Origin of the sequence: Bartonella sp. AP3QHHD (assembly GCF_042195765.1) — a bacterium.
Classification (GTDB): domain Bacteria; phylum Pseudomonadota; class Alphaproteobacteria; order Rhizobiales; family Rhizobiaceae; genus Bartonella.
This window is the reverse complement of sequence record NZ_JBHIPC010000077.1, coordinates 1-57,671: the sequence shown is the minus strand read 5'-3', so window position 1 is coordinate 57,671 and position 57,671 is coordinate 1. Positions and strand designations below refer to the sequence as shown.

Annotated in this window: 41 protein-coding genes, 3 tRNA genes and 1 pseudogene; 23 read left to right on the top strand and 22 right to left on the bottom strand. The window is 36.8% G+C overall.

Annotation, left to right across the window (positions count from 1 at the left end; all coding sequences use genetic code 11):
* Positions 1-1,304: 1,304 nt before the first annotated feature.
* The 5 genes from ACFIL7_RS04615 to ACFIL7_RS04595 form a co-directional block, all read right to left on the bottom strand.
* Positions 1,305-1,381, bottom strand: a tRNA-Arg gene (locus tag ACFIL7_RS04615).
* A gap of 39 nt (positions 1,382-1,420) precedes the next feature.
* Positions 1,421-1,726: an ETC complex I subunit gene (locus tag ACFIL7_RS04610; protein WP_375617799.1), complete on the bottom strand. Its 306-nt coding sequence runs from the start codon at positions 1,724-1,726 to the stop codon at positions 1,421-1,423.
* Between the two features lie 88 nt (positions 1,727-1,814).
* Positions 1,815-1,891: transfer RNA gene (locus ACFIL7_RS04605), tRNA-Pro, on the bottom strand.
* Between the two features lie 710 nt (positions 1,892-2,601).
* A complete protein-coding gene (gene hdaA / locus ACFIL7_RS04600; protein WP_375617798.1) occupies positions 2,602-3,291 on the bottom strand; it encodes a DnaA regulatory inactivator HdaA in 690 nt (229 codons plus the stop codon).
* The gene (locus tag ACFIL7_RS04595; RefSeq protein WP_375617797.1) at positions 3,288-4,499 is read right to left on the bottom strand and encodes an AI-2E family transporter; all 1,212 of its coding nucleotides are present in this window, start codon (positions 4,497-4,499) and stop codon (positions 3,288-3,290) included. Before ACFIL7_RS04595 ends, hdaA begins: the two co-directional genes overlap by 4 nt.
* 158 nt (positions 4,500-4,657) lie before the next feature.
* On the opposite strand from ACFIL7_RS04595, the gene purM reads away from it, so the two are divergent.
* Both purM and purN read left to right on the top strand, forming a co-directional pair.
* Entirely contained in the window at positions 4,658-5,767 is a 1,110-nt protein-coding gene (purM, locus tag ACFIL7_RS04590; RefSeq protein WP_375633162.1) for a phosphoribosylformylglycinamidine cyclo-ligase, read from the top strand.
* Positions 5,764-6,375, top strand: a complete 612-nt coding sequence (gene purN / locus ACFIL7_RS04585; protein ID WP_375633163.1) for a phosphoribosylglycinamide formyltransferase — start codon at positions 5,764-5,766, stop codon at positions 6,373-6,375. The genes purM and purN overlap by 4 nt, the downstream gene beginning before the upstream one ends.
* Positions 6,376-6,654: 279 nt before the next feature.
* Here the strand turns inward: purN and ACFIL7_RS04580 are convergent, their stop codons facing one another.
* Complete coding sequence (locus ACFIL7_RS04580) at positions 6,655-9,189, bottom strand: response regulator (protein WP_375633164.1); 2,535 nt, start codon at positions 9,187-9,189, stop codon at positions 6,655-6,657.
* 219 nt (positions 9,190-9,408) lie between these two features.
* On the opposite strand from ACFIL7_RS04580, the gene ACFIL7_RS04575 reads away from it, so the two are divergent.
* Complete coding sequence (locus ACFIL7_RS04575; protein WP_375617793.1) at positions 9,409-9,885, top strand: hypothetical protein; 477 nt, start codon at positions 9,409-9,411, stop codon at positions 9,883-9,885.
* 51 nt (positions 9,886-9,936) lie between these two features.
* Here the strand turns inward: ACFIL7_RS04575 and dksA are convergent, their stop codons facing one another.
* Both dksA and ACFIL7_RS04565 read right to left on the bottom strand, forming a co-directional pair.
* Positions 9,937-10,353 (bottom strand): RNA polymerase-binding protein DksA, encoded by a 417-nt coding sequence (dksA, locus tag ACFIL7_RS04570; RefSeq protein WP_015856486.1) that lies wholly within the window; start codon positions 10,351-10,353, stop codon positions 9,937-9,939.
* A 308-nt stretch (positions 10,354-10,661) separates the two neighbouring features.
* Positions 10,662-11,201, bottom strand: coding sequence for a flavin reductase (locus ACFIL7_RS04565; RefSeq protein ID WP_375606632.1), 540 nt, complete (start codon positions 11,199-11,201; stop codon positions 10,662-10,664).
* Between the two features lie 146 nt (positions 11,202-11,347).
* On the opposite strand from ACFIL7_RS04565, the gene rpe reads away from it, so the two are divergent.
* The 10 genes from rpe (at position 11,348) to ACFIL7_RS04515 (ending at position 20,451) form a co-directional block, all read left to right on the top strand.
* The gene (gene rpe / locus ACFIL7_RS04560) at positions 11,348-12,034 is read left to right on the top strand and encodes a ribulose-phosphate 3-epimerase (RefSeq protein ID WP_375633165.1); all 687 of its coding nucleotides are present in this window, start codon (positions 11,348-11,350) and stop codon (positions 12,032-12,034) included.
* The gene (gene purB, locus ACFIL7_RS04555) at positions 12,034-13,341 is read left to right on the top strand and encodes an adenylosuccinate lyase (protein WP_375633189.1); all 1,308 of its coding nucleotides are present in this window, start codon (positions 12,034-12,036) and stop codon (positions 13,339-13,341) included. Before rpe ends, purB begins: the two co-directional genes overlap by 1 nt.
* 68 nt (positions 13,342-13,409) lie before the next feature.
* Positions 13,410-13,958, top strand: coding sequence for an RBBP9/YdeN family alpha/beta hydrolase (locus ACFIL7_RS04550; protein WP_375634476.1), 549 nt, complete (start codon positions 13,410-13,412; stop codon positions 13,956-13,958).
* A 173-nt stretch (positions 13,959-14,131) separates the two neighbouring features.
* Complete coding sequence (purC, locus tag ACFIL7_RS04545) at positions 14,132-14,896, top strand: phosphoribosylaminoimidazolesuccinocarboxamide synthase (RefSeq protein WP_375634487.1); 765 nt, start codon at positions 14,132-14,134, stop codon at positions 14,894-14,896.
* A 78-nt stretch (positions 14,897-14,974) separates the two neighbouring features.
* Positions 14,975-15,214 (top strand): phosphoribosylformylglycinamidine synthase subunit PurS, encoded by a 240-nt coding sequence (gene purS, locus ACFIL7_RS04540; protein WP_375611546.1) that lies wholly within the window; start codon positions 14,975-14,977, stop codon positions 15,212-15,214.
* Positions 15,215-15,225: 11 nt separating this feature from the next.
* Positions 15,226-15,897, top strand: coding sequence for a phosphoribosylformylglycinamidine synthase subunit PurQ (gene purQ / locus ACFIL7_RS04535; protein ID WP_375633167.1), 672 nt, complete (start codon positions 15,226-15,228; stop codon positions 15,895-15,897).
* 292 nt (positions 15,898-16,189) lie between these two features.
* On the top strand, positions 16,190-18,400 hold the full coding sequence (gene purL / locus ACFIL7_RS04530; protein WP_375634475.1) for a phosphoribosylformylglycinamidine synthase subunit PurL: 2,211 nt from the start codon (positions 16,190-16,192) through the stop codon (positions 18,398-18,400).
* Positions 18,401-18,458: 58 nt separating this feature from the next.
* Entirely contained in the window at positions 18,459-18,692 is a 234-nt protein-coding gene (locus ACFIL7_RS04525) for a BolA/IbaG family iron-sulfur metabolism protein (RefSeq protein WP_005773427.1), read from the top strand.
* A gap of 98 nt (positions 18,693-18,790) precedes the next feature.
* Entirely contained in the window at positions 18,791-19,123 is a 333-nt protein-coding gene (gene grxD / locus ACFIL7_RS04520) for a Grx4 family monothiol glutaredoxin (protein WP_015856495.1), read from the top strand.
* Between the two features lie 71 nt (positions 19,124-19,194).
* On the top strand, positions 19,195-20,451 hold the full coding sequence (locus ACFIL7_RS04515) for a multidrug effflux MFS transporter (protein ID WP_375634474.1): 1,257 nt from the start codon (positions 19,195-19,197) through the stop codon (positions 20,449-20,451).
* Positions 20,452-20,790: 339 nt separating this feature from the next.
* Here ACFIL7_RS04515 and parC read toward each other — a convergent pair whose 3' ends face one another.
* Together parC and aspS are read right to left on the bottom strand one after the other, a co-directional pair.
* On the bottom strand, positions 20,791-23,040 hold the full coding sequence (gene parC / locus ACFIL7_RS04510; protein WP_375642978.1) for a DNA topoisomerase IV subunit A: 2,250 nt from the start codon (positions 23,038-23,040) through the stop codon (positions 20,791-20,793).
* Positions 23,041-23,814: 774 nt separating this feature from the next.
* Complete coding sequence (gene aspS / locus ACFIL7_RS04505; RefSeq protein WP_375613090.1) at positions 23,815-25,608, bottom strand: aspartate--tRNA ligase; 1,794 nt, start codon at positions 25,606-25,608, stop codon at positions 23,815-23,817.
* 132 nt (positions 25,609-25,740) lie between these two features.
* Here aspS and rnd point away from each other — a divergent pair, with 132 nt between their 5' ends.
* Together rnd and ACFIL7_RS04495 are read left to right on the top strand one after the other, a co-directional pair.
* Positions 25,741-26,895, top strand: a complete 1,155-nt coding sequence (gene rnd, locus ACFIL7_RS04500; protein ID WP_375617784.1) for a ribonuclease D — start codon at positions 25,741-25,743, stop codon at positions 26,893-26,895.
* A 646-nt stretch (positions 26,896-27,541) separates the two neighbouring features.
* Positions 27,542-27,726, top strand: a pseudogene (locus tag ACFIL7_RS04495) (DNA-binding protein).
* A gap of 277 nt (positions 27,727-28,003) precedes the next feature.
* On the opposite strand, the gene ppx reads toward ACFIL7_RS04495, so the two are convergent.
* Both ppx and ACFIL7_RS04485 read right to left on the bottom strand, forming a co-directional pair.
* The gene (ppx, locus tag ACFIL7_RS04490; RefSeq protein WP_375633174.1) at positions 28,004-29,521 is read right to left on the bottom strand and encodes an exopolyphosphatase; all 1,518 of its coding nucleotides are present in this window, start codon (positions 29,519-29,521) and stop codon (positions 28,004-28,006) included.
* Positions 29,522-29,527: 6 nt separating this feature from the next.
* Positions 29,528-31,708 carry an RNA degradosome polyphosphate kinase gene (locus tag ACFIL7_RS04485; protein WP_375642982.1) on the bottom strand — a complete coding sequence of 727 codons (2,181 nt, stop codon included), beginning with the start codon at positions 31,706-31,708 and terminating at the stop codon, positions 29,528-29,530.
* A 325-nt stretch (positions 31,709-32,033) separates the two neighbouring features.
* Between ACFIL7_RS04485 and ACFIL7_RS04480 the strand changes: the two genes are divergently transcribed.
* Both ACFIL7_RS04480 and ACFIL7_RS04475 read left to right on the top strand, forming a co-directional pair.
* Positions 32,034-32,282: a zinc-finger domain-containing protein gene (locus ACFIL7_RS04480; protein WP_375617781.1), complete on the top strand. Its 249-nt coding sequence runs from the start codon at positions 32,034-32,036 to the stop codon at positions 32,280-32,282.
* A gap of 52 nt (positions 32,283-32,334) precedes the next feature.
* Positions 32,335-33,582 (top strand): FAD-binding protein, encoded by a 1,248-nt coding sequence (locus ACFIL7_RS04475; RefSeq protein WP_375634469.1) that lies wholly within the window; start codon positions 32,335-32,337, stop codon positions 33,580-33,582.
* A 191-nt stretch (positions 33,583-33,773) separates the two neighbouring features.
* Here the strand turns inward: ACFIL7_RS04475 and dnaE are convergent, their stop codons facing one another.
* The gene (gene dnaE, locus ACFIL7_RS04470; RefSeq protein ID WP_375633192.1) at positions 33,774-37,241 is read right to left on the bottom strand and encodes a DNA polymerase III subunit alpha; all 3,468 of its coding nucleotides are present in this window, start codon (positions 37,239-37,241) and stop codon (positions 33,774-33,776) included.
* A 402-nt stretch (positions 37,242-37,643) separates the two neighbouring features.
* Between dnaE and recG the strand changes: the two genes are divergently transcribed.
* Positions 37,644-39,752 (top strand): ATP-dependent DNA helicase RecG, encoded by a 2,109-nt coding sequence (gene recG, locus ACFIL7_RS04465; RefSeq protein WP_375633177.1) that lies wholly within the window; start codon positions 37,644-37,646, stop codon positions 39,750-39,752.
* A 391-nt stretch (positions 39,753-40,143) separates the two neighbouring features.
* On the opposite strand, the gene glmS is transcribed toward recG, so the two are convergent.
* The 5 genes from glmS to ACFIL7_RS04440 form a co-directional block, all read right to left on the bottom strand.
* Positions 40,144-41,967, bottom strand: a complete 1,824-nt coding sequence (gene glmS, locus ACFIL7_RS04460) for a glutamine--fructose-6-phosphate transaminase (isomerizing) (protein ID WP_375633178.1) — start codon at positions 41,965-41,967, stop codon at positions 40,144-40,146.
* A 172-nt stretch (positions 41,968-42,139) separates the two neighbouring features.
* The gene (glmU, locus tag ACFIL7_RS04455; protein ID WP_375633179.1) at positions 42,140-43,489 is read right to left on the bottom strand and encodes a bifunctional UDP-N-acetylglucosamine diphosphorylase/glucosamine-1-phosphate N-acetyltransferase GlmU; all 1,350 of its coding nucleotides are present in this window, start codon (positions 43,487-43,489) and stop codon (positions 42,140-42,142) included.
* Between the two features lie 14 nt (positions 43,490-43,503).
* Positions 43,504-44,289, bottom strand: a complete 786-nt coding sequence (locus ACFIL7_RS04450; protein WP_375633180.1) for a cytochrome c biogenesis CcdA family protein — start codon at positions 44,287-44,289, stop codon at positions 43,504-43,506.
* 46 nt (positions 44,290-44,335) lie between these two features.
* Positions 44,336-45,325, bottom strand: a complete 990-nt coding sequence (locus ACFIL7_RS04445; RefSeq protein WP_375633193.1) for a carboxypeptidase regulatory-like domain-containing protein — start codon at positions 45,323-45,325, stop codon at positions 44,336-44,338.
* A gap of 39 nt (positions 45,326-45,364) precedes the next feature.
* Positions 45,365-45,688: a HesB/IscA family protein gene (locus tag ACFIL7_RS04440; protein ID WP_375633181.1), complete on the bottom strand. Its 324-nt coding sequence runs from the start codon at positions 45,686-45,688 to the stop codon at positions 45,365-45,367.
* A 108-nt stretch (positions 45,689-45,796) separates the two neighbouring features.
* On the opposite strand from ACFIL7_RS04440, the gene ACFIL7_RS04435 reads away from it, so the two are divergent.
* The 3 genes from ACFIL7_RS04435 to ACFIL7_RS04425 all read left to right on the top strand — a co-directional run bounded on the left by ACFIL7_RS04435 (position 45,797) and on the right by ACFIL7_RS04425 (position 51,455).
* A complete protein-coding gene (locus ACFIL7_RS04435; protein ID WP_375633182.1) occupies positions 45,797-46,999 on the top strand; it encodes a deoxyguanosinetriphosphate triphosphohydrolase in 1,203 nt (400 codons plus the stop codon).
* Positions 47,000-47,029: 30 nt separating this feature from the next.
* On the top strand, positions 47,030-48,787 hold the full coding sequence (argS, locus tag ACFIL7_RS04430) for an arginine--tRNA ligase (RefSeq protein ID WP_375634467.1): 1,758 nt from the start codon (positions 47,030-47,032) through the stop codon (positions 48,785-48,787).
* A gap of 151 nt (positions 48,788-48,938) precedes the next feature.
* The gene (locus ACFIL7_RS04425) at positions 48,939-51,455 is read left to right on the top strand and encodes an SPOR domain-containing protein (protein WP_375683395.1); all 2,517 of its coding nucleotides are present in this window, start codon (positions 48,939-48,941) and stop codon (positions 51,453-51,455) included.
* 176 nt (positions 51,456-51,631) lie between these two features.
* Here the strand turns inward: ACFIL7_RS04425 and ACFIL7_RS04420 are convergent, their stop codons facing one another.
* Positions 51,632-51,907 carry a hypothetical protein gene (locus ACFIL7_RS04420; protein WP_375642999.1) on the bottom strand — a complete coding sequence of 92 codons (276 nt, stop codon included), beginning with the start codon at positions 51,905-51,907 and terminating at the stop codon, positions 51,632-51,634.
* 306 nt (positions 51,908-52,213) lie between these two features.
* On the opposite strand from ACFIL7_RS04420, the gene ACFIL7_RS04415 reads away from it, so the two are divergent.
* Entirely contained in the window at positions 52,214-53,320 is a 1,107-nt protein-coding gene (locus tag ACFIL7_RS04415; RefSeq protein ID WP_375643002.1) for a branched-chain amino acid aminotransferase, read from the top strand.
* A 105-nt stretch (positions 53,321-53,425) separates the two neighbouring features.
* On the opposite strand, the gene glpX is transcribed toward ACFIL7_RS04415, so the two are convergent.
* Positions 53,426-54,412, bottom strand: coding sequence for a class II fructose-bisphosphatase (gene glpX / locus ACFIL7_RS04410; RefSeq protein ID WP_375634464.1), 987 nt, complete (start codon positions 54,410-54,412; stop codon positions 53,426-53,428).
* A gap of 143 nt (positions 54,413-54,555) precedes the next feature.
* Positions 54,556-55,872 carry a homoserine dehydrogenase gene (locus ACFIL7_RS04405; protein WP_375633188.1) on the bottom strand — a complete coding sequence of 439 codons (1,317 nt, stop codon included), beginning with the start codon at positions 55,870-55,872 and terminating at the stop codon, positions 54,556-54,558.
* A 1,254-nt stretch (positions 55,873-57,126) separates the two neighbouring features.
* Here ACFIL7_RS04405 and ACFIL7_RS04400 point away from each other — a divergent pair.
* A tRNA-Glu gene (locus tag ACFIL7_RS04400) sits at positions 57,127-57,201 on the top strand.
* 89 nt (positions 57,202-57,290) lie between these two features.
* Here ACFIL7_RS04400 and ACFIL7_RS04395 read toward each other — a convergent pair.
* Positions 57,291-57,671: helix-turn-helix domain-containing protein (locus ACFIL7_RS04395; protein ID WP_375683394.1), on the bottom strand; the 381-nt coding region annotated here is incomplete at its 5' end.

Sequence of the window (57,671 nt, the reverse complement as noted above, 5' to 3'; positions counted from 1 at the left end):
AAACCTATTTATATTGAATCAAACAAAACCGTCTCTCTTACACGTCATAAGAGGAATTAGTATTAAGTAAAAATTGTATAAAAAAGCACAAAAATGCCGATAAATGCCTCAAGTGCTGAGATCTATTGCAACATCGGAGGCTGACAAATAGGCAAAGTGTATGATAATGTCAGCTTATTTCTTCATAAGTGTAAAGATGATGGAGCTCAATGGATTTATCATTGTACCATTCACGAGCGCCAGAGTGAAGTGAGCTTTAAGAGATATCTCTTAAAACAAAGCCTGTAAAATGGCATTCTCCTCACACTGTATTCCTATTGAAATAATGATCACCTTGAACCGTGTGAGTTTAGATCTTCAGAGCTCATCTGTATAACATTTTAATGTGATTGTTATCCAATATTAAAATACTTCTAACATGATGTACAAACTATAAAGAAATAAGAAAAAACATTTGAAAATGTAAATATGAAATCTAAAATTTAACTCTAAGATACAATCTATCTTCATTCATATAAATATACAGTATACATTCTTAAACCTATAAGACTAAGAAAACCTAAACATTGATGAAACCTATAACCCTACCTGAGAAACAGTGACAATCATGTTAAATCAAATTGTCCGCAAGTGTCTCTCATTGAAAAAAACAATATCTTATCTGGACGGCACATATAACATCTTTTTATACGAAAAAACTATAAAGAAGTAATTCGTTATGAATCACAGCTTCCAAGACAAGAAGATATTTTCCACCTCTTGTGCCATCTGTAAATTCTCATCATAAACAGATATCATTTTTATTCTTCAATGTTTCATAAACTGTTCTAAATCGAATCCATCATGCCTTGTATCTAATCAAAATCGATCTTACCAAAGATCATGCTAAAAAACGTAATAATATTATTCATAAAAAATAAAAAAATCACAATAGATGTTTTTGGGCAATTTCACCAGCATTAGCCGCAATGCTTAAATCTAATCTAAGAAATAAAATATTCATTTTCAGAAAGATGAAAAGAAGCTCATAAAAAAGAGTTTTTGTAATCTGTTTCCTAAAGCATGTGATATAGTAGCAACACTCGGCAAGAATATGCAATGCTAAAGTTTCAGCAATCAAAAGCAATTTTTACTGAAAAAAGAGAAAACAGCATCATTTTATACTAAAACAGTCAACAGAAAACGTTTAGCAACAAAATAAACCAAAAAACATCAAAAAGATTCGGGATTATACAGAAAAATAAGCTAATAGAATAAAAGGAAAACTCTCTAACTTTTTATAGCCTATAAATATCATTTAAACATGGTGATCCCGACAGGATTCGAACCTGTGACCCACGGCTTAGAAGGCCGTTGCTCTATCCAGCTGAGCTACGGGACCCAACTGATTATTTTCTCAATTCAAAATAGCATCTTCAATTCAATGTGTCCAAGAATGCTGCCGATCACTGCGAAAATTATCAGAATAAGAAATAGCACGTCGAATCGATGTATGTTTCTTTTCTACACGGTAAGAGATAGCATTCTTACGTGCAAAAGCAATCGCTTCTTCCTTCCTATTAAATCGAATCCTTACCTGATTATTCATATCAGACGTTGCTGTGTAGCCCATAAGAGGTTCAAGCATTTTTGCTTTCATTGGCTCATACTCTAGAATCCAAAAACCTGTATTCCCCTTACCTGACTGCATAGCTGTCTTAGCAGGACTATAAATACGTGCGATCATGCCTTTTTCCTTCAGATTACACAACGCTTGGATGATAGTTTTCACCACACGTACCCAATTGGGTCATTCTCACACACTCAATCAAATATGGTCGGAGCGATAGGATTCGAACCTACGACCCCCTGATCCCAAATCAGGTGCGCTACCAGGCTGCGCTACGCTCCGCCATTTACATTTACTTGATGCACATTTCCTAAAATTTTCACAACAGAAGTGCAAGAGAAAAACACACTTTTTTTTAATTTTGTTGTATTTCTTTACAAAAAAGCACATTTTTTAATTTTTCCCTCTACTCAATAACAAATTTATTGACAAATAGTAGAAAATAACTTCCGTAAGAAAATCCAATCTATATTAAAAAATAACGAATTTCTCTATAAGGATTTCATAATTTTTATCCTGTTTTAAGCAAGCTCTCATTGTATCAAAACACATTCCACAGATACAATTTTAGAAAAAAATGACTTAAATATTATAGAAAAACTTTCCCAAAGAGAACATAAGCCAAAAAATTCAGCTGTATTAAGCTTTTTTCCCCTCTTTTTCTATCTTCCCAAAGACTCTTTTATTAAAAATTCTAGAATCTTCTACAATCCAAATCCATAAACAACAAACATTTTTTCAAAGCACAAAGGTTTTATTATAAATAAAATACAGCGCTCTTTTTAGAAAAATTTTCAAATACGAAGATGGTAAGAATTCAACATCATACAATAAAATCTCAAAGCTATTTAAAATAAAAACACGATAAGAGTAAAAAATACTATTTTTTACTCTTATATAGATATCCAAAAAGAAAAAATTTAAATGACTTGTCTTCCACATATTGAAACGATAATAGAAGGACAGAATAAGTAAGCCATGATAAGGAGTATTTACGGATTTCTTCTATTTAAAACTTCAGCAATAACAGCACGTGTTATTTTTCTTTTTCTTTGTAATGCCAACTGATCAACAGAATCAATAACACGCTTCAATGAAAATAAAGAACGTTCACAACGGCTTACAAGATAATAAACCGTATCTGGATGTACAATAAGTTGCCTATCGGAAAAAAGCTTAAATGCAACAGCTGTTAACAATGCATCATCAGGCTGATTAATTTCAACGAACATCACCGAATTAAGGCGACTTTTTAGATCATTTAACATTAAATTCCAAGCGGAAGGAAGTGTTTGTGCCGTCATCAATAAAGTAGCTTGTCGTGCATCAAGATTTGCTTGCTTAATACTGTTAATTAAATGAAAAAGTTCTGTCTCATTGATTTCACCTGTATCAATATCCTCTATTAAAAATGATCTGCCTAAAGAAGCCATAGTAACAGCCTGATCAAGTTCATTGTGCTGAATCCTGAAAGCATCTGCTTTTTGGAGCCATATATTAGAAAAATGCGTTTTTCCAGATCCTTCTTTACCAACCAAAACTGCAATAGGTAAGCTCCAATTGGGCCAGTGATCAATAAGCTGAAAAGCCATACGATTGCTTTCCGTTACCACTAAATCCTCAAATTGAAAAATCGGATCATAAGGAAAATTTAAAGATAATTGCGTTTCACGCCCATTCATTTTAGCGGCTCCGAATTTCCGCTTCGCGAATACATCTGAGAACTCAGATAAGTATGAAGAGCAAAACGAACTAAAACGCCAACAGCCGCTGCCGCAGGAACAGCAACAAGCATACCAGTAAAACCAAAGAGTGAAGAAAAAGCAAAAAGTGAAAACATCAACCATACAGGATGTAATCCCACTGATGAACCTACAAGCTTGGGTTGAAGAATATAACCTTCAATAAATTGACCAATTAAAAAAAGTGCCATCACAACAATGATTCCCCCCCAATTATTGGGATAAAACTGGACCCATGCAATACCAACAGAAAGGACCAAACCACTCATTGTGCCGATATAAGGAATAAAGCTAATAAGACCAATAAACATACCAATCAAAAGACTAAAATTGAGTCCTGCAATCGTTAAACCAATAGCATAATAGCCTCCCAATATGAGACAAACTGTTCCTTGTCCACGAACAAAGCCTGCAATAGCTCTATCCATTTCATGAAAAATACTACGGACGGTTTCAAGATGATCACGCGGTATTAACGAATCGATTGCTGTTACCATACGTGGCCAATCTAATAACATATAAAATGCCACCACAGGTGCCACAACAAATAGGCTAACGATATTAACGATTGACTTTCCTGACTTTAAAAGTGAATTCAAAAGAGACGTAATAAAATCCGAACCTTCGCCCAAAAATCCTTTAATATTATTCCGTAATTCATTTGGATCACTTCCAAAATAGCGCCTTAACCAATCAAAATCATGCTCAACAAAAAAGGTTTGAATACGATTAATATAAACAGGTAAACCATCACTCATAAATTGCTGTATTTGCCAACTAATAACAGGAATCAAAATAACTAAAGCAGCAACAAAGGTAATAACAATAAATAAGGTAATAAGGACAGTCCCAAACACACGACGAATACCAAATTTTTCAAGTAATTGAACAATGGGATTGAGAAAATAAGCCAACACAATCCCTGCCACAAAAGGAAGCAAAATCGATCCAAAAACAAACATAAAAAGAATGAAAAAAATCAGCGTACCAAGCCAAAAAAAGATTTGTCTTTTCATATTATTCGGCAACGGTAATTGAGTATACGCTGGCACATAAGTCTTATAACGATCACGAGATGTATTCTCACTCACTTTCTTTCTCATAAGTTGCCAAGAAGACTGTTCGTGATTATCTGATATCTTGCTCATAAAATATCCTAAAAAAATCTTCACAAAAAATTATAAACAACTTCAAAATAAGGTACAAGAAAAGTTGCTTATTTTCTTATCAATATCTCTTGCAGAGAGAACTCTATCATGGCATTGCATAATATCAAAACCTGATTTTCCATTAAAGGAAGGCTCCAATGAGCAATCAAGATCTTACAAATAATAAATCCAAGGCTGGGGATAAATCCAAAGCTGGTCTTACCTACGCAAAAGCCGGTGTAAACATCGATATGGGTAATGCTATGGTAGAAAAAATTAAACCCTTTATACGCGCGACAAAACGAGCCGGAGCAGATGCAGAAATTGGCGGGTTTGGTGGCCTTTTTGATTTAAAAGCAGCTGGCTTTACAGATCCTATCCTAGTAGCAGCCAATGATGGTGTGGGAACAAAATTAAAAATTGCCATTGAAGTGGGGCACCATAACACTGTAGGTATTGACCTTGTAGCTATGTGTGTCAATGATTTACTCGTACAAGGAGCTGAACCTCTCTTTTTTCTGGATTATTTTGCAACTGGAAAGCTCGACCCTGAACAAGGTGCTGCGATTGTTTCTGGTATTGCAGAAGGATGTAAACAAGCCGGTGCTGCTCTTATTGGAGGAGAAACTGCAGAAATGCCAGGAATGTATGCAGAGGGAGATTATGATCTAGCCGGTTTTGCTGTAGGAGCATGCGAACGCAGCAAGCTACTCCCTTCAAAAGATTTGATAGAAGGTGATGTTATATTAGGTCTAAGCTCCTCTGGAATTCATTCCAATGGCTTTTCGCTTGTTCGACGAATCATCCAGCAAAATTATCTCAAATGGAATAACCCTGCCCCTTTTTCCCCCGAAAACAGCCTTGGTATAGCACTTCTTACACCAACACGCATTTATGTAAAATCGCTTCTTCCCATCATGCGAAAACATGAAGGGATTAAAGCTCTTGCTCATATTACGGGTGGAGGCTTTCCTGAAAATATTCCACGTGTCCTTCCATCTTCTCTCTGCGCTGAAATTAATCTTTCTACCATCAATGTTCCAGCAGTATTTTCATGGATTGCCAAACAAGGTAAAATAGAAGAAAGAGAAATGTTAAGAACATTCAATTGTGGTATTGGCATGATCATTATCGTAGCACAGCATGCAGCTGAAACAATTACACAAGCTCTTGAAAGAAAAGGAGAAACTGTAACTCCCCTTGGCATTTTAATAAAATGCCAAGATCAAAATAAAGGAATACTTTATAAAGGGGTACTGCATTTATGAAAAAAAAAATTGTCGTTTTTATTTCTGGTAATGGGTCCAATATGGTCGCACTTGCTCAAGCTAGTCAACAAAAAGAATATCCTGCTGAAATCGTCGCGGTTATTTGCGATAATCCGCGCGCAAACGGTATTGAAAAGGCGCAAAACCATAACTTACCTATTCATATTGTTGATCGTAAAATTTACAAAACAAAAGAAGAGCATGAAGAAAATATTTTTACGATTTTAGATCAATATAAACCGGATTTTCTCTGCTTTGCAGGGTATATGCGTCTTATCTCACCACGTTTTGTAAAACTTTATGAAGGACGAATTTTAAACATTCATCCTTCTCTTTTGCCTTCATTTAAAGGCTTAAACACACATGAAAAAGCTTTACAAGCAGGTGTAAAAATCACGGGTTGCACTGTTCATCTTGTTACAGAAGACATGGATGCAGGAAAAATCCTTGCCCAAGCAGCCGTTCCAGTCTATCCCCATGATACTGCTGAGTGCTTAGCACAAAGAGTTCTTAAAGTAGAGCATAAACTCTACCCCGAAGCTTTAAAAGCATTTATTGAAGGAAAGAGCAAAATGATAGATACGCAACAACAGCTTTTATCTTTTTGAGTGTATCAACAATCTATTAATCAGCATATTTCAATGCTTTACACATAGTTTTTACTCAGTTTCTACAATTGAAAATCTCTATGAAATGTTGACATAATAGAGTCCATCTCTTCATAAATTTTTGCACAAAATATGTGGTGTTTTTGAATTTTAGTTCATTTTCAAAATTCTTCTTTATTCAGTTCTATGACATTATCATAAACACTATTTATCAAAATACTCTCGTATTTCGCCTAAAAAATCTTAAAATACGCAATTTTCTATTGCATAATTTTTTGCTCATGACGAAAGTGTTTCTTTAACTGTTAGAGCTAACTGTTTGAGTGTAAAAGGTTTAGATAAAAAACCAAAAACAGCATCTTGTGGAAGATTTTTAGCAAAAGCATCTTTTGCATATCCAGAAACGAAAAGAAATTTGATACCAGGATAGTTTTTACGGACTTCCTTCAATAAAGTGGGCCCATCCATTTCTGGCATTACCACATCGGAAACAATAATATCAACATCTCCTTTTTGTTCCTCAAGAATAGAGAGTGCTTCCACCCCACTTGCTGCCTCTAAAACCGTATATCCTCTCATTTGAAGAGCTCTTACCCCCCCCATTCTGACCGCATCTTCATCTTCAACCAATAAAACAGTCGCAGATCCTGTTAAGTCTATATTTTTATCTTTCTCTTCATCTTTTTCAATCTTTTGAGAAATTTCTCCTTTTATATTGGGGATATAACGGGGAAGAAAAATATGAAATGTTGCTCCTTCACCTTCTTTACTTTCACAATAAATATACCCACCGCTCTGCTTGATAATTCCATAAACCATTGATAAACCAAGTCCTGTTCCTTTTCCAACTTCTTTTGTTGTAAAAAATGGCTCAAACATTTTTTCTTGTATAGCAGCAGATATACCAGCCCCTGTATCTGAAATAGTCAATTGCACATACTCGCCAATTGCTAATCCAAGATGATTAAATTCAGCACTTTGTTGCTTTGTAATATTATTTGTCGCAATCGTAACAATACCTCCATCTAACATGGCATCACGCGCATTAATAACCAAATTCATAATAACACGCTGAAAAGATGCTTGATCAACTTCAACGCTCCACAAATCTCTTCCATGGATAATTTTTAACTGAATATTATTCCCCAAAAGTGGTAAAATAAGATTGCGGATATCTGATAAAAATTCAGTAAAATCAATTTCTTCAGGTCGAAGTGTTTGCTTTCTAGAAAACGCTAACAATTGCTGGACAAGAGCAGCTGCACGATTAGCATTGTTTTTAATATTGATCAGATCAGCATGAGCAGGATCAGAACTACGATGCGTATTTAAAAGAAGATCACACGACATTAAAATTGCTGTTAAAACATTATTAAAATCATGAGCAATGCCGCCAGCCAATTGTCCTACAGCTTGCATCTTCTGACTTTGCATCATTTTATCTTCAAGAGTTTTTTGTTCGGTTGTTTCAATCACAGAGATAATAAGCAAATCTTGCAATGCATCACCGTGATAGGGCGGTACAGACATAATATGGAGCCGTAAATGGCATTCTTCATTTTTTTCTAAAACAGTTTCTAGAGAAACAAAATAATTTTTATTTGTCGCAATTCTCTGAAAAGAACGCTCTAACTGCACACAATCACGACGAGAAATAACATCATAAAAATTGACAGCTTTGTCCATACATCCCGTAAGTGATGAAAAAGCTTTATTCATATGAACCAATTGCCCTGCATGATCCACCACAGCTATTGCAAAAGGACTCGCATCAAAATATTCTCCTAATATACTGGGTAATTTTAATTGATCATCTTCTTCTTTTTGTACTTGTTGTGGAATGATCACAATACGATAAATGTCCTCCTCTTCTAAGAGAGAAGAAACAGATATAAGACAATGGAATATTTTCTCACAAGTCGTGTATGAATTTAAACATAACGAAAACCTATAAGGTAAAGAGTAACCTGAACTTTGATATCTGTTGGTTTGCAAACAGATATCACTCCATGAGCTCTTAGCACCAACGCTATCAAATAACGAATCAAAATTATGTTGACCAATTGAGAAATTCGCTAAATCAATTGAGAACCATTCTGCAAAAGTCGCATTGGCATAAAGAATAGTTCCTTGTTTATTAACGGATACAAAACCAATAGAAGCTTGATCCAAGTGATTGATAGCCTCTTGAAGGTTCGAGAAAAAAACTTCTCGCGTTTGTTGTAAGTGCGAAATATCAGTAATACGCCAAAATAAAAGCTTTTTTTTCTGTTTTGTGATAGGTTGAACGGAAATATTATACCAAACAGATTTTTTTGGTGTAGAATCAGTAAAAATTGGCTGTTCTACTCTTAATTCCTCTTGCGCTGCAAGATTATTACAGGCTGCAACCTTTAAGCGGTACGAGAGTCCACCAGCTCCTGGAAGATCCGCAATAACCCTATAACAAGACACTTCAGGCTTATAGGTCAGAATTTTTCGATAGTTTTGATTAGAATAATAAACAAAACCAGAAAGATCAGAGATTACAATTGCATCATCGCTCCTATTAAAGATGCTAAAATCAAAATCTTCATGCAACCACACATGATATCTTAAAATTCCCATTCCACACAAAACGAGTGTTGCAACACCGATCATTGCTAGAATCAAAAAAGATATTGATATCGCCTGTTGCAAATAGTTTTGTGTATAAAAAAAACCTAAAATACCCACAATGAAAAGAAAACCTAATACAAAAACAACACCAAAAATCACAACTCTCCGATGAAACGAAGACGCTGATCTTTCATTATTCTCAAAATCTTTATCCATCTCTCTTTGCCTTAGCTTATAGCTATTTCTTATGTCACAAAACTTCCTTTATATTCGTTGTTATGTTGTTATAAAGTATATGCTATGATATTATCTAAGATAAGCTCGCTTAATATTCAAAAGTTTATTTCTTACCATTATAAGTGAACCTTTTGAGGGTATGTTTATAAATTTATCTCAATAAAAAATAATATTTCCATCCAAAATGGGAGAAAATCTATGTATATCTGGTTATCAGAGCAAATAGGTGTATTTGCTGCAAACATAACGATAAGCTTTTTGCTTTTTATAATAACAATCGCAGCTATTACCGTAATTATCGTGTTTTTACGTCGCTTAAGTACGGGAAGATACAGCATTAATAGAAAAAAAAGTCTATCACGATTAGCATTATGTGAAGTAATTTCTATAGATCGGGCACGCCGCCTTGTTTTAGTCCGTTGCGATAATAAAGAACATTTGCTCCTTATTGGCGGATTAACAGATGTGGTTGTAGAATCTGATATTACTGGTACATCAAAAATACAAAAAAGAGAAACACACACACATCTAAATTCCGCCCTTCCAGAAAGAAACGATATATCGGATAAAAGTCCCTCTCCTTTTACGAATCAAGCGGTAAAAGATTCAGCCATCACCGCCGAAATTGAGGGGCGGCAAGAACCATCTTTATTCATTCCTACCCCTCAAAAATAAAATATACAATTTTATCACCACGAATTTCGTTTGTTTATCATCTCAATAACCTTAATCATCGCGATAAACTCTTTCACGTCGTTCATGACGTTCTTGCGCTTCCAATGACAAAACGGCTATCGGCCGAGCCTCAAGACGCTTTATACTAATGGGTTCGCCGGTTTCTTCACAAAAACCGTATGTCCCATTATCAATGCGCTCTAAAGCAGCATCTATTTTTGAAATAAGTTTCCTCTGACGATCACGAGCACGTAATTCGATTGTACGATCAGTTTCACAAGAAGCCCGATCAGTCAAATCGGGCTGACCAACATTCTCTTCCTGCAAATTTTCCAAAGTCTCACGAGCTTCTTTTAATATATCATTCTTCCAAGAAACCAATTTAGCACGAAAATACGCCTTTTGCCGCTCATTCATAAAAGGCTCATCTTCACTAGGGCGATATTGACCATCAATCTCTTCGCTCATGCAATAAAAAACCTCCACATATGCTATGTGCGGTCTATATATTGTGCAATACCCATCAACACAAGAGTAAAATGTTTTTTCATAACAATCGACGAATATATCTAAATGCACTGTTTAGGTTTGATCGCTTTTTTATGTAGATTGAATTCTTGATCAAATCTCATCCAAAATCATTTTTCTCGCTTATTGAAAAACTTTAAAAAGAAGGAAATCAGATATCAGAGCCATCCCTCCCCTACTCTCTACATTGTTTAAAATCTAAATGAAGCAACAATAAATCATTTCATCAATGCAAAAAAATAAAATCTTTATAAAGGCAAAGTGTGATATTCACGTTTCAAATACATCAAAGCATCTTTTTCTTTATTACAGTTGATTGCAACAACCTCACCAATCAAAACACAATGGGTTGCGTGTTCGTGCCAACAAATCAAACGACAATCAAACGACGCTAGAGCGTCTGAAAGACTAGGCGCCCCCGTTTGCAAAGCTCCCCATTGAGCAACATCAAAACGCTCATTTTGTGTAGAATTGCAACGCCTCGAAAAAACATCCGCTAATGAGCGATGTTTTCCTGCCAAGCTATTAACACAAAAATTTCCATTCTCCATAAACACCTGATTCTTTAAATTATGGCGCATGAGACAAACAAGAAGGGTTGGAGGATTATCAGATAAAGAACAACACGCCGAAACAGTCACCCCGCGTCTTCCCTTAATACCATTTGTTGTCACAATATGCACAGCTCCTGCAAAAAGACTCATGGCATCTCGATATTCTTGGGAAGAAACCGCAATAGTATGTTTATGTTGAAGTTCAGGCATCAAATATGTTTTATGATTCGACATATCTTTCACTTATAAAGCTTTAAAATTTCAAGCGATCTTTCCATAAAAAGACCTATAATACATATTTTTTCTTTTCCGTCATAACACAAAAAATATTTGTGTATACACAGCGATATGATAAAAACTGCCAATCTAAGGAGATTTTAATGCCCCATGCACATCTCATTTCGCCTTCTCTCTTGGCTTCTGATTTTTCTAAACTTGGACAAGAAATGTTAGATGTTGTTGATGCTGGTGCAGATTGGCTTCATCTTGATATTATGGATGGGCACTTTGTTCCTAACATCACCTTTGGTCCTGAAATCGTCAAAGCTCTGCGCCCATTAACAAAAGCAATATTTGATGTCCACCTGATGATCGCACCAGTAGACCCTTATTTAGAAGCTTTTGCAAAAGCAGGTTCAGATATTATAACTATTCATGCTGAAGCAGGTCCACATCTTCATCGTTCATTACAAACAATCAAAAAAATGGGGAAAAAAGCAGGAATCGCACTCAATCCAAGCACCCCTGAACATATCCTTGAATATTTGCTTGATCAATTAGATCTCATTCTCATCATGACGGTCAATCCCGGTTTTGGTGGACAAAGTTTTATTCCAGAAATAAAAGATAAAATTAAGCGCGTTAAAAGCATGATTGCAAACCGCCCTATTGATCTTGAAGTTGATGGTGGTATCACCGTTGATACAATTGGGATAGCTGCAAAAGCTGGTGCAAATGTATTTGTCGCAGGCTCTGCAATTTATAAAGATGGAAATAAAGAGCTTTACAAAACACGTATTAATGCATTGCGGCAAGCCGCAATCCTCTCACAACAAGGAAAAAAATGATGATCGCACGTTATTCCCGCCCTGCAATGGTAACAATTTGGTCTCCTGAAACAAAATATCGTATTTGGTTTGAAATTGAAGCCCATGCCTGTGATGCCCTTGCTCAATTAGGGATTATTCCGAAAGAAGCCGCCAAAGTCATTTGGGAAAAAGGGGCAGCAGCTAAATTTGATATCAATCGCATTGATGAAATTGAAGCAATTAGCAAACATGATGTTATCGCATTTCTAACCCACCTAGCTGAATTCATTGGACCAGAAGCACGTTTTATCCACCAAGGCATGACATCATCTGATGTTCTCGATACAACGCTGAACATTCAATTGATGCGTGCGAGTGATATTTTGCTAGAGGATATAGACCAACTTCTTGAAGCATTAAAAAGACGGGCTTTTGAGCATAAAGAGACAATCACCATTGGGCGGAGTCATGGCATTCATGCCGAACCGACAACATTTGGAATCAAGTTTGCTCTTGCATACGCTGAATTTTCCCGTTGTCGCAAACGTCTTCTTGCCGCACGAGAAGAAATTTCTACTTGCGCGATTTCAGGAGCTGTAGGAACTTTTGCAAATATCGATCCACGCGTTGAAGCACATGTAGCAAAAGCCTTGAGGATGCGTGCTGAACCGGTTTCCACCCAAGTAATACCAAGAGATCGTCATGCTATGTTTTTTGCAACACTTGGTGTTATTGCTTCCTCTATTGAAAGGCTAGCAATAGAAATACGCCATTTACAACGAACAGAAGTTCTTGAAGCAGAGGAACATTTCTCACCTGGGCAAAAAGGTTCATCGGCAATGCCTCATAAACGTAATCCAGTTTTAACAGAAAATTTAACTGGATTAGCCCGTATGGTACGTGCATTTGCACTCCCAGCCATGGAAAATGTAGCTCTTTGGCATGAACGTGATATTTCCCATTCATCTGTTGAGCGTTATATTGCTCCAGATGCGACTATTACACTTGATTTTGCTCTTTCTCGCCTCACATCTGTCATTGAAAATCTCATTGTCTATCCAGAAAATATGCAAAAAAATCTCAATAAATTCCGCGGTCTTGTTCACTCACAACGGGTTCTTTTAGCACTCACACAAGCAGGGATTAGTCGTGAAGATTCTTATCGGATTGTACAACGAAATGCGATGAAAGTTTGGGAACAAGGAAAAGATTTTTTAGAAGAACTCCTCAACGATAAAGATGTTACCAAAGCTTTAAGTGAAGAAGAGCTTCGCGAAAAATTTGATCTTTCTTACCACACCAAACATATCAATACGATTTTTAAACGTGTTTTTGAAGAACAATAAAGCGACATAGAAAACCAAAATCCATTCCACCTATGATCAAAAATCTGTTGTAACAAAGAAAACAATTCATGAAAGCAAATCAACTCGATATTCTTATTGTTCCTGGCTACAAAGGATCTGGTCCAGATCATTGGCAAACACGCTGGGAAAAAAAATTGTCGACAGCCCGCCGCATTGAACAACTCCATTGGTCAAAGCCTGTTTGTGAAGAGTGGGTTAACAAAGTTAAAACCGCCATCGCAAAAGCTCAAAGACCTGTTATGCTTATTGCTCATTCATTAGGAGTTCCCAGTGTTATTCATGCAACTGTACACAATACAGAAAAAATTTGTGGCGCTTTCTTTGTTGCCCCTCCAGATGTCGCCAATGAAAAAATACGTCCCAAACATTTAATGACATTTGGCCCCTATCATCGCCAAAAGCTTCCTTTTCCTTCTATTGTCATAGCCAGTCGCAACGATGAGTTTTGTCAATTTTCAGTAGCAGAAAAAATTGCCAATGATTGGGGATCACTCTTTGTTGATGCTGGGTATTCTGGCCATATTAACGCAGAATCCGGACACGGACCTTGGCCTGAAGGGCTTATGGTCCTCTCTCACTTTCTTGCAAAAATTTGATCCAAAAGAGGTGATCTTCTTTCTCATCGCTTATGTATCTTCACCTTTGGATAAACGTGTAATGATAAAAATTATAAAAGTATCATAGCAATATCATTGAGAAATTCTATCAATTAGGATAGTATCATTTATCAATGTTATTAAAAACCTCTCAAGATAAATAGAGAATCATGATGAATCGTCGCCACCGTATTTATGAAGGCAAGGCTAAAATTTTATATGAAGGACCTGAACCAGGGACTTATATTCAATTTTTTAAAGATGATGCAACTGCCTTTAATGCAAAAAAACATGAAATTATCGACGGAAAGGGGGTTTTAAACAACCGAATTTCGGAACATATTTTTAGCCATCTTGGACGTTTGGGCATCCCAACACATTTTATCAAACGTATAAACATGCGCGAACAGCTTATTAAAGCGGTGGAAATCATTCCGTTGGAAGTTGTTGTTCGCAATGTTGCTGCCGGCTCTCTTGCTAAGCGTTTAGGACTGGAAGAAGGAACCCCGCTTCCGCAATCCATCATTGAATTCTACTATAAAAATGATTCTCTCGATGATCCTATGGTAACGGAAGAACATATCACAGCTTTTGGGTGGGCTGTCCCACAAGAGATAGAAGATATCATGCAACTTTCAATTCGTATTAATGATTTTCTTTCTGGGCTTTTTGCCGGTGTTAACATCCAATTAATTGATTTTAAAATGGAATTTGGTCGCCTGTGGGAAGATGAAACAATGCGCATTGTTCTTGCTGATGAAATCTCTCCTGATTCTGCACGACTATGGGATATGCACACACAAGAAAAAATGGATAAAGACCGTTTTCGTCGTGATATGGGAGGGCTTATTAATGCCTATCAAGAAGTTGCCAAACGTCTTGGTATTATAAATGAAAACGAACCAACACGACCAAGTGGTCCCGTTCTCGTAAAGTAAAAACAAGGTAAAAAACATCACCTTATACAAACACCCCTCTTCAAAGGAGAGGTTCTTTTAAAAAGCAGGAAGCAAAAAATGAAAGCACGCATTACAGTTACTTTAAGAGAAAGCGTTCTTGATCCACAAGGAGAAGCGATTGTCGGTGCTTTAAAAAGTTTGGCTTTCGAAGGCATTCAATCTATTCGTCAAGGAAAGGTTTTTGATATTGTTCTTGATGATCTACCTTCTGAAACTGCAAAGAAAAAACTTGAACAAATGTGTGAAGAGTTACTCGCAAATACTGTCATTGAAAATTATACAATCGAACTTCTGTAAGTGAAACGCTCATGAAAACTGCCATCATTCAACTTCCTGGATTAAATCGTGATCGAGATATGATTGCAGCATTACATCATATAACGGGAGTTGAGCCACTAAAAATTTGGCAAACAGAAACAACAATTCCAGATGTAGATGTTATTATTATTCCTGGTGGTTTTTCCTATGGCGACTACTTAAGATGTGGTGCAATTGGAGCGCGAACTCCCGTCTTAAAAGCCATTCGTGAAAAAGCACAAGAAGGTACGACAATAATAGGTATCTGTAATGGATTTCAAATTTTGTTGGAAGCAGGATTATTACCCGGTACTTTAATGCGTAACGCTTCTTTAAAATTTGTTTGTCGTGAAATCAAACTTGAAGTCGTTAACGCCAAGACAAAATTTTCTCGATATTATTCTAAAGGACAAATTATTCGTTGTCCTGTTGCCCATCATGACGGAAATTATTTTGTTGATAGTGAAACATTGAAACAAATGGAAGACAATGAACAAATTGTTTTTCGCTATGCAGAAAATACAAACCCGAACGGCTCAATGAAAGATATTGCTGGTATTGTTAATAAAGTTGGTAATATTCTTGGTATGATGCCCCATCCTGAAAACTTTATTGAACCCGCCCACGGAGGTACTGACGGTCGTTTACTTTTTCAAAGTGCTTTAGAGTTAGTAAATGGATAATGCTGCAAAAGTACTCGCGCTCCATAATTTAAAAAAACAAGGATTTATACCATTTCTCGCATCATAAATCTATAAACAAAGCTCTTCACAAACAACAATGGATATTATTTTCTAAACACATAATTATTTAAGACCATTTTTAGTCTTAAATCCCACCAAACAAACGGACAAAATCTTTAGCTTACTGTCTATAAATATTTTTATTATTAAACAACATTATTGTTTATAATATAAGCTGCTAGGTAAAAAAATAAAAATACTAAATTTCGATTAATTTGACGGATAAATACTCATGAAGCCTTGCAATAACATCACTATTACACCAGAACTCATTGCACAACACGGGCTAAAAGAAGATGAATATCAACGTATCCTGACGTTAATCGGTAGAGAACCCACATTTACTGAACTAGGAATTTTTTCTGCAATGTGGAACGAGCATTGTTCCTATAAATCATCTAAAAAATGGCTAAAAACTCTTCCGACAGAAGGAAAATGTGTCATCCAAGGACCTGGTGAAAATGCTGGTGTTGTTGATATTGGCGAAGGACAATGTGTTGTTTTCAAAATGGAAAGCCATAACCACCCTTCTTATATTGAACCTTATCAAGGTGCAGCGACAGGTGTTGGTGGTATTTTACGTGATGTCTTTACAATGGGAGCCCGTCCTGTTGCTGCTATAAATGCATTGCGATTTGGTGCTCCTGATCACCCACGAACACGCCATCTTGTTTCTGGTGTTGTTTCTGGAATAGGTGGTTACAGCAATTCTTTTGGTGTTCCAACGGTTGGTGGAGAAGTAAATTTTGATGAGCGTTATAATGGCAATATCCTTGTTAACGCTTTTGTCGCCGGTATTGCAAAGACAGACGCCCTTTTTTATTCTAAAGCACAAGGCATCGGACTCCCTGTTGTTTACCTTGGTGCAAAAACAGGACGTGATGGTGTCGGTGGGGCAACAATGGCCTCTGCTGAATTTGATGATTCAATCAGTGAAAAACGCCCAACTGTTCAAGTAGGTGATCCTTTTACAGAAAAATGTCTTCTTGAAGCATGTTTAGAGCTCATGGAACTTGGAGCCGTAGTTGCTATTCAAGATATGGGGGCAGCAGGACTTACCTCTTCTGCCGTTGAAATGGGTGCAAAAGGAAATCTAGGGATACAGCTTAATCTCGATACAGTTCCTGTTCGAGAAGAAAACATGACAGCCTATGAAATGATGCTTTCTGAAAGTCAAGAGCGCATGCTCATGGTTCTTAAACCAGAACTAGAAAAGCAAGCAGAAGCAATTTTTCATAAGTGGGGGCTGCATTTTTCTATCATTGGGAAAACAACCGATGATTTACGTTTTCGTGTATCTCATCAAGGGGAAGAAGTTGTCAATCTTCCCATCAAAGAGCTTGGTGATGAAGCGCCTGTTTATGATCGTCCTTGGAGTGAGCCGGCAAAAAAAACATCCTTGAAAGCAGAAGACGTCAAAAAAGTTGAAAATCTTGGTGATGCGCTTCTGAGCTTATTGAATTCTGCTGATCAAAGTTCTCGGCGATGGGTTTATGAACAATATGATACTCTTATCCAAGGAAATAGCCTTGTTTGTCCAGGAGGTGATGCAGGCGTTATCCGTTTAGGAAACAACAGCAAACGTGCTCTTGCTTTTTCTTCTGATGTAACACCTCGCTATTGTGAAGCAGACCCTTATGAAGGAGGAAAACAAGCTGTCGCAGAATGCTGGCGAAACATTAGTACGACAGGTGCAACACCACTGGCTGCTACAGATAATCTCAATTTTGGTAACCCTGAAAAACCTGAAATTATGGGACAGCTGGTTTTTGCTATTAAAGGTATAGGAGAAGCTTGTAGAATCCTCGATTTTCCTATCGTTTCAGGCAATGTTTCTCTTTACAACGAAACAAATGGGGATGCCATTCTTCCAACCCCCACAATTGCTGGTGTAGGTCTTCTTAATGATTGGTCTAAAATGGTAACAATAAGTGGTATGCAAAATGGAGATATTCTTGTTTTAGTAGGAAATTGCGGCTCCCATTTAGGACAATCAATCTATGCACGTAACATTTTAAATATTGATGCAGGTGCCCCCCCCCCTGTAGATTTACAACTTGAAAAAAAGCATGGTCAATTTATTCGAGATGTCATACATCGTGGTTTTGTTCATGCTGCTCATGACATTTCTGACGGAGGATTAGCGATAGCACTTGCTGAAATGGTGATTAAAGCAGGTAAAGGAATCAAAGTAAAATTAAGCAATAAATCACCCCATCATGCAGAACTTTTTGGAGAAGACCAAGGACGTTATCTTTTAGCCGTCAAACCTCACTCTCTTAATAGTCTTAAAGAGCTCGCACAAATAAGTGCAGTTTCTTTAACAGAGCTAGGTCAAGTTGCAGGTGATGCACTTGATATAGATGGAATACTAAAACTTTCTATAGACAAACTCACAAAAGCCTATGAAAACTGGTTTCCACAATTTATGGGTGAAGAGTAAAAATTGTTTTTCTCTTAAACAGCCTTTATAAAAAAATGAACAACATAGGAGAATAATGATGGCAATGAGTGCCCATGCAATTGAAACGCTTATTCGTGAAGGCATTCCTGATGCTACTGTAACAATTCGTGATCTTGCTGGAGATGGGGAACATTATGCTGCAGAAGTTATTTCTGAAAGTTTTCGTGGTAAAACCCGTGTTCAACAACATAAAATGGTCTATGATGCCCTTAAAGGCAATATGGGAAATGACCTTCACGCCTTAATGTTGCAAACAAATATCCCAAAATAATCTAAAATTTCTTCTTGCATTCACTCATTTAATACGATTAAAAACAGTATGAATATAAATTACACACTTATAAAAATCTGAAATATCGAGGGATAAAAATGACCACTGTTCATGATTTTATTGACAACGAGATTAAAACAAACGACGTCATTTTATTCATGAAAGGAACACCTGATGCTCCGCAATGCGGGTTTTCAGGACAAGTTGTTCAAATCCTTGACTATTTAGGATTGAATTATAAAGGAATTAATATCTTAACTTCTAACGAATTGCGTCAAGGAATTAAAGATTACTCAAATTGGCCAACAATTCCACAGCTGTATATCAAGGGTGAATTTGTCGGAGGCTGTGATATTGTTAAAGAGATGTTTCAAAACAATGAGTTACAGGAACTTTTGAAAGAAAAAAATATTCCCTGTAATCAATCATAGGTATCTTTCATTTTATTCAGACTCTTAAAAAGAGCTGTTTTCAGACGAAATTTCTATTTCAAGGATGCCATATGTCATATTCAGTCGATGAACAAACGCATAGTGATGCGATTAGAAAAAAAATTGGCTATAAAGAATTTGTTATTCTTATTGCTTCGCTCATGGCTATTAACGCTATAGCTGTTGATATTATGCTGCCAGCTATGCCTAATATTTTAGATGGTTTAAATGTTCTCAATGAAAATGATCAACATTATATCATTTCGAGTTATCTTATTAGCTATGGTATTGCTCAAATATTTTTCGGTCCAATAAGCGATAGGTATGGACGACGTAAACTTATTCTTATTGGTCTTGCTTTTTATTCATTTACGGCGATTGGCTGTGCCTTTGTAACTGATTTTTCTCTCTTACTTATTTTGCGTATCTTACAAGGTATTGGAGGAGCTGCTATGCGGGTTCTTACAGTTTCCGTCGTACGTGATCTTTACAGTGGTCGAAAAATGGCAGAAGTTATGTCTATTGTTATGATGGTTTTTCTTGTTGCACCAATGGTTGGTCCCGCAACAGGACAGATCATTTTACAGCTCGGACATTGGCAATATATTTTTATTTTCATGGCAATGATTGGTTTCGGGTTGATGATTTGGATTCAATTCCGCTTGCCGGAAACTCTTTATGCGCAACGCTCTCTTTCCTTTTCTTCAGTCAAACATAATTTATGGATTGTAATAACCAATCGCACAACACTTTGCTATACACTAGCAACTTCGATTATTTTAGGCTGTATCTTTACCGCCGTTAATACATCACAACAAACGTATGAAGGGATCTATAATCTAGGACTTTGGTTCCCTATTGCCTTTGCAGTTGGTGCTGCATTTCAGGCTTTCTCATCATTCATGAACTCTCAACTCGTTGGACGCCTTGGAATGCGGCGTATTGCTCATACTATGCTTTTGCTCTTTTGTATCACTTCATGTGTATGGTTTATTGGCTCTATCTTAACAGATGGTATCCTTCCTTTTGCTTTTTACATGCTGTTATTCTGTATATTGATGTTTGCCTGCGGTGGCATTATGGCCAATTTCAATACACTCTCTCTCGAATCTGTGGGAGAAATTGCTGGAACAGCTTCTTCTGTATCCGGCTTTCTTCAAACATCTATCGGTGCAGGACTCAGCTTTTTTATTGCCCAACAATTTGATGAAACAACCATCCCAAACTCAGCAGGATTTTTCTTTCTGAGTCTCACTGCCATACTTCTCGTCTTATGGGCTGAACGTGGTCATCTTTTTAGGCAATATCATAGTAATCCTAACGAATAAATATTACTACGAAAGATTAATAACATCTCTCTTGAACAATAAGAAGATAAACCTATCAGACAAAATAAAACATCTCCAAATAGAACACTCTTGTGTTAAACATTCACATTGTTTGTTTAAAGGTACAACTCTCGAAATATCAAATCATTTCACGACAGCACCTATAAATGCTGTAATGTTAAAAAACAGTTTTGATTGATTTAACCTGAACAAGATCGAAATAGAAAAAACTTACGCTTTAGGTTTTTCGTTCAATATAAAAATAATAAATTATCTTTATAAATTAATATCTTACACAATCATAAAACCATAGGGAACTTTCCCGTGTATAAAATACATTTAATTGATAAATTTTCCTGATTTTGGAAATCCTCTTGGAACCAAACGCCCGACGCCCGCACGCATTCCCATCCATTCAATGAGATCATCAGCTTGACGGTTAAAGATTCGTTCAGCTGTATCTTGCCAACTTAAGCCTTCTGATAAATTAAAAGTCTTGGCATCAACAACAACACCTTCTTTATAACGCTGTAAACGAACACCCTTACCGCGATTCATTTCTGGTATTTGTTCAATAGAAAAAATAAGCATTTTACGGTTTTCACCGACTACAGCAACATGATCACCATTTACCGGAACACAAAGCTTTACCTTATCAGGAGCTTTCACATTCATCACTTGCTTTCCTTTTCGTGTATTGGCGATCACTTCTGCAGAAGAAACAATAAAACCATTACCGTGAGATGAAACCAAAAGCAATTTTTCCTCGGCGTGATGCACAAAAGCTGTGAGAACATCGTGCTCATCATCCATATCAACTAAGAGACGAATAGGTTCACCATGTCCCCGCCCTCCAGGTAAATTATTTGCACCAATAGCAAAAAACTTCCCCCCCGTACTGATCAGCACAATCTTGTCGGTCGTAAATGCTGGAAAGGCTAACTTTAAACTGTCTCCTTCTTTAAAAGAAAGTGCTTTATAATCGGTCAAATGTCCCTTCAAAGCGCGCATCCACCCCTTTTCAGAAATAACAATAGTAATCGGTTCTTTTTCGATCATTGCTTGTTGAATATCATCAAGATCATGTCTTGGTGCCTCTTCAAACGTCGTACGTCTTTTCCCCAAGAGTGTTTCAGGACCAAAAGTGTTTCGAACTTTTTTGATTTCTTCTGAAATTATTTTCCACTGTTTTATAGGAGAAGCTAACAAATTCTTTAGCTTTTCTTTTTCAGCTTTCAAACTTTCAAATTCTTTACGAATTTCAAATTCCTCAAGCTTACGCAAAGAACGCAAGCGCATATTAAGAATAGCTTCAGCTTGATTTTCTGTTAATTCAAACCGATTAATCAGCTTCTTTTTCGGTTCATCATCTTCACGAATAATCTGAATGACCTCATCGAGATTTAAATAGGCAATCAGATATCCATGAAGAATTTCCAATCGGCTATCAATTTGATCCAGCCGATAATGAGAGCGACGAATAAGCACTTCCTGACGATGTTCAAGCCATTGCTTCAAACTTTCTCGCAAAGAAAGGACATTAGGTATTTTTCCCAAAGACAAAACATTCAGATTAAGGGGAAATCTTACTTCAAAGTCAGTCAATTTAAAAAGAGACTCCATGAGGAGCTCCGGATCAACCGACCGATTTTTAGGAACCAGCACGATTCTGATATCTTCTGCTGATTCATCTTGGATATCCTCAAGCATTGGCAATCGGCGTGCAAGCAATAACTCTGCTGTTTTTTCAATAAGACGTGACTTTTGAATCTGATAGGGAATTTCAGTCACAACAATCACATAAGAACCACGGCTACCAGGCTCCTGATGCCAACGTGAACGCAAGCGAAAAAATCCACGCCCAACACGATAGGATTCCTCAATACTTTTTTTAGGTTCAACTAAAATTCCCCCCGTCGGAAAATCAGGACCAAGAACAAATTGATTTAATTCCTCATCATTTACATCGGGATGCGCAATCAAATGGAGTGCTGCATCACAAAGCTCAGCAACATTATGGGGGGGAATAGATGTTGCCATACCAACAGCAATACCAGAAGAACCATTTGCTAAAAGATTAGGGAAAGCTCCTGGTAAAACAACAGGCTCTTCATCTTCCTCATTATAGGTTAAACGAAAATCAATAGCATTCTCATTAATTCCTTCAAGTAACAATGCAGCCACTTCAGTCATACGTGCTTCCGTATAACGCATGGCAGCAGCATTATCACCATCAATATTACCAAAATTGCCTTGCCCATCAACTAACGGATAACGAACAGCAAAACTTTGAGCCAAGCGCACCAAGGCATCATAAATAGACGCATCCCCATGAGGATGAAATTTTCCCATGACATCACCAACAATCCGCGCACATTTCGCATAAGACTGTCCAGGATTTAGTTTGAGAAGACGCATCGCATGAACAATCCGCCGGTGGACCGGCTTCAATCCATCACGTACATCAGGCAATGCACGGTGTGTAATCGTAGAAAGTGCATAAGCCAAATAACGTTCCTGTAAAGCAGAACGTAATTCTATTGGTTCAATATGTTCTTTATCAAAAGGTAAATTCATTTTATCAGACATAGTATTAAAACAACAATTCCCACAATAATAAGAAATTATTTTATAGGATTTATTTAATGAAATCTTCTATGAGTCGGCTTTTTTATTAAAAGTCAATTACATAAAAACAAACGCTGCAATTAGAACATGAATAGAAAATTATATCAATTTGAAAAATTTATACATATCCTTCCCCCTTGCCCTAAGTAATTTATTGAAAGCTTTGTCAAATCCGACGATAATTTAACTGCCCACAAAGAGTTATTTCATCTTTTCTGGAATGACAAAAGCAGCTTTCAAACATCATCTTTTATTATACAGATAAATTGTATAACAATCCCCTTCAGTTTTTCTATGAAAAACTAAAAAAATGTTCAAAGCTTATGAAATTTAAGCTTTTCAGAGTAAGTCGATAGAATGGAAAATCACATTATTCTCATAAAAACGAAGAGACACAATTCTCTGCTACAACGTTGTAAAAACTTCAATAAAAAAATAAATAATGTATTGACATGTAAAGATAATTTATTTTTTTTCAAATAAAATGAGACTCCCGAATATTATAGAATTCTTTCATTTCTAATTTATTCATGATCAAGCAATCATAATTATTTTCTCACCTATCACAAGGAGAAGAGTCTCTATAGAAACAAGCAATAAAAATGCCTCGTAAAAAATTAAACAATAGCGTTTTGCCTATCTAAATTTTACAAACAGTACACACACACCGATGCTCTTGAGAGGCATCAAAACTTCACTCTACGTAGAAAAGATGAAAACAATCCATTATCAACTTTATGAGCTATTTTTGTGAGTAGGAGCCATGCGGATTCCTAAATCACGTAATTGTGTAGGAGAAACATCAGACGGAGCACTCATCAAAAGATCAAGCGCCTGTTGATTCATAGGAAATAAAGCAACTTCACGCAAATTTTTAACACCTTGCAACAGCATAATGATGCGGTCAATTCCCGCAGCCATACCACCATGTGGCGGAGCCCCATAATGGAATGCACGATAAAGACCACCGAAACGATCTTTCACAACTTCCTTAGAAAGTCCTACAAGTTCAAAAACTTTAAGCATCATTTCTGGTAAGTGATTACGAATTCCACCTGATGCAATTTCATAACCATTGCAAACAAGATCATATTGAAAGGCTTTAATAGTAAGAGGATCTTGACAGGCAAGAGCATTTTCTCCCCCTTGAGGCATGGAAAAAGGATTATGTCCAAAATCAATCTTTTTTTCATCTTCATTCCATTCAAAAAATGGAAAATCAACAATCCACGCCAAAGAGAAACTATCTCTATCAAGAAGATCTAATTCTTCCCCTACCCTTGTGCGTGCTGCTCCGGCAAAAGATGAAAACTTTTTTGGATCGCCAGCTACAAAAAAACAGGCGTCCCCACTTTCAAGTCCAAGCTGTATACGGATTGCTTCAGTCCTCTGTTCACCAATATTTTTGGCGATAGGCCCTGCTCCTTCAAATTTTCCTTCTTCTTCACGCCAGAAAATATAGCCGAGCCCTGGTTGCCCCTCGCCTTGTGCCCATACATTCATACGATCACAAAAAGCACGACTTCCACCCGTTTTAGCTGGAATAGCCCACACTTGTGCATTCTCATCATTCGCTAAAATTTGAGCAAAGACTTTGAAACCAGAATTATAAAAATGCTGAGAAACATCTTCCATAATGATCGGATTACGCAGATCAGGCTTATCAGAACCATATTTTCGCATTGCTTCATCATAGGAAATGCGAGGAAAGCTTTGTGTCACAGTCTTTCCATCTGCAAATTCTTCAAAAATAGAACGCATAATAGGTTCCATAGTTGCTAAAACATCTTCTTGCTCAACAAAACTCATTTCAACATCTAATTGATAAAATTCACCAGGAAGACGGTCGGCCCTTGGATCTTCATCTCTAAAACATGGAGCAATCTGAAAATAACGATCAAAACCTGACATCATCAACAACTGTTTATATTGCTGTGGCGCTTGCGGTAACGCATAAAATTTTCCCTGATGAACACGACTTGGAACCAAAAAATCACGTGCGCCTTCCGGCGATGAAGCTGTCAAAAGTGGCGTCGTAAATTCCGTAAAACCATTATTTTGCATAGCTCGTCTCATAGCCGCAATAATTTCAGTCCGACGCATGATATTTTTGTGCATAGTCTCCCGACGCAAATCAAGAAAACGATATTTTAATCGAATATCTTCTGGATAATCAGGCTCACCAAAAACCGGTAAAGGAAGCTCATCAGATTTTGAAAGAATTTCTACCTCTTGTGCAAAAATTTCAATCTCACCTGTTGGAAGCGTTGCATTAATAACTTCATCAGAACGAGCACATACCTCCCCATCCACACGAATAACCCATTCAGAACGCACTTTTTCAATAACTTTAAAAGCTGGTGAAGCAGGGTCAGCAACAATTTGTGTGATTCCAAAATGATCACGTAAATCCACAAAAAGAATCCCTCCATGATCACGAACACGATGAACCCACCCCGAAAGACGAACTTGTGTTCCTACATCACATCTACGAAGAGCCGCACAATGATGACTGCGATAACGGTGCATGTTTTTTGCCTTTGATTATAATATTCACATGCGCTACAAACGCTTTTTAATAACCATTTGTCAAGATATGAGAATAAAAACTCAGAAATAAAGTCAATAAAGCACAAATTTAATTTATCGAATTATAATAAAATGATGAATCTTATTACACAAACAACAGATCTTGAAATTGCACTTAACGCTCTACGTACCTCTGATTTTGTAACAGTCGATACTGAGTTTATTCGCGAAACAACTTTTTGGCCTCAACTGTGTTTAATCCAGCTCGCATCACCAGATGTCACAGTTTTGATTGATCCCATAGCACCAAATATTGATTTACAACCTTTTTTTGACCTTATGATCGATAAAAAAGTTGTAAAAGTTTTTCATGCTGCGCGCCAAGATATTGAAACAATTTATCATCTTGGAGGTGTTATTCCTTCCCCTCTCTTTGATACGCAAATAGCAGGATCAATTTGTGGATTTGGTGATTCTATCTCCTATGATCAAATTGTACAACGCTGCACGGGGCATCATCTTGATAAATCCTCCCGCTTTACAGACTGGAGTTACCGCCCTTTGTCTGAAAAACAACTGCTCTATGCACTTGCCGATGTAACTTACTTAAGAGATGTTTACCTGTTATTGAAAAAAAGGTTAGAAAAAAATCAACGTGCTCACTGGATGAACGATGAAATAACAATCCTTTTAAATCCTAAAACCTATGATATGCCAGAAGATGAAGCATGGAAAAAAGTGAAAGGAAAAATTAAAAAGCCACGTGAACTTGCTGTATTACAAAAGATAGCAGCTTGGCGGGAACGTGAAGCACGAAAATACAATATGCCACGTCGTCATATCATAAAAGATGAATGTCTTATAGAAATAGCAACCCAACAACCAAAAGATGAATCTGCATTAAAACGGTTGCGCAGTCTTAATAAGAATTGGGATAAACTCTCAATTGCTCAATCATTAATCAAAGCTGTCCACGAAGGATTAGAGGTAGATCTTTCTACTTTACCCCCCATTCCTAAACATAATCCACTCAATGATACGACAGCCGCTGTTATCGATCTGCTCAAAGTGTTATTAAAAATTGTTGCAAATGAAAACAGCATTGCCCCTAAAATTATTGCAACATCTAATGATTTAGAAAAAATTGCCAATGGAGGAATAAAGAAAAATATTCCCGCTATGAATGGCTGGCGCTATGAAATATTTGGACAAAAAGCCGAACAACTGCTAAAGGGCCAGATAGGGTTTTACTGTAACGATGGAAAAATAAACACAAAACAGCTTTAATTTACATTTTCATTTTGAAAAATCCATTATATGCTACTCATTATCTACATCAATTGGTATACCCTATAGGCCAACGGAAATAGGATAAATAAAGCCTACTTCTGACAAAGTTAAAAAATTAAATAGTAAACTCTTATTAAAATGATAGCTAAATCTTTATCAGGTCAATCAAATAGCAATCCCATTAAAAATAATCTAAAAAAACAAACAGCTCCTTATTTAAAAGTTTTGAAAAGAAAAAGTTCTGATATAAAAGCACATTCATTACAAAAATAGCAGCCTAGAAATAGGAACAAACAAAGATATAATGCCTCACGTCACCATATCATATTAAAAAACTACCGAGATTGCAATCTAACAATCAAAAACAAGCCAGCATAACAACTAAAATACCTAACAAAAGCAATATATTGATTTCTAACGATAATCTAGCGTTATTTATATTGAATTAGACCTCCGAATATCGTAAGATTCTCTCATTTCATCTCAATAAGACTCATAAAGTTTCACATAAGAAATTATATGATAAAGCGCTGCTTTTTATAAAATAAACACCTTTCAAAGGATTCAAAAATCATGGTTAATAAATAGTTATGATTTATTTCTATTTTTTATATTGAAAGGATTTTATAATGACTGAAATGATATTCTTTTGACAGACCGTAAAAGTGCAAAACTGTTTCATATGAGTATTTCAACATTCCAGCGTCATGTAACCAATGGATCTCTCCCAAAATCTTTAAAACTTGTTTTTTATCGCGTTGGTTACAATCGAATCTTATCAAGATAATCGAGCAAGCTAAACAGAAACATTATAACGACGCAGCATAAAAAGAAAACCTTTTCACGTAAAAATGGACAAAACTTTTCATTTTCACATGAAGCTTATGAAGTGAAAAATCCATCCTGTGACGCAAATAACAGAATAAAAAATTATGTTTTCTTTTATGAATGCTCAGGCATTAACAAATGCTTTGCGTGGTGTCTAGCATGGGCGCGTTATGGAACAAGTCCTATTGTCCAGCTCATGATGATAGGCTACCTAGTTTATCCCTCGTCAATAGCCCTATATTATAAGACATAAAACACGAATAAATTAGGAAAAAAATCAAAAAATTTCAAAAGCGAGAGGTTGTTTTATTATTTTTGATAACTTCTGTAATCGTCCAAAAGGACGTTCTCCTAATAATCCAGCGTAATTCTTTGGGATCTGCAGGATAATATGATCTGCTTTTCTATGCCACAATAAATGAGGTAAAATTCCTGCAACAGAAGCACTGAAAAGATGAGCAATACGCATAGTTTCGCCAAGAATACGTGCTTTTTTAATTATATTTTGAGTTGCTAATTGAAAAATGGGAAGAGATTCTTTATCAACCAATAAACTCGTATTGCGAAAAAAAACAGCAAGCGCCGCGTAAAGGCGCCCTTCATGAGAAATTCCTGGATAAGATCCTAAAGCTATTTGATTTGCTGCTTCATTACCTCGATAATCTGGATGTATACGCCAACCAATATCCGCAAGAAGACAAGCGGCTTGACGATAACGGCATTCATTTTCCGTTTCTGAAATTCCAAAAACTTCAAAAGCATTCGTCGTAAAATCAATGAGTTCTTCTGCTTGTTTTGGTGAACGTGCCCGTAAAATAGCCATTTCTGTGCATGCTGCAATGAGAGGATCTGAAAGTCGAATCGCCTGCGGCAATCGTGAGTAAAGAAAACCTTCACGAACGCCAGCACCAGAAAAGATTATCTTTTCAAACTCCATACACTGAATGAGTTCAATAAGAACTATTGCTCCATAAGATAAAAGTTTTCGACGGTTCTGAGAAACCGCTGCAATCCCTCTCATATTATCAATATTGCCACGTGCTACAAGACGTAAAAAGTTCTCCATTTCAACAGCATCAACTTCATAGCCATGCATAACAGGAAGCCGATAGTGTTTCATTGCCATATGGAGTTTTGCCAAATTACGCCATGTCCCCCCTACTGCATAAAAATAACGTGCTATACCTTTACGAGTACGAACAACAGACGATTTATAAAATTGCTCATGTACAATTTTTGTAGCTACAGCACTATCATTATTTGACATATACTGTAGCCTTAAACCACCCAATGGGAGCGTTATCCCTTCACCAACATCAGAATGATCAATATCAATCAGCTCAAGACTTCCACCACCAAGATCCCCAGAAATACCTTTTGGTTGATAAAAAGTAGACACAACTCCATATGCTGAATACATAGCTTCTTCACTTCCTGAAAGAAGATATATTTTATTTTGCAAAATATCTTCAGCATGCTGAATAAATGCTACGCCATTCTGTGCATCTCGTGCTGCTGCTGTTGCTAAAGTATAGACCTCATCTGCCCCAATCTGTCGACAAAGCGTACGAAACCGTTTCAGTGTTTGCAACGCCATTTTCATCGATTTTTCTTCTAAAAATCCTGTTTTCGCCACACCATGACCGAGACCACAAAGAATCTTTTCATTAAATAAAACTGTTGGTGATCGAACAAGCCCCTCATAAATAACCAACCGAACAGAATTTGAGCCAATGTCAATAACAGCAACAGGCTTACGCCCTTTTAACCGACCTTGAGCATCTCTATATGTCATTGGATTTTAGTCTTTATGTATTTCGGCTCGTTGCCGATGCAACGCAACCAAGCGCGAAACAGAAGACTCAAAAGACTCATTTTCCCCCGCAAAACTTGTATTGGCCATAAAATACTCCTGCGCATTAAATAGACTTTCACCTATCTGCGGTGTAATACGTTTTGATGTTCCATCCTTAAGTATATCAAAGCTTTGTTGATTATCAATGATATTAGCTAACATAATCTGTAAAAGAATTTTTTGACGCACTATTTTATTAAAAACCGGAACCAATATTTCAATACGATAGTCCAAATTACGAGGCATCATATCAGCAGAGCCTAAGTAAACGAGTGCATTTTCATTAGGCAAATCTTGACCATTCCCAAAACAAAAAATGCGACTATGTTCAAGAAAACGCCCGACAATTGATTTTACACGAATATTATCCGAAATTCCTAGAATACCAGGACGTAAACAACATATCCCCCGCACAACCAAATCAATTTGCACCCCTGCTTGACTGGCACGATATAAAGCATCAATAATTTCAGGATCAACCAATGCATTAACTTTCATCCAAATAGCAGCAAACCTTCCCTGTTGTGCATGAACAATTTCTCCCTCAATATGCTCTAAGATACGACCACGCAATGTTAAGGGTGAAAAAGCAATCTTCATTGTTTCATTTGGACGCTCATATTGCGCAATATAATTGAACAATAACGCAACATCATGAGCGATATCATCGTCCGTGGAAAAAAAAGAAAGATCGGTATAAGTTTTAGCGTTAATGGGATGATAATTTCCTGTCCCAAGATGAACATAAGAGCGAAGACGTTTTCCCTCACGTCTCACAGCTAATGACATCTTAGCATGCGTTTTTAATGCAATAAAACCAAAAATAACTTGAACCCCAGCACATTCAAGATCCCGGGACCAACGAATATTTGCTTCCTCATCAAAACGTGCTTTAAGTTCTACCAAAGCAGTCACAGACTTTCCCTGTTCAGCTGCTTCAATCAAAGCGCCAACAATTGGACTATCATTTGATGTACGATAAAGTGTTTGTTTGATTTCCACAACATCAGGATCGCAAGCAGCTTGACGTAAAAATTGGACAACAACATCAAATGTCTCATAGGGGTGATGAATCACAATATCATTTTCACGAATAGCCGCAAAACAATCTCCTTTATGTTCACGAATACATTCTGGAACACGAGAAATATAAGGAATAAATTTGAGATCATCACGGGGAATAGAAACAATTTCTGATACCGTATTAAGCGCTAAAAATCCATCAAGAACATTAATACAATTATCAGGAACAGCGAGACTATTCGCTATAAATTGGCGTAAACTCTCTGGCATTTTTGCGTCAAACTCAACTCGAATAACCTGCCCACGGCGCCGCCTTTTAAGAGCAGTTTCAAAAAAATGAACAAGATCCTCAGCTTCTTCTTCTACTTCAATATCACTATCTCGGATTACTCTAAATGTACCAATTTCTTTAACCTCATAGTTAGGAAATACATATTTAATAAAAAGGCAAATAACATCTTCGGATGCAATAAAACGAAAATGATTGCCTTCTTGAGGAAGAAGAATAAAACGCCTTAAAAGCATTGAAATAGACAACAACACTGTGTGTGAGTTCTGATCAGTTTCTCCAGACAATTGAAGCGCAATAGAAAGCCCTAAATTAGGAATAAATGGAAAAGGATGAGTAGAATCAACAGGCAAAGGTTTTAAAACAGGAAAAATTGTCTCAAGAAAATATTTTTCAAGCCATGACTTTTCAATTTCTGAAAGATCATCAGAACAAATAATTTCAATATCATTCTTTTTTAATTCATCACGTAAAACATTTAATTCTCGTAGTTGGTGAGCCTGCAGCTTTGAAATCTCAGCTAATACAATATCAAGTTGTTCCTGTGGAGTGTGCCCATCTGCACTGCACGCTGTAACGCGAGCACGAATTTGAGCTGCTAGTCCTGCAACACGAACCATAAAAAACTCATCAAGATTTGCAGCTGAAATAGAAAGAAATTGTAGACGTTCTAATAAAGGATGTTTCGAATTAGCCGCTTCCATCAAAACACGATTATTAAATTGTAGCCATGAAAACTCTCGATTAATAAACCGTACCGGATTTTTCATTGTTATATTCGATATAGAAATTTTATCTACCACCCTCTGTTCCATATATCCTAAATAATTTTCTTTTACATTTTCTAAAATCCCTGACGAAATATCTCACATAATATTTGATAATATGTTATCATCATAATAATATATCAATGCCTAACTTCCCTCATCATTTTTCCATTTAATATTTTAAAATACTTGGAATTATTGCTATGCGCAAAGCACTAAAAGTAAAACAACTATTCTAATATAGCATAAAAGAAGAGAAATTTGTCTTAAAAAGCAGCTTGCATTATTCTACGCTTTATTACAAACTCACGCCTATAAAATAGAAGAGCCCAATCATAGCTGATGAGAAAATTTATTCTGGAGTTTGTACGCCATGTCTGATCACAACATTCCTCATTTTCAAAATGACCTTGGATATAAAACAATCGAAATTGGTGTGAAAGAATTTATGTGTGTAGGCGCTACACAACCATTCGATCATCCTCATATCTTTATCGACATGGGAACAGCAGATGAGAAAATTTGCCCTTACTGCTCAACCCTTTATCGTTATGTTCCCTCACTATCATACAATCAAACAAACCCAACAGGATGCTTATATAATCCAGAAAAGCTATTATAATTGCGTTTTTTGGCTTTCTTAATAACTACTCTTTTAATTCTGCTTGTTTAATATGAAATCATTTGTAGAACAATCACCCATCATCGTTGGGGGAGGAATTGCTGGTTTAAGCACCGCTTTAGCACTCGCTCATAAAGGAATTGCAAGCACCATTATCGAAAAGTGTAAGCAACTTGAAACGATAGGCGCTGGTATTCAACTGACACCAAATGCAACATCTATTCTTGCTCGCTGGAAACTTCTTAACAAACTCTCTGAAGTCGCGACAATCCCACATTTTTTTGAGTTAAAAGATGGATTATCTTTAAAAATACATCTACGGGCTCATCTTATTAATCTAACAGAAAAATATTGGAAAGCCCCTTATCTGACGATTCACCGCGCGGCTTTACAAAAAATTTTATATAATGCAGTGATTGAAAATCCTTTGATCAAATACAAAGCAGGCGAAACGATTTTATCTTCTACCCAATCTGCAAGCAACATTAAAATCACGACAATAAAAACAGATACGGCAACAGAACAGCTTTATTCAACGCCCCTCCTGATCGGATGTGATGGCGTTTGGTCAACATTACGGCAACAATCTCCTTTTCATGAAAAAGCAAATTTTAGTGGCTTTATTGCTTGGCGTGCAACAACAACATCTGATAATCTTCCTCAAAACTTTCGTTCTTCATTGCAAAATATGAAGACAATTACGGCTTGGATGGGATCAAAAAATCATCTTGTTGTCTACCCCATTCAATCGTCAGAAAAAATTTTTAATTTTGTCGCCATTACGCATGGAGAAAATTCAAAAGAAGGATGGGCCCATAAAGGAGATAAAGAAAAACTCAAATCTCTTTTTAAAGATTGGAATTCAAAAATCTTAGAAATCTTTGATCATATTGATGAATGGAGCTATTGGCCACTCTTTCAAATGAAACAAAATCGTTTTATCGGTTTAGAGAGACAAGTATTTGTTGGCGATTGCGCACATGCTGCCTTACCTTTTGCAGCACAAGGTGCCGCTATGGCAATCGAAGATGCCGCCACATTAGCAAAAGCACTTTCATTGAAAGATTTTTCATTAACGAAAGCACTTTCGCTTTACGAAACAATACGCACCCCCCGTATTGCAGCAGTAAAAAAACGCGCAGATTTCAATAGATTAGCCTATCACGCAACCGGTCCCATAGCAATTGCACGCAATCTCATGATGAAAATTCGTACACCAGAGAGCATTATGTCAGATCTCAATTGGCTTTACATGTATGATGCGATGAATTCTATAAAAAATAATGATAAAAACTTATAAAATTCTTCCGGCACTTTGAATATTACGAAAGAACGAGATTTTTTTAATTTTATGACACTAAAAAATATCATAATTTACTCAAATAAAAGCAATATTTTTCGAAATCTACAATCCGATTTTAAAAGCTCAATTTTTAGCTCTCCTAAAAGCAAAAACACCACTCAAAATCAGCTCCCATCTTTAATCTTTCTTTAACTCAATTCTACATCAACAACACCCTGAATTAATTTCATAGCATTTGCGACATGTGAATTTACCTTATATCGCTTAGGAAGCGCAATTTCGACTTCTCGCAATTCATCCTCTTGAATTAAAATAAGCCCAACCTCTCCATTCCCCCCAAGATTTAAATTTTGTTCAATTTGTGGAAGCATATCAACTGTTTTTATAAAGAGACGCATCATTTTATGCTGTTGTAATGATTCATTTTCCAAAGACTGAATTGTTTCAATTCGCAAACTAACTCCTTCAGAACGATTTTCTGCGCTCACCGTAATAATAAAAGATTTTCCGGGTTCTAGCATCTCTTCATAATCCGAGAGTGCCTCAGAAAAGAGAACTGCTTCATATTGTCCACTTGTATCAGAAAAATGAATAATTCCCATTTTTTTACCAGATTTTGTTTTGCGCACGCTTTTTCCCACAACAGTTCCAGCAAGCCGTGCAGCTGTTGCTCCCCCTTTAACGGCATTGGCAAAATTACCCCAAGTCTGAATGCGTTTTTTGTCCAGAATAGCTTGATACTCCTCCAAAGGATGCGCAGAAAAGTAAAAACCTATAGCTTGAAATTCTCGATAAAGTTTCTCAGCCGGCAACCAAGGGGTTGTTTGCGATAAAATCAATGGTTCTTTTAATCCGCCTGCCATTCCAAATATATCAACCTGCCCGCTAGAATTGTCATCGAGAATACGAAGTGCACGCGCATGAAGGGTTCCAAGATTGGCTAATAAAACCTCACGTGCAATGTTAAAACAATCAAAAGCACCAGCACAAACTAAACTTTCCATCGCACGCTTATTAACAATACGAGGATCAACGCGCGCACAAAAATCTTCCAAATCCTTAAAAATCTTATTCCCACGACAAGAAACAATATGATCTACAACAGTTTCTCCCACACCTTTAATGGCAGCAAGAGAATAATAAATACTGTTATCACCAACCTCAAAAACACGATGAGATGTTTGTATAGAAGGTGCAATAACTTCAATACCCAACCTTAATGCTTCGCGTCGAAAATCATTGAGCTTATCTGTATTCGTCATATCATATGTCATTGAAGCAGCTAAAAACTCAACGGGATAGTTTGCTTTCATATAAGCTGTTTGGTAAGAAACAATTGCATAAGCAGCAGCGTGCGATTTATTAAAACCATAATCGGCAAATTTTGCTAAAAGATCAAAGATAATATCAGCTTGATCTTTATCCACACCACCTGCAACAGCTCCATTGATAAAACGCGTACGCTGTTTTTGCATTTCAGCATGAATTTTTTTCCCCATAGCACGACGTAGTAAATCAGCTTCTCCAAGCGAATAGCCAGCAAGAACCTGAGCAATCTGCATCACCTGTTCTTGATAGACAATAACACCTTGTGTTTCTTTAATCAGATGATCTATCTTAGGATGAATAGAAGAAATTTCCTCTTCCCCATGTTTGCGTGCATTATAGGTTGGAATATTCTCCATTGGACCTGGACGATAAAGTGCAACCAGCGCAATAATATCTTCAATACGGTCTGGCTTCATTCCAATCAACGCCTTGCGCATACCAGAACTTTCCACCTGAAACACGCCAACCGTTTCACCACGTGCCATCATAGCATAGGTTGCTTCATCATTCAGAGGAATATTTGATAAATCTATTTTAGTCCCCTTTCTGGCAACAAAATCGACTGCCATTTTCAAAACAGTAAGCGTTTTTAATCCAAGAAAATCAAATTTTACCAGCCCCGCCTGTTCCACATATTTCATGTTAAATTGTGTAACAGGCATATCAGAACGAGGATCACGATACATCGGGACAAGCTCCCAAAGTGGACGATCTCCGATAACAATCCCAGCAGCATGAGTTGAAGCATGACGATAAAGTCCCTCCAACTGAAGTGCTATATCTAATGTGCGGACAACAACGGGATCTTTTTTCTTTTCCTCTTCAAATTTAGGTTCATCCTTAATAGCATCAGCTAATTCTACCTGACTTCCTGGCGTGGCAGGAATTAATTTTGTAAGATAATCCACCTGACGATAAGGAACTTCTAAAACACGCCCCACATCACGCAAAACTGCACGTGCCTGTAACTTACCAAAGGTAATAATTTGAGCAACTTGATCACGTCCATATTTTTTTTGAACATATTGAATAACTTCTTCGCGCCGCTCTTGACAAAAGTCGATATCAAAATCTGGCATCGAAACACGATCTGGGTTGAGAAAACGTTCAAAGAGAAGAGAAAACCGCAAGGGATCCACATCAGTAATTGTCAATGCATAAGCAACAAGTGAACCAGCACCAGAACCCCGTCCTGGTCCAACAGGAATGTCATGAACCTTTGCCCATTTTATGAAATCTGAAACGATAAGAAAATATCCAGAAAATTGCATACGCGTAATAACTGAAATTTCATAATCAAGCCGCTGTTCATAATCTGCAATCGTATACCCTTCAGCCAACCCTATTGTTTCAAGCCGCATCTTCAAACCAGCTTTAGCCTGATTTAACAACTCACTATCTTCTATTTCTAAAGTAGTTTCTGAATTAACAGATTGTTCTATAAAACGAGGCAATATCGGTTTTCGAAGAGGCGAGGCAATATGACAACGCAATGCAATTTCAACACTATTTTCCAAAGCTTCTGGAAGATCAGAAAACAGTGTAACCATTTCATCTTGTGACTTCAAATAATGATCTGGCGTCACACGTTTGCGATCTGGATTAGAGACAATTTGTCCTTCTGAAACAGCCATCAGCGCATCATGCGCTTCATACCCTTCTCTTTTCAGAAAAAAGGCTTCATTCGTTGCAACAAGAGGAATTTCATGCGCATAAGCCAATTCAATAAGATCAGCTTCTACACTCCGGTCATAAGAACTATGCCGTTGTAACTCCACATAAAGACGATCCGCAAAAGATTTTTTCAAATAAATTAAGCGCTCAACAGCGTGTTCTTTTTTCTCTTCCGCCAAAGAAAGATTAATAGGTCCTCCCTTTCCACCCGTTAAAGCGATTATTCCTTCACTGTGTTCTGACAACCAATCAGCTTTAATATGAGGAGGATCAGTATCACACTTATCAAGATAAGCACGGCTCACAAGACGAACCAAATGAGCATAACCGGTTTCGCTAGCTGCCAAAAGAACAATAGAGCAAAAATCAGAAGGATTACGCCATTTAGCCAAACGTGAATGATCATTTTCATCACAAAAATCAACAGTAAGCTGACAACCAATAATAGGTTGGACCCCATGAGAAAGACAATGCTGTGAAAATTCCAAAGCACCAAATAAATTATTGGTATCGGTAATAGCAACCGCTGGTGCATGATCTGAAATCGTCTGTTGAATAATTTGGGGGATTTTTAAAGCCCCTTCGAGCAAGGAATAAGCTGAATGCACTCTCAAATGAATAAAGCGAGGAAGAGAATTTTTGTTCTCTTGCATTTGCATTTTATTTTTTACCACTCTCACAATTTCCCACTACAAAATAAATGCTAAACAGCAGCCCTTATAAAAGAAAAAACTTCTGTTTATCATCAAACTTTAAAGCTATAAATTCATCATCCTACATAGGAGCAATATCCCAATTTTATTAATATTTATAAGAGAGTTCTATCAAGAAAATGCTTCTATTCACAGCAAATAAACACCTAAAATAAAAAGAAAAACAATATACCTCATCTAAGCACTTTAATTTTTGACCATTTAATTGTATTTTTCTTTAAATATTAATTTCTCTTCCTAAAGTTCAATGTGTAAATAAAGCAACCTCCTCTTTATGACTTTATCCCCAAAAAGCTCTTCTAAAGGTCTAGAAAAAACAAAAAGGGCAGGTTAAATTTGCTCATGCCTCCAAGTCTTCTTACCCCACTTTTTAATTCTATCCGAACTCTTTCTGGTATTACACCTAAAGTCTATGGTTTATTGACCAAACTCTTAGATGTTAATCCCACACAACGCGAAGCAACCCTTATTGACCTTCTTCAATTAATGCCCCATTCCGTTATAGACCGCAGAATGCGTCCCAACATTACTTGTGCAAAAGAAGGAGATACTGTTACGCTCGAAATTATCATCGATCAGCATCAACCACCACCCCGTGGTCACAACCGAATTCCCTATCGTGTTATTGCCCATGATCAGACAGGAAAAATAAATTTAGTCTTTTTTCATGCTCAACCTCTTTGGCTAAAAAAACAACTCCCCGAAGGAAAAAAAGTCATTATATCAGGAAAAGTTGAATGGTTTAATGGACAGCTTTCAATGGCGCATCCAGACTATATTGCCCCAAGCGAACAATCAAATCAGATACCTCTCATCGAACCTGTCTATCCCTCTACTGCAGGACTAACTGTAAAGACACTAAGACGCGCCATACAAAACGCTCTTGATTTTATTCCTCTTCTACCAGAATGGATAGATGAAAATGTAAAAAAGCAGCAAAATTTTCCTTCTTTTTCTGTTGCTTTACGCCGTATCCATGCGCCCATTAACCCCAATGATCTATCCTTAGAAAGTACAGCACGCAAACGTCTTGCCTATGATGAATTGCTCGCTTGTCAATTGGCACTAGGACTCGTGCGTTTGAAAACTAAATCTCTTGTTGGCACTTCTCGACCATCAACAGGAATTTATACTAAAAAATTGCTCAATATCCTCCCCTTTCAACTCACAACCGGACAAAAAAAAGCAGTAGAAGATATCGCAAATGATCTTGCTTCACCAGAACCGATGCTAAGACTACTTCAAGGTGATGTAGGCGCAGGAAAAACTGTTGTTGCATTGATGGCAATGGCACAAATTGCTGAAAATTCAGGACAATCAGCTTTAATGGCACCAACTGAAGTGCTTGCTAGGCAACATTTTGCCACCATCGCTCCTCTTGCCAAAAAGGTCGGATTACAAACAACGCTTTTAACAGGACGAGAAAAAGGGAAATTGCGGACAAATATCGTGAATGATATTCTGTCAGGTCAAGTTTCTATTGTCATCGGAACCCATGCTCTCATACAAAACAGTGTTACTTATAATAATCTCGCTTTAACCATTATCGATGAACAACACCGTTTTGGTGTCCATCAACGTATCGCTCTTACAGAAAAAGGTAATAAAGCTGATATGCTGGTTATGACCGCCACGCCCATTCCGCGCACACTTGTCTTAACAGCTTTTGGTGATATGGATGTATCTAAAATTACCGAAAAACCAATGGGACGACAACCCATTACAACAGCAACGCTTTCTTTGAAACGTCTTCATGAGCTTATAGAGAGAATCGCAATTGCATTAGAAAAAGGAGAGAAGCTCTATTGGATTTGTCCTTTAGTGGAGGAATCGACAGCTCTTGATCTCACTTCAATTGAAAACCGCTTTGCATTTCTCCATGAGTGCTTTGGAGCACACGTTGGTATGATCCATGGAAAAATGTCTACAGCAGAAAAAGAAGCCGCTATGGCATCTTTTAAATGTGGAAATACACGTATTTTAGTTGCAACCACAGTCATTGAAGTGGGAGTAGATATTCCAGATGCTTCGATCATTATCATCGAACACGCGGAACATTTTGGCCTTTCACAATTGCACCAATTACGTGGACGTGTAGGACGAGGCGATAAAAAATCTTCCTGCATTTTGCTCTATAAAGATCCACTGACTAAAACAGCAGCAACACGCCTTAATATTATCCGCAATACAGAAGATGGTTTTGAAATCGCTGAAGAAGATTGGCGCCTACGAGGCGAAGGAGAGCTTTTAGGTACAAAACAATCCGGAGTCCCAGAATTTCATATAGCAAACCTTGCTGTTCATAGCGATCTTTTGTCAATGGCAAGAAAAGATGCTCGTTTATTTTTACAACGCGATCCTCATCTTTCTTCTGAGCAAGGACAAGCTTTACGGTTGCTCCTTTATCTTTTCGGACACAACGATGCTGCACGCCTCTTACGAGCAGGATAATAAAGACCCTCTAATAAAAAACTTAAATACTTTTCTGTTTAAATATGGTTTTCTCTCTTAGAATTACCCATAAATGATCTACGCAGTCTCTTACCATCTTTATGCTTCATGAACGAATAATAAATCAACAGCACTATCTTCTCTCTCAATCTGAATTATTCTTGCATTAAAACAGTAGAAGCAATATTGCGTCTTTTTTTACCATTATGTTCACATAGCTGATCCATTTTTTGATAGGTAAGAAGATATTTTTTGTTTTATCGTAAAGGATTGAGAAAGAAAAAAACTGTCTACAGCATTCTCGTTCAACAGAGAAAAATGGAAAAATAAGCTTTATTATAAATCAATTTCTTACACTTGATTATTCTTCAAAAGATTCAAAAATATACTTTTATTCAACCGTGACTGATTTTGCTAAATTACGGGGTTGATCAACATCTGTTCCTAATAAAACAGCCGTATGATAAGCGATTAACTGAACAGGGAGTGCATAAATAATAGGAGAAATAAATTCTGGAACATCTGGCAAAGTGATCGTTGATAAAGTCTTAAGAAAAGCCACCTCTGCTCCTTTTTTATCGGTTATTAAAATAATACGACCATTACGCGCTACCACTTCTTGCATATTAGAAAAAGTTTTTTCAAACCACCGATCATAAGGTGCAACAACAATAACGGGTATTGTCTCATCCACCAGAGCAATTGGTCCATGCTTTAATTCACCTGCCGCATAACCTTCAGCATGAATATAAGAAAGCTCTTTCAGTTTAAGAGCTCCCTCCAAAGCAATCGGATAAGAAGTTCCACGTCCCAGATAAAGAACACTTTTTGCATTCACCAAATCACGACAAATACATTCAATTTTTCTCTCTAATTTTAAGACCTCATTTAAAATACGTGGAACTTCTGCCAACTGTTGAACCAGTTTCTTTTCCATTTGAGCCGAGAGATAGCCACGTTGTTTAGCAGCACTAAGAGCGAGTGAAGCAAGCGTTGCCAATTGACAGGTAAAAGCTTTTGTTGAAGCAACACCTATTTCCGGTCCGGCAAGTGTTGGGAGAATAAAATCAGCCTCCCTTGCCATTGTTGATTGCTCTACATTCACAATTGTTGCTGTTTTTACACCCCGCTCACGACAATAACGCAAAGAAGCCAATGTATCAGCTGTCTCACCAGATTGAGAAACAAACAGCGATAACACATCAGACGTTATAGGAGGTTCACGATAACGAAACTCCGAAGCAACATCATTATCAACACTTAAAGCGGCAAATTTCTCAAACCAATAGCGCGCAACTAAGGTTGAATAATAAGCCGTTCCACAACTCGCAAAAAGAAGCCGATGAATATTTTTCCAATCAATCAAATTCTCAAGCGGTCTAACGACATAATTTCCAAGGTCAAGATAATGCGCCAAATTATGAGAAATCACTTCAGGTTGTTCAAACATTTCCTTGTGCATAAAATGACGATGATTACCCTTAGAAATCAATAAAGCCCCTTCGAGTAATGTCGTCACAGGACGTTTTACCGGTTGGTTGTTAGCATCATAAATTGTAACACCCTCCCGTGTGAGAACAGCCCAATCCCCATCTTCCATATAGCTAATATAATCAACGAATGGTGCCAAAGCAATCGCATCTGAACCCACAAAAAATTCATCTTTTCCATAACCAATTGCCAGAGGTGGACCAGAACAAGCAGCAATCATAAGGTTATCTTCACCTTCGAAAATAAGAGCAATAGCAAAAGCCCCCTGCAGCCTTTTCCAACTAGTACGCATAGCTTCTTGCGGAGAAAGACCATCTTTTAATGCACGCGTTATTAAATGTGCAATAACTTCCGTATCCGTCTCTGTTTCAAAGATACAACCATCCTCTATGAGTTCCTTTTGCAATTCTACAAAATTTTCAATAATACCATTATGAACAATCGCAAGCTTTTCAGTCACATGGGGATGCGCATTGCGTTCAACAGCAATTCCATGCGTAGCCCAACGGGTATGACCAATCCCTAAACTTCCCTCCAGAGGTGTTTTTTTTAATTTTTCTTCTAAATGAACAAGCTTCCCCTCAGCACGTACACGATAAAGATGCCCATTATGGACTGTTGCCACCCCAGATGAATCATACCCTCTATATTCAAGACGTTTTAACCCCTCAACCAAAAAGGACGTAACACACCTCTTTCCAAGAATTCCAATAATTCCACACATTAAAAAGCTCCAACCCTCATCTTAAGATTTAAATCTTATAAAACAATCCAACAGCCTTTATTTAAAACTATAAATAATAAAATAATTCAAACATGGAGTACGGCAATCTTTAAGAATAAACATCCTATCCATCGTTAGATTAACACGAAACAAAGGAATAGACTGAAAATAATCATTTTTTCTGTTTGTTTTCTAACAAGCGCTCTCGAAATTTTGTCGCATAGCCCTCTTTTATAACCTGTCGTGCACGCCCAAAAGCCATACTGTTCATAGGAATATTTTCAGTAATAACACTTCCTGAAGCAACATAAGAGCCATCCCCTATTACCAATGGGGAAACAAGTGCCGTATTAGACCCAACAAAAGCATGATCACCAATTATGGTTTTATATTTGTTAAATCCATCATAATTACAAGTAATCGTACCAGCTCCAATATTGGTATGTGCACCAATTTCGGCATCACCAATATAACTTAAATGATTGATTTTAGAAGATTCTCCTACCTTAGCTTGTTTGACTTCACAAAAATTTCCAATCTTTACGGACTTCGCCAACTCTGTTCCTGGACGCAAACGTGCATAGGGACCAATCTGTGCATCCTTACCAACCACAGCACCCTCGAGATAACTAAATGCATGAATAACAGCACCAGATTGTACTTTCACGCTTAATCCAAAATAAACATTTGGTTCTATCACCACCCCTGGTTCAATTTCTGTATCATAAGAAAAATAGAGTGTTTCTGGTTTTAAGAGTGTAACACCCGATAACATTAAATCGCGCGCTTTACGTTTTTGCCACAAAGAATCAGCCTCAGAAAGCTCAAGACTGTTGTTAATTCCTACAATATCTTCAAAAGGAACTTCAACAACACGCACATCTAATCCTTCGCGTATTGCAAGAGCAGCAATATCTGTTAAATAATATTCTTTTTTCACATTGTTATTACCAACCTTCTCTAAAAGAGAAAGTGCAAGTTTTCCACGCATAGCGAGTATTCCACCGTTACAAAAAGAAATCTTTTTTTCTTCATCGCTAGCGTCTTTTTCTTCTACAATTGCGATCAATTGACCATTTTTCTCGAGAAGACGCCCATAACCTGTTGGATTTTGGGTATGAAAACCTGCAAAAACAACATCTGCTCCATCAGCAAGCTGTGCACGCATTTGGTTCAATGAATCTTGCTGAATGAGAGGCGTATCCCCAAAAACAATGAGAACATCATCCACTTCCTTTTGCAAAGCTAAACGAGCAGATAAAACAGCATGAGCTGTTCCTAAACGCTCTTTTTGTTCAAAAATCATCGCATCTTTTACAAATGACTGAACAACGTGCGTAACCTCCTTAGCACCAAATCCTACAACGACTGCTAATTGTGAAGAGCCTGCCAATTCTATTTGTTTTAGAACATGGCATATAAGAGGCAATCCAGCAATTTTATGAAGTACCTTAGGCAGAGACGATTTCATGCGCGTCCCCTCACCTGCAGCAAGAACAATAGAAAGACAACTTCTAACCATAGAAACACATAAGACTAACGAGAAAATCCAAAAAAATTCATAATATCGTGCCAACGAATATCTTCAATATAACTCAACGAAGGATAATGTTCTAAAAGCCAAAATGAAAGATCCTGCATAGAGCCTGTTAAAAACAAAATCCCTGTAAGAATAAGAAAAACACCAATAATTTTTTCAACTTTTCCTAAATGAATACGAAAAGCTCCTAAAAATCGCATAAAACTGCTCGAAAATAAAGCTGCCAAAATAAAAGGAATAGCAAGACCTAATGCATAAACCGCTAATAGAACAGCTCCCTCTCCCACAGTTTCTTTTGTTCCAGCAAGCGTTATAATAGGGCCTAAAATGGGGCCAATACACGGTGTCCAACCAAAAGCGAAAGCTAACCCAATAATATACGCGCCTAAAGGACCAGAAGGTGTTTTTTTGGTCTGAAAACGCGCTTCACGGAATAAAAAAGCGATCTTGAAAATCCCCAAAAAATTTAAACCAAAAATAATAATGACAATTCCAGCAGCAAGGGCGAACCAATCACGATAATAACCGATGAATTTCCCAATTGTGCTAGCACTGGCACCTAAAGCAACAAAAACAGTCGTAAACCCGAGAACAAAAGCAATAACAGAAGACAATAAAGCCCACCGTACAAAGACTTTCTCATCACGATTTTTTGAACGAAAATCATCAATACCAACACCTGCCATATAGCAGAAATAAGGAGGAACTAATGGCAAAACGCAGGGCGACAAAAAAGAGAGTGCCCCAGCAAAAAACACACCAACTGTTGAAATTTCAATCAAAACTCATACCCCGTCTCTCATCATAGTTTACCCCCATGAACAACAATCAATCCACATCTTCATCAATTCGTTGCATATTTTGCTCATTCGCCACCACACTTATATCTTCATCATGACCAGAAACGACTGAAAAAACTTTTTGATAGATTTTATCTTTATTTTTAGCAATTGCAATATACTCTCCCTCCGCTAACACGAGTGAAACATAAGCACCAACTGTTTCATAAACGATATCACCAGAATCATTGGCAAGAGACCAACTTGTATCTGCAAGCGCTTCCCCTCCTTCTTGTCGTACCAGCTTTAAGACAATCTGAGCAGCCTGATGTTCAAGGGTAACTTCTGTCATTTTACCAGCATCCACTTGAATATCCGAACGAGCCGTCGCATTAATAGAACCATAATGGGAAGCAACATGGTAGCGGCCAGCTTTTAAACGCACAACTGATTGGGGTTTAACATTTGATAAAATCACCCCCGTATCATCATTTTCTTTTTCATCCTCATAAATGGTAAAACGTAATTCCTTTTCATTCATTACACCATTGAGCAGTGTTGCATTTAAAATGACTCCACCAGCCTCAAGATTAAAGTTTTTTACAAGACTCTGTCCATTTTTTAAACGAATATGGCGCACAGCACTCATATGACCAAATGAGACATGAACAAGATAATTTCCTGGTTCGAGATCAAAACGCGCACTTCCCCCCTTATAGGTTGCCACTAATGGTAATTTATTATCAATCCCTAGAATAGGGGCATAAACCCGCCAGACAAGCCCTTTTTCAATATCCGGATGACTATTTGTTAATCGAGCATTCAAAATGAGTTGTGTTTGAGATGCTACATTTTCTTTTTCCTGCTCTTGAGACTTTACAATAAAACTCCTTGATTGTCCCTGCTGCTGATCTTTCCCTTCTCCTTCTTCAGAAAAAGCACAGTGGCTCCAGATCAATAAAGTAAGCACCACGCACAACCATACACATCGGTGCACTATTTTTATAAGAATACCCATTCTCACATTGTTGACCAACATGATATTTTTTTCAAGAAACAATATCACAAAGCCATCATTTTAAATTGAAAAACTCACACCACAACCACATGATGAAACAGCATTGGGATTGTGGATTTGAAAAGACTGCCCCATAAGATCATCAACAAAATCAATCTCAGCTCCTTCCATGAAAGGAAGTGATAGTAAATCAATAAACACAACAGCCCCATCTTTTGTGAGAACGAGGTCATCTTTACACATTTCAGAAACCAAGTCATATTTATAAGAAAAACCAGAACACCCACCACCTTCAACAGAAATACGCAATGCTATTTTATCGGGTTCACGCAAAAGTATCTGTGCAATTTTTTTGGCAGCAACATCTGAAATTTTCACATTCATTTTATATATCCTTGCATTAAACCATCAAGAAAGAGTATCCCATACTCAAAGAGCAGTTTATTTGTCATAAACCACTCTCAATTTTAAGATGATAATGGGCAACTTGCAATGGATATAGGCAATATCAACTTTAATTACCAATCTCGAGCAGTGTACAGTGCTCATCCGCAAACAAGCCGTGGTAGATTATTCCATGAAACGATGAGTACCACACGCTCACCTTTTCAACGAGATAGAGATCGTATTATCCATTCTAATGCATTTCGACGTCTTAAACATAAAACGCAAGTATTTATTGCTGACGAAAGCGATCATTATCGTACTCGCCTAACCCATTCCATAGAGGTCTCTCAAATTGCAAGAACATTAGCCCGTGCCCTTTGTCTTGATGAAGATCTTGCCGAAGCCATTGCCCTTGTTCACGACTTTGGACACACGCCCTTTGGCCATGCTGGAGAAGATGCACTTAATGAAGCCATGGTACATTATGGCGGCTTTGATCATAATGCACAAGCATTACGCATTGTCACAAAACTAGAACAGCGCTATGCAAATTTTGATGGACTTAACCTTACATGGGAAACCCTCGAAGGACTTGTAAAGCATAATGGTCCCCTTTTAGGTCCTCACGCGAAGAATAAGGAAGTTCCTATCGATATTTTACAATACAATGCAGAGCAAGACCTTGCACTCGATTGTTTTGCAGGACTAGAAGCGCAATGTGCTGCTATTGCAGATGATATCGCATACAATGCGCATGATATTGATGATGGTCTACGTTCGCAATTTTTAACACTCGATCAATTTGAACATGTTTCACTAACAGCAACAATATTAAAAGATATAACAGATGAGCATCCCCACCTCGACCAAGCGCGTCGCGGTTACACACTTGTACGAAGACAAATAACAACCATGGTTGAAGATGTTATCAAACAATCACAAGAAAATTTAGCACGCATCAAACCAACAAGCATAAACGATATTCACCAAGCAAAACAAACTATTGTCACCTTTTCACCGACAATGATCGTTTATGAAAAAGAACTAAAAAACTTTTTATTTAAAAATCTTTACTACCATGAACAAGTTCTTAGTCGTCGCAATGCAGCAAAATGCATTGTACAAAAATTATTCAATTGTTATTATGAAAATCCAAATACAATGCCTGAAAGTTGGCAGAGCAAAACAGTGCACTTAAAAAATCAAGAGTTAGCACGTTTGATTGCTGACTTTCTTTCAGGCATGACAGATCACTACGCTCTACGTGAATATCACCGTTTATTTGACCATACAGATAATTTCGTCTAATGGCTTTTGGCATCATCATGGAAGCTAAATATGAATATCTTTAAAAACTTCGAAAAAAAAATTAAGAGATCAATTGAATTATCTGATATAAAAGGAAAAAATGGAGAAGATCTAGATTTATCAAAAATCACTGTTGATCCTCCGCGTGATTCCTCCCATGGTCATTTATCAACCAATGCTGCTATGGTGCTTGCAAAATCTATTGGAATCAATCCACGTGCACTTGCAGATAAAATCATAGAACTTCTTAAAAATGATTCCTCTATCGAAAATATAGATGTTGCCGGTCCTGGTTTTATAAACATAAAGCTTACAAAATTATTTTGGCAAGATGCTATAAAATCCATGCTTGAATCAGGCACTTCTTATGGTCGTATTCCAATGGGACAAGGAAAACGCGTCAATGTTGAATATGTCTCAGCAAATCCGACAGGACCAATGCATGTAGGACACTGCCGCGGAGCGGTTGTTGGGGATGTTCTCTCCAATTTGCTACAATTTACGGGCTATAACATTACGAAAGAATATTATATCAATGATGCTGGTCAACAAATCGAAGTCCTCGCCCACTCTGTACTATTGCGCTATCGTGAGGCTCTTGGGCAAGAAATTAATGAAATTCCAGAAGGGCTATATCCTGGAGAATACTTGATACCATTGGGACAATCACTTGCTCAAGAGTTTGGTGACCAACTCCTCACGATGGATAAAGATGAAGCCTTATCTCTTGTGAAAGAACGTGCAATTCATGCAATGATGTCCATGATTCGCGAAGATTTGGCTGCTCTTAATATTTATCATGATATCTTTTTCTCTGAGCGAATGCTTTATGCAGATAATGCACGCGCCATTCGTAACACCATTAACGACCTCACTTTAAATGGTTATATCTACAAAGGAAAACTCCCCCCTCCCAAGGGACAAAATACAGAAGATTGGGAACCAAGTGAACAAACTTTGTTCCGTTCAACAAATGTTGGTGATGACCAAGACCGTGTTTTAGTCAAATCTGATGGTTCTTACACTTATTTTGCTGCTGATGTTGCTTATTTTCGGGATAAATTTAATCGTCATTTTGATGAAATGATTTATATTCTAGGCACAGACCATGCTGGCTATGTAAAGCGGCTAGAGGCAATGGCAAAAGCAATTTCTGGGGATAAAGCTAAATTAAGCGTCTTCTTATGTCAATTGGTAAAACTTTTTCGCAACGGTCATCCTGTACGCATGTCAAAAAGAGCGGGATCTTTTGTCACTCTACGGGATGTTGTCGAAGAGGTTGGGCGTGATCCTGTGCGTTTTATGATGTTATACCGTAAGTGTGAAGCACCTCTTGATTTTGATTTTGCAAAAGTAACAGAACAATCAAAAGATAACCCCATCTTTTACGTACAATATGCAAGTGCACGTTGTCACTCAGTCTTTCGTCAAGCACAAGAAGCGCTTCATATTAAAAGCTTTTCAAATGATACATTAATCGCCCATCTTCATCGATTAACAGATGACCATGAAATATTGTTAATACGCAAACTTTCTGAATATCCACGTATCATTGAACAGGCCGTCGTTCATAAGGAACCGCATCGATTAGCGTTTTATCTTTATGACCTTGCTTCCAGCTTTCACACCCATTGGAATAAAGGGAGTGAAAATCTCAATTTACGCTTTATTCAACCTGATGATAAAGAGTTATCCTTTGCAAGATTGGGGTTGATACAAGCTGTTATCAATATTTTATCATCAGGACTTACCATCATAGGAGTCGAAGCACCAATAGAAATGCATTGAAAAAGTTCTATAAATACATACAATAGGTACTCTATTGATAAACTTTTTCATGTATCCTTGCATGAGAGGGGGAAAATTTATAATTTTAATATAACAAATCAAAATCAACCATTGATTGCACGCAGATGCAAATCACCATGTGAGAAAAGCTATGAGCGATAACGATCGCAAAAATCTACACGAAACAAAACACGATCATGAACACCATGATCCTTTGGAAAGGCTTACGCGCATTTTTAATCCGCACAAACAAAGCGGAAACCAAAATGAGCAATCTTCTTTACAGACAGATCGATCAACATCTCACCCCGAAACATCATCCCATGATGATGATTTTGATTTGTCCTTTCTAGAAGAGGAACTTGAAAATAATTTAGCACATGACTTACCGTTTGATGATCAAAAAAAACAATGGGACTTGCGTGCAACCAGCAACGCAACAGCCTCAGATATTGCACAAACTGTTTCTTTCAACCATTCAAAACAAAATAATTTATCTGAAGAGAAATATTCTTCACCTAGCAGTCATGATGAAGAACAAATTTTAGATGAGCTTTCTCCATTACCAATCCCAAAGAATCAATCCCCTCAAGAGAAAACAACAGCAACCAGTGCTGATCCGTTTCTTAAAAAAAGTAACCTTATTTCACAATCAGAATCAGAAAATTTCTTTTTTGATAAATCTGAAAGACGCGAAAATAAGAAAGAGATTCCAGAATCTGTTGAACAAACCAATCGTTTTTCACAAACAAATTCACAACAGCCTAAAACTACGGATATACAACAAACTTATGATGACAATCAAAACCTCTATGACATTCCTGTAAACCATCCCTATAAAATTTCAGCTGATCAAGAAAATTGGATCAAAAAAGATTATCCTGATGTCTCCTCTTCTACAGAGGCAAATGAGTTTTTCTCATCTTCTAATCTTATGTCAGAAAGACAAAACACTGCAAGAAATCAAACAAGAAGTACCTTCTCCTCACCTTTAGATTCTCCACCAGTTGATAGACAATCTTATTTAAAGGGGGCTTCACAAGAAGATCATACAACCAATTATCCCCATTTTTTTGCAGAAAACCCCTCACAACAAAAAACTTATGGCGAAAAAGTTCCGATATATGATGAGGCTCGAGCCCAATACATCAATAACGCCGAAGGTGCCTCTAACCCAAATAGAGAAATTTCATATAATGAAAATAATTTAGATGAGTTTCTTTCCTCATCCCCCTCTTTAAATACAAAACAAACGGATGGCTTTTTTGCCCATAACTATACGCACAGAGATACTCCCCCTCCCAATGTTGATACTTATAAATTTTCAGAGGAAATCGTAGAAAAAACTGGTCCTATTATGGTTCCAGAAGTCCCGTATGAAGCGCCAGAATATGATGTGCCAACTAGTGGTGGTTTAGAAGAAGAATTTGCTGATGTACTTAATGTAGGAAATGTCCCAACGGATAATTTTTCTCAAAAACAACAGAAAAATGAGGTTTTTAGTGAAGTTTTTCATCAGTCTATGCAAAATTCAAAAGAAGGTGTTTATATAAACTCTAAAGAACAAAATTCCGACTATTTTTCTTCTGCCAATATGGAATATAATTTTCCCCCTTTTAGCGAGAATTCATCATATACAAGCTCAGATGAGGTTCCCACGCATCCACCAGCTCCTCCTCCCTTAAAAAGTTTTATTTTTAGTAAAACTTTCGTTAAAGGTATTTTTATACTTATTTTAATAGGAATTGGGTTTTCTGCTTATTCGCATTTTTTTATGCCATCACAAAAAAATGAAGAAACGGTCATTATCCACGCTGATAATACGCCTTTTAAATTCAAACCAGAAACAACTGAAACGAAAAATGATGTTGCACATAATTTAGATATCTATAAACAAACAACTGAACAAAATGAGAAACAAGAAAATACACAACAATTTCTTATTGATAACTCTGAACAACCTGAAAATTTAAAAGAATTAAACCCTGAAGAATCTTCAAACATTTCCTCATCGTCTTTAAATGAATCTGATGTTGAAGATGCAGTCACAGAAGCTATAAATCATACTATTCCAATGCGAGAAGTACAAACTGTTATTGTCAATCAAGATGGTACAGTTACACTAGCCCCCGCGCATCAAACAAACAGTAAAACTGCTGCTCAATCTGAAGAAAGCATTGATCAAGCTTCTAATGAACTTCAAGATTCGTCCCTTGTTTCGTCGCATAATTCTGATATAAACGACCAAGAAAGAGATCATGATCTTAAAAATAATATTGATAAAATAATCGCAGAAAATAATTCTAGCTCAAATATTGAAGAAAAATTTATCCCTATTCCTTCTCATGCAGAAAGAAATACACAAGTTGAAACAACAGCCGCGTCTCGCCCCATATCACCAAACAGAGTCGCAGCACAAAATTCAGAAAGTTATTACGTACAACTTGCATCTCAGCCAACGCATGAGCTCGCTAGAAGTTCTTTAAAAAATATGAAATCTAAATTTGGATTCCTTATCGGTACCCGTTCTTTAAATATTCAACCCGCTTTTATACCAGGAAAAGGCACTTATTACCGTGTTCGGATTCAAACACAAGACCGTAATGAAGCCATAATCCTTTGTGAAACCATTAAAAGTTCTGGAGGAAGTTGCTTCATCACGCGCTAAACCAATAATGCAACGGTTATTAAAACCGTTGCATTATTTATTTCCATACCATTTAATTACTTATCAAAAACTTCAGAAATTAAAATCGTCTAATCTTTTTTATGTCTTTGCGCTGACTTTATTCTTTAGTCTACGTCGATTTTCGTCCTATCTAAAAGATTATATTTATAAAAAAATCACTCCGTACCCTTATAAGTATAAGGTACAGAAGGAAGCGAATTTAAATCTTTTTTGGGCGTTGTTACGCTTTGGCTTGTTTCTGGAGTATTATAACGCGAACTATGTTCAGGAGATTTTGCAAAAAAAGATCCTAAAAAACCAAAAACAAACCAGAGAATAACGACCGCAAGAAGAATAGCAAAAATACCCTTAGCAATTGAAACACGTTGTTCACTATCTCTTCTTTCTGCTGCCATACGTTCTTCATATGTGCGATAATTTTTATCAATCATAGTAGATTCCTTTTCTCAATTCCCTTACCTTTTAATTTCTAGACAATATGCATATATGAAATTATTCAGATACTTATTTTGAGAAAACGATAATTATAGAAAAAAGTTCCAGCTTACTTCATAAAGTTGAGAAAAAGAGGCGAGAGTAGAATTAAAATATCTATCATAGCCTTTGAATTCTATAATAAACCTCTTTGTGTTTTATAATAAAACATTGACACAAAGGTTTTGTTAATAATAGAGTTGTGATCAAAATATCTCATTATTTTTATTAATAAAAATGAAACATACTCAAAAGGTTTTTTTATGAAATCTCCTATATCGTCGCTTCCCTTAAAAATAGAAAAACACCCATCTCCTCTGTCAGAAGAAAAATGTGAAGAAATTTTAAAAAGTCCCGGTTTTGGTCAATTTTTCACAGACCACATGTGTACTATTCAATGGACTGAAGACAAAGGCTGGCATAATGCCATCATTTCTCAATACAAAGCTTTAGAAATTAACCCTGCAAGTACCGTTTTACATTACGGACAGGAAATTTTTGAGGGTTTAAAAGCATATCGAGCAAAAGATGGGCGCATCTTGCTCTTCCGTCCTGATGCCAATGCACAACGCTTTATAGAATCAGCGAGGCGTTTAGCTATGCCAGAATTGCCAAAAGATATTTTTCTGGATGCCGTTCATCAATTAGTAAAAATTGATCAAAAATGGGTTTCTAATCATCCCAACGCTAGCCTCTATATCCGTCCATTTATGTTTGGCAATGAAAACTTTTTGGGAGTCCGCCCTTCTCAAGAATATCTTTTTTGTATCATAGCCTCTCCAGTTGAATCCTATTTCAAAGGAGAAGAAAAATCTGTCAATGTATGGATTGAAACAGATTATAGCCGCGCTGGTCCAGGGGGCACAGGCGCTGCAAAATGTGGAGGAAACTATGCAGCAAGCTTACTGGCACAAAAAACTGCAACTGAAAATAATTGTAGCCAAGTACTCTTTCTTGATATGATTGAACATAAATGGATTGAAGAACTTGGTGGTATGAATGTCTGCTTTATTATGGCAGATAGTACACTTGTAACCCCTGCGCTTAACGGCACTATTCTTCCAGGGATAACTCGTGATTCAATCTTAAGGTTAGCTCAACAAATGGGATTAAAAATAGAAGAGCGTCCTTATTCTTTTGCAGCACTTCAAGAAGATGCAAAGAGTGGACACCTTAAAGAAGTCTTTGCTTGTGGTACAGCTGCCGTTGTCACATCAATTGGTCGTTTTAAATATAAAGGGGGAGAATTTATTATTGGAAATGAAACAGTTGGAGGAGTTACAAAGCAGCTTCGTACACAATTGGTTGGCCTTCAAAAAGGGAACATAGAAGATAAAAATGGCTGGGTTCATTCTGTCCAGCTCTCATAATAATAAGATATTCTCATATCTATAAACGCTTCCATAAAAATAGATTCATGGAAGCGTATTTCCTAGAAAAACTCCCTCTATTTTTAATGACGAAAAAAGAAAGCATTAATCAAATTTTGAATGATCTCTATGCTGCGCTTTAATATTACGGACTGTACCCGTATGGGAGCGCATTATGAGAGTTTCCGTTTGAATGTAACGAGATGTAAATTTAACACCAGAAAGCATATTGCCATCTGTCACCCCTGTTGCTGCAAACAAAACATCACCCTTTGCCATTTCTTCCATTGTATAAGCTTTATTGGGATCACTAATCCCCATTTTAGCTGCACGAGCAATTTTCTCTTCTGTATCTAGCAGCAAACGACCTTGCATCTGTCCTCCAATACAGCGCAAAGCAGCAGAAGCTAAAACACCTTCAGGAGCTCCCCCAATCCCCATATAGATATCAATACCTGTTTCTTCTGGATCAGTTGTATCAATAACAGCAGCAACATCTCCATCCCCAATCAAGCGAATCGATGCCCCTGTTGCACGTACTTCATTAACCAATTTTTCATGACGAGGTCTATCCATAATACAAACAACAATCTGATTAACAGCCACTCCTTTAGCCTTCGCAAGAGCATGGATATTATCGGTAGGACAAGCATCTATATCTACTACTCCCTTTGGATAACCAGGACCAATAGCAATTTTTTTCATATAAACATCAGGAGCGTAAAGGAGATTACCTTTTTCAGCAATTGCAATTACTGCCAAAGAATTGGCAATATTTTTAGCACAAAGTGTTGTTCCCTCTAGTGGATCAAGTGCAATATCGATCGCCAACCCACTTTGAAGACCTACTTTTTCTCCAATATAAAGCATAGGCGCTTCATCCCGCTCACCTTCACCAATCACCACTGTACCATCAATAGGCAATCGATTAAGTTCCTGCCGCATTGCATCTACAGCAGCCTGATCCGCAGCTTTTTCATCGCCACGCCCGCGCCAGCGTGCAGCAGCAACAGCAGCACGTTCAGTAACACGTACCAATTCAAGCGTCAAAATACGATCAAGTCCATTTAAAATCTTCTGAGTTGTGGGCATATGAAAAAATCCTACCGAATGAATACCAGAAAAAATATGAGTCCTTATTAAATACTAAGAATAAAGTTTTTGGCAAAGATGAAAATTTTCCACAAGAAACAAAAGAACTCAAGCTTGCCTTTTTGTCATTATCAAGAAAGTTATCAATTCTCTGCCATAGGCTCAATACGAATAAATTGAGATTTTGCAACAAGATGTCCATCTTTTTCAATTTCTGCAAGTGCCTGTCGTACATTCACCTCTGTTGTTTCATGCGTAATTAAAATAATTGTTTTTTCAATTTGATCTTCTACAAAAGATCTTTGAACAATCGACTCCAATGAGATGTGATTATCAGCCATATGCCTTGCAACCGCGGCAAAAACACCAGTACGATCATGAACATTTAAACGAATAAAATAACCCCCTGCATGATGCGAAATACGTGCTTTTTTATGAGGAGTAAGTTCTAATGCTGGACGTCTTAAAACAGGTGCATACTGAAAACCAGAACGCGCTTTTGCTATATCAGCCAAATCACCAATAACGGCTGATGCTGTTGCCATTCCTCCGGCGCCAGGACCAGAAAACAGTAATTCACCTAATAAATCACTTTGAATAGAAAGAGCATTGGTTACGCCATTTATCTGTGCAATCATTGAAGATGTTGGTACCATTGTTGGATGAACGCGTTGCTCTATTCCAGAATCCGTTTTTAATGCAACTCCTAAAAGCTTAATCCGATACCCTAATTCATCAGCTGCTCGAATATCAATTTGCGAAATATTATGAATTCCTTCAACATAAACATCATCTAACGAAACAGCTGTTCCAAATGCCAAGCTTGTCAACAAAGCTAATTTATGAGCAGTATCATTTCCCTCAATATCAAAACTTGGATCTGCTTCAGCATATCCAAGTCTCTGTGCATCTGCTAAACAATCTTTAAATGAAAGACCTTCCGTAAACATGCGTGTTAATATATAATTACAGGTTCCATTGAGAATACCATAAATTCGCGATATCTGATTACTGACAAGTGATTCTCTCATCGCTTTGATGACAGGAATTCCCCCTGCAACAGCTGCTTCAAAATGAAGAAAAACTCCTTTTTTTTCTGCAATTATAGCCAGCTCTACTCCATGTCGAGCAAGAAGGGCTTTATTGGCTGTTACAACATGATGTCCCGCCTCAAGCGCTCTCTTAACAGCGGTGTACACCACATCCAATTCACCACCAATTAACTCTACAAAAACATCAATCTCATCAGAAGCAGCCAACTCCACGGGTGAATCAAACCATTTTATATCACTGAGATCAATTCCACGATTACGGCTTTTATCGCGCGCACTAACAGCAACGACTTTGATGAATCGCCCACATTGACAAGCTAAACTATTCGCTTTTTCACATAGAGCTCGAACAACTGAAGTACCAACCGTACCAAGTCCCGCAACACCAACTTTTAAAGCTTCTGCCATTATTAACCACTGATCCCTCTCTTCACTGAAAAATCGTTTAAATGATGTGCCAATCAACACAAAGAATACTTACATCCATAAGAACAAAAGAAATACCCCGCTCTATTCACTTCATGTTCTCCAATAGAATTATTCCCGCTTGTTCAATCAACATTCCTAAAAATATAATATTTATTGTCTTCAAAGATTTCAGAATCTTTATAAAATATCTAATTCAGAATGAAAATCTGTAAAACTGATAAATGCAAATTGCCATAAAGAAAAGTTCTAAAAAATAATCAATAACAAGTTAAAGAATATTAAGGACTTAGTAAGAAAGAATAAAAACATCTCTTCTAAATTAACAAATACGGAACAAAAAACATTCTTTCATATGAAAAATTAAGAGAATGGATAAAACAAAGTAGATCAGTAAATAATAACACATTTCTTCCTACCATTCCATAGTTTGAAATATAAATCTTTAATGCAAAAATCTTAATGCACTTATATATCAAAATAGAACCTTACATTAAAGTAAAAAACAAGACTTAATATGTGCACACCATAATTCTGAAATATTATAAATATGGAGAATAAATTTGCAAAACTCAAATATTTTACCTAAACTTACTGCCACCTCTTTGAAAAACTAGCGAATTGAAATGACAAAAATCTCAATCTACCCTTTACCCATGCTAATTCATTTTCAAATAAATAACCTTCTCAACATGTGAGGGAACAAATGAAGGGGTTTTAATTTTAAATTCCTTATAAACATGTAAAAGTAAAGATAAGAAAAATATTTTTAATATATTCTGTAAATAATTGCTTTAATATTTTTATTTTCATCATACAGAATCCATTTATATTTTTTAAAATAAAATTAATCTATGGTTTATGCCTAAAAAAACTTTTGTATGATTGGTATTATTTGCTAATTTGGTAATAAATATTTGTTTTATACTTCATAAATTATACAGTTTTTTGCTTTATGATAAGCTCAAATGAGAAATCTTCTGTATAAAGGCTCTTTCTAGCAAGTTAAATAATATTCTCATGTACAAGCAAAGATAACAAACGATAAAATATGCAAAAAATAAACACACTTAAAATAATGTTTTGATCATTTTTGCCTACTAGTCAAACTGAAAAGAAACAATCCAAACAGGAATTGCTCAAAAATTATTCAATAAAACACACTTTTTTCAAAAAAAATGACACAGAGGGCTTGCGAAGTAAAAAGATCCTCTCTATAAGCCTCATCAATGGTTTGCGCCCATCGTCTAGCGGTTAGGACATCGCCCTTTCACGGCGGAAACAGGGGTTCGATTCCCCTTGGGCGTACCATGTTTCTTTTTTCTGTACATAATCTATTGATTTTATATATCTTTTTTAAAGTACGGGATACGTGGATAAAAGTTAGGGAATAGGATTTTCTAACATTTGTCTACAACAGTAGCATTTTCTTTTCTTTGCGCTTCGCTAATCATCTCTAATAATGTTTTGAATGCTTCTAAATCCTCTTGTGAAAAATCTTTTAAAGTTCTAAAAAACATGCCAACAGTTTTACGCCTCAACGGATCAGAAGTCTTGATTGTAAAACTTTTGCGACAAGCATCCGATTCTCTTCTCAAAATTTCTGCTACCTCTTGATCTAAAGCATAGAGTTCAATTATCTTTTCCTCCAGTCCTACAGGAACAGATTTTTTGCCAATCTCGACAGAAGATAAAAATGCTACAGATATGTCTAATTTCTTAGCCATATCTAAGAGGCGTTCGGAGTGATCAATGCGAAGTTTCCGTAAAATTTTACCAAA

Excerpts from the sequence above, each read along its gene's own strand:
- ACFIL7_RS04480 (WP_375617781.1), top strand. The coding sequence starts at position 32,034 with ATGTCTGATCACAACATTCCTCATTTTCAAAATGACCTTGGATATAAA.
- ACFIL7_RS04580 (WP_375633164.1), bottom strand. The coding sequence starts at position 9,189 with ATGGATAAAGATTTTGAGAATAATGAAAGATCAGCGTCTTCGTTTCAT.
- ACFIL7_RS04610 (WP_375617799.1), bottom strand. The coding sequence starts at position 1,726 with ATGATCGCACGTATTTATAGTCCTGCTAAGACAGCTATGCAGTCAGGT.
- rnd (WP_375617784.1), top strand. The coding sequence starts at position 25,741 with ATGATGAATCTTATTACACAAACAACAGATCTTGAAATTGCACTTAAC.
- dnaE (WP_375633192.1), bottom strand. The coding sequence starts at position 37,241 with ATGCAAGAGAACAAAAATTCTCTTCCTCGCTTTATTCATTTGAGAGTG.
- glmU (WP_375633179.1), bottom strand. The coding sequence starts at position 43,489 with ATGGTTAGAAGTTGTCTTTCTATTGTTCTTGCTGCAGGTGAGGGGACG.
- purQ (WP_375633167.1), top strand. The coding sequence starts at position 15,226 with ATGAAAACTGCCATCATTCAACTTCCTGGATTAAATCGTGATCGAGAT.
- ACFIL7_RS04415 (WP_375643002.1), top strand. The coding sequence starts at position 52,214 with ATGAAATCTCCTATATCGTCGCTTCCCTTAAAAATAGAAAAACACCCA.
- ACFIL7_RS04525 (WP_005773427.1), top strand. The coding sequence starts at position 18,459 with ATGGCAATGAGTGCCCATGCAATTGAAACGCTTATTCGTGAAGGCATT.
- grxD (WP_015856495.1), top strand. The coding sequence starts at position 18,791 with ATGACCACTGTTCATGATTTTATTGACAACGAGATTAAAACAAACGAC.
- ACFIL7_RS04515 (WP_375634474.1), top strand. The coding sequence starts at position 19,195 with ATGTCATATTCAGTCGATGAACAAACGCATAGTGATGCGATTAGAAAA.
- parC (WP_375642978.1), bottom strand. The coding sequence starts at position 23,040 with ATGTCTGATAAAATGAATTTACCTTTTGATAAAGAACATATTGAACCA.
- recG (WP_375633177.1), top strand. The coding sequence starts at position 37,644 with ATGCCTCCAAGTCTTCTTACCCCACTTTTTAATTCTATCCGAACTCTT.
- aspS (WP_375613090.1), bottom strand. The coding sequence starts at position 25,608 with ATGCACCGTTATCGCAGTCATCATTGTGCGGCTCTTCGTAGATGTGAT.
- ACFIL7_RS04445 (WP_375633193.1), bottom strand. The coding sequence starts at position 45,325 with ATGTTGGTCAACAATGTGAGAATGGGTATTCTTATAAAAATAGTGCAC.
- ACFIL7_RS04440 (WP_375633181.1), bottom strand. The coding sequence starts at position 45,688 with ATGAATGTGAAAATTTCAGATGTTGCTGCCAAAAAAATTGCACAGATA.
- ACFIL7_RS04550 (WP_375634476.1), top strand. The coding sequence starts at position 13,410 with ATGAAAGCAAATCAACTCGATATTCTTATTGTTCCTGGCTACAAAGGA.
- rpe (WP_375633165.1), top strand. The coding sequence starts at position 11,348 with ATGCCCCATGCACATCTCATTTCGCCTTCTCTCTTGGCTTCTGATTTT.
- dksA (WP_015856486.1), bottom strand. The coding sequence starts at position 10,353 with ATGAGCGAAGAGATTGATGGTCAATATCGCCCTAGTGAAGATGAGCCT.
- purB (WP_375633189.1), top strand. The coding sequence starts at position 12,034 with ATGATCGCACGTTATTCCCGCCCTGCAATGGTAACAATTTGGTCTCCT.
- purN (WP_375633163.1), top strand. The coding sequence starts at position 5,764 with ATGAAAAAAAAAATTGTCGTTTTTATTTCTGGTAATGGGTCCAATATG.
- ACFIL7_RS04405 (WP_375633188.1), bottom strand. The coding sequence starts at position 55,872 with ATGGCAGAAGCTTTAAAAGTTGGTGTTGCGGGACTTGGTACGGTTGGT.
- ACFIL7_RS04565 (WP_375606632.1), bottom strand. The coding sequence starts at position 11,201 with ATGTCGAATCATAAAACATATTTGATGCCTGAACTTCAACATAAACAT.
- purM (WP_375633162.1), top strand. The coding sequence starts at position 4,658 with ATGAGCAATCAAGATCTTACAAATAATAAATCCAAGGCTGGGGATAAA.
- ACFIL7_RS04435 (WP_375633182.1), top strand. The coding sequence starts at position 45,797 with ATGGATATAGGCAATATCAACTTTAATTACCAATCTCGAGCAGTGTAC.
- ACFIL7_RS04575 (WP_375617793.1), top strand. The coding sequence starts at position 9,409 with ATGTATATCTGGTTATCAGAGCAAATAGGTGTATTTGCTGCAAACATA.
- purL (WP_375634475.1), top strand. The coding sequence starts at position 16,190 with ATGAAGCCTTGCAATAACATCACTATTACACCAGAACTCATTGCACAA.
- ACFIL7_RS04420 (WP_375642999.1), bottom strand. The coding sequence starts at position 51,907 with ATGATTGATAAAAATTATCGCACATATGAAGAACGTATGGCAGCAGAA.
- ACFIL7_RS04475 (WP_375634469.1), top strand. The coding sequence starts at position 32,335 with ATGAAATCATTTGTAGAACAATCACCCATCATCGTTGGGGGAGGAATT.
- purC (WP_375634487.1), top strand. The coding sequence starts at position 14,132 with ATGAATCGTCGCCACCGTATTTATGAAGGCAAGGCTAAAATTTTATAT.
- ACFIL7_RS04425 (WP_375683395.1), top strand. The coding sequence starts at position 48,939 with ATGAGCGATAACGATCGCAAAAATCTACACGAAACAAAACACGATCAT.
- ppx (WP_375633174.1), bottom strand. The coding sequence starts at position 29,521 with ATGACATATAGAGATGCTCAAGGTCGGTTAAAAGGGCGTAAGCCTGTT.
- glpX (WP_375634464.1), bottom strand. The coding sequence starts at position 54,412 with ATGCCCACAACTCAGAAGATTTTAAATGGACTTGATCGTATTTTGACG.
- ACFIL7_RS04595 (WP_375617797.1), bottom strand. The coding sequence starts at position 4,499 with ATGAGCAAGATATCAGATAATCACGAACAGTCTTCTTGGCAACTTATG.
- ACFIL7_RS04485 (WP_375642982.1), bottom strand. The coding sequence starts at position 31,708 with ATGGAACAGAGGGTGGTAGATAAAATTTCTATATCGAATATAACAATG.
- argS (WP_375634467.1), top strand. The coding sequence starts at position 47,030 with ATGAATATCTTTAAAAACTTCGAAAAAAAAATTAAGAGATCAATTGAA.
- purS (WP_375611546.1), top strand. The coding sequence starts at position 14,975 with ATGAAAGCACGCATTACAGTTACTTTAAGAGAAAGCGTTCTTGATCCA.
- glmS (WP_375633178.1), bottom strand. The coding sequence starts at position 41,967 with ATGTGTGGAATTATTGGAATTCTTGGAAAGAGGTGTGTTACGTCCTTT.
- hdaA (WP_375617798.1), bottom strand. The coding sequence starts at position 3,291 with ATGAATGGGCGTGAAACGCAATTATCTTTAAATTTTCCTTATGATCCG.